The following is a 49,570-nucleotide window of genomic DNA, read 5'->3' as shown; positions in this document are numbered from 1 at the left end:
CTCCTGAAGGAACGTTAAAGACGATGACGTTGATAGGCCGGGTGTGTAAGCGCAGCGATGCGTTGAGCTAACCGGTACTAATGAACCGTGAGGCTTAACCTTACAACGCCGAAGCTGTTTTGGCGGACTGAGAGAATTTTCAGCTTAGATACCAGATTTTCGGGAACGAAAGATGTTACGCTGAGGCAAGGCGGCAAATGAAGGAAAGGAAGGAGCATACTGAAGTATGTGACTGACTTTGCGAATGCAGCCAACGCAGCATCGGTGTAAAAGATTCGTTTCCGGCAACAGAATTTGCCTGGCGGCCGTAGCGCGGTGGTCCCACCTGACCCCATGCCGAACTCAGAAGTGAAACGCCGTAGCGCCGATGGTAGTGTGGGGTCTCCCCATGCGAGAGTAGGGAACTGCCAGGCATCAAATTTAGTGTGCTGATATGGCTCAGTTGGTAGAGCGCACCCTTGGTAAGGGTGAGGTCCCCAGTTCGACTCTGGGTATCAGCACCACTTAATACGGTTAAGGTTCGGTATTTAAAAAAGAATTTGTCTGGCGGCAGTAGCGCGGTGGTCCCACCTGACCCCATGCCGAACTCAGAAGTGAAACGCCGTAGCGCCGATGGTAGTGTGGGGTCTCCCCATGCGAGAGTAGGGAACTGCCAGACATCAAATAAAGCAAGAGGCCCAATCGAAAGATTGGGCCTTTTTGCATTTATTTTTCTGTGGAAAAGGCTGGCGGATAATGACGCCGACGCGTTTTATATTTGGTTTATGACATCCTCGTCGAGTTGATAAAAACCGTTTTAATAAACGTGATTTCCCGTCACATATCCGCCTGAACCATCGAATGTGACCCGTGCTGATATTGATATACAAACGGTTTTTACTTAGTCCTCTAATAAGCGATGGAAATATTTGTTGAGGGCTGAGAGCCTGGACCATTAGGCTATTTCATTTGCCAGTCTGACCCTGGACAGTGCTCAAAATCCTCACCGTACTACGTGTACGATCTGGTTTTGTCCAAATTGCCAGCAACAATTATGCCTAATGGGCCAGATTCTAAGACTTATTGTACGACGTGTGTTTTTAATATGGCTTACGATTCTATCAACCTACGATGTTGTCTGTATTGAACAGGAATTTGAACAATAGAGTCGGGATTAGCGAATAAGAAAAGGATGCGTTTTACCGTCTTAACTTTCGGGGGATATGCTGAACAGATTACGTAGCTGAGCTGAGTATCCTTATGATTTTTATATTATTACTGAAAGCGCGGCATTGCCGCGCCTGCATGTATCATTTAGAAAGCGCAATGATACCCATCGTCAACCCTGCTACTGCTGCAGCGCCGCCAGCAATAGCGCCTGCTGTCTCCCAGTTATCCTGCGTTGTACCTTTCATACATGTATTGGTATGAACCAGCCGCCCTTGATCGTCATAAACCGGTACGCAGGGAGAGTCATGTGCACAACCTGCCAATAAGGTGGTAAGCAATGCAACTGGAATTAGTTTTTTCATGGTGTTACCTCATTAATAAGTGTTTCGCGAAGTACAGCAATATCAATGCTGGCTCTAACCGCTGCGAAAACGAGAGTTATTTTACCACTACATAAAAAATGACCGACATGAGGAATAATCTCAATTCATGTGAATTGTAAAAACTATGGAGAATACAGAGGTAAGCGGAGAGGGGAGAATAGCAGAGCTAAAGACGTACCGTTTAAAAAAGGCGTCCGAAGACGCCTCTGTTTACCGATTAATCATGATGGCGATTAAATCGGCGTTTTACAACAACAAAGAATACTGGCACGAAGAAGATAGCGAATAAGGTTGCGGTTAACATTCCCCCCATCACCCCTGTTCCTACTGCGTTCTGCGCCCCACTACCCGCGCCACGACTGATAACCAACGGCATTACTCCGAGAATAAAGGCCAGCGAGGTCATTAGAATAGGACGTAAACGCATACGGGATGCTTCCAGCGTTGCCTCGATCAATCCACGCCCTTCTTTCTCCATAAGATCTTTCGCGAACTCGACAATCAGGATGGCGTTTTTAGCAGAAAGGCCAATAGTGGTTAACAAACCAACCTGGAAGTAAACGTCATTGTTCAGACCGCGCAATGACGCTGCGAGCAGAGCGCCAACCACGCCGAGCGGTACGACCAGCATTACCGAGAACGGAATTGACCAGCTTTCATACAGTGCGGCAAGGCAGAGGAAAACGACGATGAGTGAGATTGCGTACAGCGCCGGCGCCTGGTTACCTGACAACCGTTCCTGATACGACATACCTGTCCAGTCATAGCCAATACCGTTTGGTAGCCGTGAAGCCAGGTTTTCCATTAACGCCATTGCTTCACCAGTGCTTCGTCCGGGCGCTGCTTCGCCGAGTAGTTCCATTGACGGCATCCCGTTATAGCGTTCCAGGCGTGGCGAACCATAAATCCACCGTGCTGAGCTAAAGGTAGAGAAGGGAACCATCTCGCCATTGGCGCTGCGTACATAAAGATTGTTGATATCTTCTGGCAGCATACGGAACTGAGCATCAGCCTGAACGTATACTTTTTTCACTCGCCCACGATCGATAAAGTCATTAACGTAATAGCCGCCCAACGCCGCGGAGATGGTTTCGTTGATATCAGACAACGAAACGCCGAGCGCCTGCGCTTTTTCCTGATCGACATCCAGCTTGAACTGTGGCGTGTCTTCCAGCCCGTTCGGGCGTACGCGCACTAACAGATCCGGATGCTTTGCGACCATACCTAAGAGTTGATTACGCGCTTTTGTTAGCGCATCGTGACCGAGTCCTCCCTGATCGATCAGTTCAAAGTCGAAACCTGTCGCGGTACCTAACTCGACAATCGCCGGCATGTTGAAGGGGAACACCAACCCGTCGCGAATCTGGCTAAAGGCGCGTGTTGCTCGGGCGATAACGGCTTCGACGCTATTTTCTTCACCGCTACGATCTTCCCAGGGTTTAAGGCTGACAAATGCCATCCCTGAGTTTTGTCCCTGACCGCTAAAGCTAAAGCCGTTTACGGTAAACACGCTTTCGACGTTCACTTTTTCATTATTCAGGTAGTAATGAGTGACTTGATCCAGCACTTTCTGCGTACGTTCTTGCGTAGCGCCAGAGGGGAGCTGAATCATGGTCAGGAATACCCCCTGATCTTCTTCCGGCAGGAAGGAGGTCGGGAGGCGTAAAAACAGAACCGCCATTCCGACAACAATCAGCAGATAGATAATGAGATAGCGACCCGTATTACGAACGATACCGCTAACGCTGTTAGTATAGTGGTTAACGCTGTGGTCAAACCTGGCATTGAACCAGCCAAAGAAGCCGCTTTTTTTCTTGTGATGTTCAGCAGATACGGGTTTAAGCAGCGTAGCGCACAGCGCTGGCGTCAGAATCAACGCAACCAGAACGGATAGCGCCATTGCTGAAACAATAGTAATAGAGAACTGACGATAAATTGCCCCGGTTGAGCCGCCAAAAAAGGCCATCGGGATAAATACCGCAGACAGTACCATCGCGATACCCACCAGCGCTCCCTGAATCTGCGACATGGATTTTTCCGTCGCCTCTCGGGGAGAAAGATTATCCTCCATCATCACACGTTCAACGTTTTCTACGACCACTATCGCATCGTCAACCAACAGCCCTATCGCCAGTACCATGCCGAACATCGTCAGGGTATTGATGGAATAGCCAAAGGCGGAGAGTATTGCGAAAGTGCCTAACAATACGACGGGAACAGCGATGGTAGGAATCAGAGTTGCCCGGATATTCTGTAAAAACAGATACATTACCAGGAACACCAGAATAATCGCTTCAAACAACGTTTTTACTACTTCGTGAATAGATATCTTTACGAAGGGCGTTGTGTCATAGGGATAAACCACCTTCATTCCCTGAGGGAAGAAAGGTTGCAGCTCCACCAGTTTTGCTTTGATTGCGGTTGCGGTATCCAGCGCGTTGGCGCCGGTCGCCAGTTTAATACCCAGACCGGAGGCTGGTTTACCGTTAATGCGCGCCACAACGTTATAGTTTTCACCGCCAAGCTCAATACGCGCGACATCTTTGAGATGGACGACAGAACCGTCGGCATTGACTCGCAACGTAACTTTGCCGAACTCTTGTGGATCTTTCAGACGCGTTTGGGCGATGATTGAGGCGTTAAGCTGCTGGCCTGGTAATGCTGGCGTGCCGCCCAGTTGGCCTGCTGCAATCTGGTCGTTCTGTACTTTTAACTGGTTGATGACGTCAACTGGCGTGAGCTGGTATTTATTTAGCAGATTCGCATCCAGCCAGATACGCATGGCATACTGCGCGCCAAATAGCTGAACGTCGCCCACGCCATTCAGACGGCTGATAGAATCCTTAATATTAGAGGCGACATAGTCAGAGATGTCGTCCTGGGTAGTGTTCGGATTATCCGAGACAAACCCGGCGACCATCAAAAAGCTGCTGCTGGATTTTTCAACGCTAATCCCCTGCTGCTGGACTTCTTGCGGCAGTAAAGGCGTGGCGAGCTGCAATTTATTTTGCACCTGAACCTGCGCGATATCCGGATCGGTTCCGGACTGGAAGGTCAGGGTGATGGTCACGCTACCGGCAGAGTCGCTGGTAGAGGACATATACATCAGGTTATCGATGCCGTTCATATTTTGTTCGATAACCTGAGTAACTGTATCCTGTACCGTCTGCGCATCCGCGCCAGGATAGGTCGCAGAAATAGAAACCGCTGGCGGCGCAATGGTTGGGTACTGCGCAACGGGAAGTTGCATTATTGCCAGTGCGCCCGCCATCATCAGGATAATGGCCAGAACCCAGGCGAAAATAGGACGTCTAATAAAAAAGTTTGCCATGTACGGTTACCTTATTGCGCCGTTTTCGCAGCCGAAGCATCGGTAGTGGCTTTCACCTGGACGCCCGGTCGCGCTTTTTGTAAGCCGCTGATGATGACTTTATCGCCCGGTTTTAACCCTTTGCTGATGAGCCATTTATCACCAATAGCCTGCGCCGCCACGACATTGCGGGCTTCGACCTGGCTTTTATCGTTAACTACCATCACCATTGCGTCGCCGCGCGGCGTGCGGGTCACGCCCTGCTGGGGGACAAGGATGGCATTGGGCTGGATGCCTTCATCAATGCGGGCACGAACAAACATACCGGGAAGTAAGCTGTGCTGTGGATTGGGGAAAACCGCCCTGAGCGTGATAGAGCCGGTGCTTTCATCTACGGTAACGTCGGAAAATTGCAGTGTGCCTTTAAGCGGATAGACCTGACCATTTTCCATGACCAGTTCAACCGTGCTACTTGCGCTGTCTTTATGCAGGCTACCTTGTTCGACGGATTGCCTGAGTCGCATAAAGTCGTTGCTTGATTGCGTAACGTCGACATAAATCGGGTCGAGTTGCTGTACGGTAGCCAGTTCAGTTGACTGACCGTTAGTCACCAGCGCGCCTTCAGTCACGTTAGATTTTCCTATACGCCCGCTGATGGGCGAGGTGACTTTGGTATACGCAAGGTTAATACGCGCGCTTTCAACAGCGGCTTTTGCCGCCACAACGGTGGCATCGGCCTGGCGGGCGTCGGCAATCGCCTGATCATATTCCTGTTGGCTGATATATTTTGTGCCGACCAGCGGAACATAGCGTTTGACCGTCAGGTGCGCGATAGCCGCAGCCGCTTCGCTTTTAGCAAGTTCGCCTTTAGCGCTGTCATAATCGGCCTGATAAGTGGCAGGATCGATCTGATAAAGCGACTGTCCGGCCTCCACATCGCTACCTTCGGTGAAATTTCTTTTAAGCACGATCCCGCTCACCTGGGGGCGAACCTCCGCAATGCGAAATGCAGACGTACGTCCGGGAAGTTCGGTCGTTACGGCTAACGGCGCTGTTTCGACCACATGGATGGTGACTTGCGGCTCGCCGGGATGAGCCTGGGTATCTCCCTGGTCGTTACAACCGGCCAGCAGCGCAGCAGAGAATATGATGAATGAGGGCAGGAGTGAAAACCTGGCATGTTTCGTCATTACTGTTCCTTAAAAAACCGAAAGCTCGTTATTTACCGGGTGATGGTAAGGCGTTAACGCGCGAAAAATAGAATAGCAGAGGGGTATCCTACAAATTATTAGCTTGTGATGTAAGTAATACTTATTTTGGGGTGGGGTTCACGGCACATAAAAGCAAAAGACATTCATTCTTTGTCGTTTCATAATGTCCGGATTAGTAAACTTATGAAGTTGAATTACATAATTCGGAATACATATCCTATGTGAATATATTTATCTAATGCATTTATTTTTATTATTGATTTGGCGATGTTGTGCAAAGTAAAAATAGCTGTCTCTCGTCTGGCTAAAAAGGACATGGTAAAGTTGTTTTTTGTGCTGAATATTTTACCAGCGTATGTATCGTTTTTATGTTTCCGGATATCTTAATTATGGCGAAGAAAACGAAGGCGGATGCGCTTAAGACACGGCAACATCTGATTGAAACCGCTATTGTGCAGTTCGCTTTGCGCGGCGTTGCCAACACGACACTGAACGATATCGCTGATGCCGCTGATGTCACGCGGGGAGCCATCTACTGGCACTTTGAGAATAAAACGCAGTTGTTTAACGAGGTCTGGTTACAGCAACCGCCTTTACGCGAACTCATTCAGGATAGGCTTACGGGATACAGGAATGATAATCCTTTACAGGATTTACGTGAGAAATTTATTGCAGCCTTACAATATATTGCGGCAGTGCCTCGCCAGCAGGCGTTAATGCAGATTTTATATCATAAATGTGAGTTCCATAATGGCATGATATCGGAACAGACCATTCGGGAGAAGATTGGTTTCCATCATCAGTCGTTGCTTGAAGTATTACAGCAATGTATGGATAAAAAGCTGATTTCAGGCAGTCTTGATTTAGACGTCATATTAATTATTCTGCACGGTAGTTTCAGCGGAATAGTAAAGAACTGGTTAATGAATCCCACAAGTTATGATCTTTATAAGCAGGCGCCAACATTAGTCGATAACGTATTAAAAATGCTAAGTCCGGATGGCTGTGTGACGCAATTAATGTCGAATGAACATCAGGCGGAAGAAGCCTGAGATTACTTTTGGCGGGTATTATATATTGACCTGATAAATGTATTGGTGGAATCGAGAATATCGCGATCGATTTCCTCTGCAGTGCGCGGTTTGCCAAGCAGGAATCCCTGAAGCGTATGGCATCCCAATTGTGTCAGAAATTGTTGCTGCGTTTCATTTTCTACGCCTTCTGCCACAATTTGCAGATTTAACGCTTTCGCCAGTGCGACAATAGCCGCAACAATGGTCGCGCCGTCGCCTGCCGCGCTGAGTTCATGCACGAAAGCGCGATCAATTTTTAGTTCGCACGCCGGAAGACGTTTCAGATAGAGAAGGCTGGAATAACCGGTGCCAAAGTCGTCAATAGAGGCCTTAACCCCCATTTCCGTTAATCTGGTTAGTATAGCGACGCTTTGCTCCGGCTTATTCATCGCTGTGGTTTCGGTGATTTCCAGAATCAATAAATCGGGCCGGATATTGTGTCGGGCCAGGCTCTGCCTAATGGTATCCACAAGGCCTGGCTGCTCAAATTGTAAGGCGGACAGGTTTACCGCAACTGACCATAAGGCGTATCCCTGTAAGTGCCACTCGTGGAGCTGGCGACACGCCTCGCTGATAACCCAGCTACCGATGGCGACAATAAGACCCGTTTTTTCCGCCAGCGGTAAAAACTGGTCAGGATTCAGTACGCCTTGTTTTGGATGATGCCAGCGCAGCAATGCCTCAAATCCTACAATGGGGCCGGCAGGGGCCTGAAATTTAGGCTGATATACCAGCCTGAGCTCTTGTCTCTCCAGCGCCAGCCACAGGTCATTCATTAGCTGAAGTTGGGTTTGCGCCAGCATATTCATTGATGGCTGAAAGAAATGGTATCCGTTACGCCCCGTATGTTTCGTGTGGTACATCGCGGCATCGGCGTTGAACATCAGTTCCCGTTCGTTTTTTCCGTCCAGCGGATAGAGCGCTATTCCAACGCTAAGGGTGACGACCAGTTCATACGGATCTATCGTAAAGGGCGCATCTATCGAATGTACCAGCGCGCTGGCAAGGGAAGCCGCTTCGTCAGGCGCGCTGACTTCTGCGAGCAGCACAAACTCATCGCCGCCAATCCGCGCCAGGGTAAACTGACCGTTCAGCGGTTGGTTCAGACGATGCGTTACCGCCACCAATAACTTATCGCCGATATCATGACCATAAGCGTCATTAACGGTTTTAAAGCCATCCAGATCCATAAACAGTAGCGCGAAAGGCGTACCTTCCCGATTCGCTTTGCTGATGGCCTGTTCCAGACGATCCTCAAGGAGTACCCGGTTTGGTAATCGGGTGAGCGTATCATGCAGCGCTAACTGTGCCAGTTCCTGGTTCGCCTGTGCCAGCGAAGAGGCAAGCCGTGCGGTACGGGCCTGAAGCCGGGCGTCAAATAAAGAAACCAGCAGAGTAATACCCAGGATAGTCAGCGCTACCACGCTGACAAGAATAGCCAGCCAGTTGCCATCGACGCCACGATGCTCCATCGGCCAGTTTTGGGGAAAGTGCGCGGCCTTCATGCCGGCGTAATGCATGCCGGCGATAGCTATCCCCATTAATACCGCGGCGCCTGCTCGCCTCAGAGCAACATCCGTTCCCTCATGACGCAGGCGGAACGTGAGCCACAGCGCGGCGTAGGACGCCAGTAGCGCGATAATGATAGAGAGAGCAACCCACGCGCTATTCCAGACGATGATGGAAGCGAATTGCAGCGCCGCCATCCCGGTATAATGCATTGCGCTGATGCCCAACCCCATCACCAGCGCGCCCGGCAGTAAGCGGCGCAGGCGCAATTTTTCAGCGCTGACCAGCCATAACGCAAAAAGGGAGGAACCGATCGCAATCAGCATGGAGAGGCCGGTGAGGAAAGGATCGAAGCGCATGTTCATCGCGTGATCCATCGCCAGCATCCCAACAAAATGCATAGCCCAAATACCGACGCCCAGTGCGAATCCGCCGCCCATTAGCCATATTCTGGCGCTTGTTCTGGCGTTTCCGACAACGCGTCCGGCCATATTTAATGCGGTATAGGACGCAAAAATAGCGACAGCAAATGAAACCGCCACAAGGATGTGGTTGTACTCACTAACCGGCATGTTTCGTTAGCTCATTGGTTATGCAGGAAAAGAAAAGGACGAGATAGTATCCCCCTTCTTTTATCCTTAAAGTGTTTTAATACCCTGATTTTATAAGGGATAAAAGAAATCCAGGCGATAAATAATCATAGGTTAAATCGCCCGGTTCGCTACTCCAGATCGGTACAATTGATCAATTTGAGAGGGTTAACAGAGTCCATGTTTCGACACTTATCCTGTTCAGTCGCCATCAATTCGATCCATTGCATCAAAAGCGCATCAAAAAGAAAAACGGAGACGGCAAAAACAACCAGCCACCAATACTTACGTATCATCGTCAAATCCTGTGTATTCATGCCCATGCGTGCTGGGAATATACATGAAATTTTGACGCTGAAAAGCGGACTTACAATGCTTTTACTTCTCTGAAAATAGCGCATTTATCCCAACATTTCGCCGCTTTTTTGATAGGTTTTTTGTCTTTCTCTTTTTAACTTTTGCAAGTTCATTTTCTGAATAATGCGAAGTGATGCTCAATCTTCTGAGACCGATTTTTACGTACTCATTATTGATTTCAATACCGATAAACTTACGTCCTGACATCGCTGCGACAGCGCCCGTAGTAAAACTACCCGCGAAAGGGTCCAGCACGGTATCTCCTGGGTTAGAAGAGGCCAGTATGATCCGTCTTAACAGCGCGCTGGGTTTTTGCGTAGGATGGTTTTCATATTCATCCATCAGATAACGTACGCGTGGAAATGACCAGACGTTGCCCGGTACTTTTTTCTGATTGTATGGTTGGGGCGGGTTTTTTCGATAATCAATTAGCGCGCGCTTAGCGCCCGTCGTGGTCTCGACCAGAATCGCGTCGCGGTTAAAGGTATAGCTTTTCGGGTTTTTTACCATCATCAGGATTGGTTCATACATAGAACCAAAGTATTTTTTCGCCTGTACCCCGGAACTATCATAGGACCAGACGATACGGCTTTTGATGGTAAAAAGCGTTCGGCATTTGAGATCGATATACGGCATATTTTCTGTGCTGTTCATGATGTACATGGTGCCGTGTTTCTTCAGCACGCGGTAGCATTCATCAACGCATTCATACAGCCAGGCCAGAAAAGATGCTTCATCCCAGGATTCCACCATACCGTCGAAATCTTTTCCGATATTGTACGGCGGATCGGCAAAAATTAAGTCAATGCTTTCAGAAGGCAGTTTTTTAAGTTCTGTTAGCGCGTCACCGTGAATAATCTTCTTCGATTCATCGCCAAAGTACTGAGGTTCACATTCCGCTTTCATGACCAAATTCCATATGGTGCGTATAAAAAAGGCGCTTCCCCATGCCGAGTAGCGCCTTTTTAAACAAGCAGTTAGCTAATCGAAATTAGTTCATGCCGTATTTTTTTAATTTTTTACGCAGCGTACCACGGTTGATGCCCATCATCAGAGCAGCACGGGTCTGGTTACCACGGGTGTATTGCATCACCATGTCCAACAGGGGCTGTTCTACTTCAGCCAGTACCAGCTCATACAGGTCATTAACATCCTGACCGTTCAGTTGAGCAAAATAGTTCTTCAGTGCCTGTTTAACCGAGTCACGCAGGGGTTTTTGGGTTACCTGATCCTGAGAGTTAACGGTAGAAACGGTCAGTACGTCAGAATTTACGCGTTGTTCGAACATAGTTCTGTCAGCTCTTTATTTCTGTTTACGCAAAATTTTCGAAGTATGCCTCCAACGCCTCCAGCTGTTCGCTGGCGTCCTCAATAGCGTTGAATGTGCGCCGAAACTGGTCATTTGGAGCGTGCTCCTGGAGATACCAGGAGACGTGTTTACGCGCGATTCGGTACCCTTTTGCCTGACCGTAAAAGTCATGCAGTTCCCGAACATGCGCGCAAAGCAAGCGCTTCACCTCTGCCAGCGGCAGCGGCGGGAGCAGCTCCCCAGTGTCCAGATAATGCTGGATTTCCCGAAAGATCCAGGGTCTTCCCTGAGCTGCGCGGCCTATCATCAGGGCATCCGCCCCTGTATAGTCGAGAACAGCTCTGGCTTTACGCGGGTTAGTAATGTCGCCATTCGCGATAATCGGAATGGAAACTTTCTGCTTAACTGCCCGAATACTGTCATATTCAGCTTCTCCGTTGAACAAACAGGCGCGGGTGCGGCCATGGATGGTCAGAGCCTGAATACCACAATCTTCAGCCAGTTGGGCAATCTCTACGCAGTTACGGTATTCCGGCGCCCAGCCGGTGCGAATCTTGAGAGTCACAGGAACGTCCACTGCGTTTACGACCCCGATGAGTATAGACTTCACTAAATCCGGGTACTGCAAGAGGGCTGAACCTGCAAGCTTACGATTCACTTTCTTCGCCGGGCACCCCATATTGATATCAATAATCTGGGCGCCGCTTTCCACGTTAATACGTGCGGCATCGGCCATCTCAACCGGGGAGCCGCCGGCAATTTGCACCGTGCGAATACCTGGCTCATCAACGTGCACCATCCGTAAACGAGATTTATCGCTTTCCCACACTTGCGGGTTAGAAGACATCATCTCGGATACTGTCAATCCTGCTCCCATCTCATAGCACAGCGTCCGAAAAGGTCTGTCAGTAATGCCAGCCATGGGCGCTGCGATCAGGCGATTTCTGAGCTGATATTGTCCGATGCGCATGAGTTAAGAAATGACCATACTGTGACTGCAAGGCGGCGTATATTACGCATTTTTTGCACGAGATGAAAGGCCAAACTTTGAACAATCCACTGTTGTAGATCAATGAATCGTGCTTAAAAACAGTAAAATAAATTGATAATTCATTAAAATCATAGAGTTATTCATTGTTGTCGGTTTTGTACGCGCTTACAAATTCCCGTAACTTCTCTATATTTCTTCGTCCAGGAACAAGATGAACGGGATAATCTGCTTTTTTTATAAGCTAATTACCCCAAATGAATGGGATCGCCGTCTCGTTTCAGGACAAGATCACTTTCCCGCTGCGCGTGATTTTTCACCATTGCCAGCCTGAAGGGGGAGATTGCCACAAGCGTTCCTTAGCGTGCCTCCTGCAAACATCATCACGACAACGGCAAGTTCGCCGTTCGAATTTCGAGGCGTTTAATTGGATGGATTATTATATAAATCAATAAATTATTTAATATTATATCGAAGTAGCAGAAAGGCGTTAAGGCGAGTTGTGTGGAGAAAAGCGTGGCCAGGCGACCACGCAGACAAGAACTATTTCTTACGGCCAGTAATGCGGCACCACTCTTCTTTTTCAACGACCGGGTCGAGAGTGAAAAGCTCGGCGTAAGCGTCGCAGACGCTTTCCGCCTGGCTGGCAAGAATACCGGAAAGGCCCAGCAAACCGCCCTCAACGGGTAGCACGCTGATTAACGGCGCCAGTTCGCGTAACGGGCCAGCAAGGATGTTAGCGACGACCACGTCGGCTTTCATGGCGTCTGGCTGGTCTTTCGGCAGATACAGCTCCAGCCTCTCAGACACGCCGTTGCGTTCGGCATTATTGCGACTGGCCTGGATAGCCTGTGGATCGATATCAATGCCAATCGCCTTTGCCGCCCCCAGCTTCAGCGCGGCAATCGCCAGAATGCCGGAACCGCAGCCGAAATCGATCACGGTTTTGCCGTTGAGATCGAGCCCGTCCAGCCATTGCAGACATAAGGATGTGGTGGGGTGCGTACCCGTACCGAACGCCAGTCCCGGGTCGAGCATCACGTTGACCGCATTCTCGTCCGGGATATCGCGCCAACTGGGGCAAATCCACAGACGTTCGCCAAAGCGCATCGGGTGGAAATTATCCATCCATTCGCGTTCCCAGTCTTTATCTTCCAGTTGTTCGATTTTATGGGCAAATCCGGCGCCCAGCAGGGGATGTTGCTCCAGAATCGCGACAACGTCTTTCATGTCGGTTTCGGCGTCGAACAGACCGATCACATCGGTATCGCCCCACAGACGGGTTTCGCCCGGCAACGGCTCAAAAACCGGCGTATCGTGCGTATCCTGAAAGGTGATGGAGACGGCGCCCGCTTCCATCAGCGCATCACTCAAATCTTCAGCATTCGCGCCGGTGGTATTCAGTTTCAATTGGATCCATGGCATGGCAAAACTCTTTATTTATCAGTAGACAATACGGTGGCTTGCGAAGCGGAGAAACCGAATCGGTTTCCGATCAGAAAAGCCAGTAAACTTAACAGTAACGCGGGCACAATCGGATGAAAGCCCAGATACTGAATATTAAATGTGGCAAGCAGGGCATATAGCACGCCGCCCACGATCATGGCGCTTAACGCGCCTGCCGCGTTTGCCCGCTCCCAATAAAGGCCCAATACCAGCGGCCATAAGAACACCGCTTCCAGGCCGCCAAACGCCAGCAGGTTGAGCCAAATGATCATCTCTGGCGGTTTCCACGCGGCCAGCAGCAACAGCGCGCCTAACAGTAATGTGATCGCTGCCGACATACGCTTCAGCCGGATCTCATTTTGCATCTGATCGGGGCGCAGGTTGAGATAGAGATCTTTAATGATCGTCGCGGAACTTTGCAGCAGTTGGGCGTTAATTGTCGACATGATCGCCGCCATTGGCGCAGCAAGGAAGATCCCGGCGGCAAACGGCGGCAAGACTTTCACCATCAGGGTGGGGATCACCAGATCCGGCACCGTCAGATCCGGAAGCACCGCACGACCCAGCGCGCCGGCAAGGTGCATTCCGAACATTAAAATCGCCACGACAATCGTACCGATAATAATGCCCCGGTGTACCGCTTTACTATCTTTATAGGAGATGCAGCGCACCGCCGTATGCGGCAGGCCAACCACGCCAAAACAGACCAGTACCCAAAAAGAGGTCATAAAGGCGGGAGAAAGTATGTTATCGGCACCCTGCGGCGTCACCAGTTTGGGGTCGAGAGCGTGTAGCGTGTCAACGGCCTGGCTTAAACCGCCCGCCGCATGAACCACGCCGACCAGCAATACTACTGTGCCGATCAGCATCACCAGGCCCTGTAACGTATCGTTAAGTACGCTGGCGCGAAAGCCGCCAAACGCCGTATAGAGTGCGATACTGACCCCAAATATGAGCAGGCCGGTTTCGTAGGGAATCCCCGCTGCGGTTTCCAGCAGCCGCGCGCCGCCGATAAATTGTACGGTCATTGCGCCAATAAACGCGACCAATAAACTCAGGCTTGCCAGCCATACCAACAGGCGGCTTTGGTAGCGGGCGAATAGCATATCGTTAAGCGTAACGGCATTATAGCGACGCGCCAGAATAGCGAATTTTTTACCCAGAATACCCAGTGAAAGCCAGACGGCGGGAAGCTGGATCATCGCCAGCAATACCCAGCCTAAACCGTATTTATAAGCCGCGCCGGGACCGCCGATAAATGAACTGGCGCTAATATAGGTGGCGGTAAGCGTCATCGCGAGCACGATCCCGCCCATCGAACGGCTGCCAAGAAAGTATTCGTTTAAAAAGGTGCCTGCGGTACGTTTGCGCATGGCGTAAACGGAGATCCCGAATACCACAACCAGATAGGCTACCAGCGGTAGAATGACCTCAAGCTGCATCGTCATCCTCCAGCGGAATATCGCGATAAATGAATTTCACCATCGCCCAGCACAGCAAAATAAAGACCAGCGGCGTCAATAAGCAGGCCATCTCGAACCAGTGCGGCAGACCGGTAATTCCCGGCGAGTTTCCAGGTAAGTAAGCAGCCACTAACCATACCGCCAGATAGCAAAGGGTCAGCCACAGCGCCCAGCGCGCCTCTTTATGGGCCTGAACAAAACGAGCGTCCATTTTTTGTCCCTTGTGGGTGAAGAAAGCGGGAATTGTACATGATGGGGCATCGCTATCCCCAGAAATAAAAAAGGCCGGATTAACCGGCCTTTTAAGATTAACGTGCGATTACTTTTCCTGAAGACCGAGTTTTTTCTCCAGATAGTGGATGTTGGTTCCACCGTGCTGGAAGTGCTCGTCATTCATGATGCGGGTCTGCAGATCGATATTGGTTTTTATACCATCGATAATCAGTTCCTGCAGGGCATTTTTCATACGGGCAATCGCCACGTCGCGGTTTTCACCGTAGCAGATAAGTTTGCCAATCATGGAATCATAGTACGGCGGCACCGTGTAGCCCGCGTAGATATGGGATTCCCAGCGAACGCCAAAGCCGCCTGGCGCATGGAAGCGCGTGATTTTGCCGGGGCTTGGCAGGAAGGTGTTCGGATCTTCGGCGTTGATACGGCATTCTACCGCATGGCCGCGAACCACAACTTCGTCCTGAGTGATCGACAGCGGCTGACCCGCCGCGATGCGCAACTGTTCTTTGATCAAATCGACGCCGGTAATCATTTCAGTCACCGGGTGTTCAACCTGAATACGGGTGTTCATTTCGATGAAATAGAACTCGCCGTTTTCGAACAGGAATTCGAACGTCCCTGCGCCGCGATAGCCGATGTCTACGCACGCTTTCGCGCAGCGTTCGCCGATATAGCGACGCAGTTCCGGCGTAATGCCTGGCGCCGGGGCTTCTTCAACCACTTTCTGGTGGCGACGCTGCATGGAACAGTCGCGTTCCGCCAGATAGATAGCGTTGCCCTGGCCGTCCGCCAGCACCTGAATTTCGATGTGGCGTGGATTTTCCAGGTATTTTTCCATGTACACCATGTCGTTACTGAAAGCCGCCTTCGCTTCCGCTTTGGTCATGGAGATGGACTGCGCCAGTTCAGCATCGCTACGAACCACGCGCATACCGCGGCCGCCGCCGCCGCCGGACGCTTTGATGATCACCGGATAGCCAATACGTTTGGCATGAGCGCGGTTCGCATTCATATCGTCGCCCAGCGGGCCGTCAGATCCTGGCACGGTCGGCACGCCCGCTTTTTTCATAGCGGTAATAGCGGACACTTTATCGCCCATCAGGCGGATGGTGTCCGCTTTCGGGCCGATAAAGATAAAGCCGGAACGTTCAACCTGCTCGGCAAAATTGGCGTTCTCAGAAAGGAAGCCGTAGCCCGGATGGATTGCCACCGCGCCGGTGATTTCAGCGGCGCTAATGATAGCCGGGATGTTCAGATAACTTTTTACGGACGGCGCCGGACCAATACAGACCGTCTCATCCGCCAGCAATACGTGTTTTAAATCGCGATCCGCGCTTGAGTGCACAGCGACGGTCTTGATGCCGAGTTCTTTACAGGCACGAAGAATACGTAGTGCGATCTCGCCGCGGTTGGCGATGACTATTTTATCCAACATGTTCGCCTCGTTACTCGATGACGACCAGTGGCTCGTCAAATTCTACCGGTTGACCACTTTCGACCAGAATCGCTTTCACAGTACCTGCTTTGTCTGCTTCGATCTGGTTCATCATTTTCATGGCTTCAACGATGCACAGGGTATCGCCCACGTTCACTTTCTGGCCCACTTCGATGAACGCTTTCGCGTCCGGGCTTGGGGTGCGGTAGAAAGTACCAACCATTGGGGAGCGTACGATGTGACCACTGATTTCCGCTGCGGCAGGCGCTTCCATTGCTGGAGTAGCCGCTGGCGCGACAGCGTTAGACAGAGCAGGTTGCTGCATCATCGGCGCCGCATAAGCCTGCTGCATCACCGGAAAACCGGCATTTGCCGTTGTGCGGCTGATGCGAACAGATTCTTCGCCTTCAGAAATTTCCAGTTCGGAGATACCTGATTCTTCAACCAGCTCGATCAGTTTTTTAATCTTACGAATATCCATGAGTGGGTTCCGTACTCTTTGTTTAGTGTGATTGTGACAGGCGTTTTAGCGCCGTCTGTAAAGCATGTGAATGACTGCCGCGGGTAAAATACCGCGCATCTTTGATTTGCCTGTTATGCCGTAGCACCCGAAGGTGAAATTCATGATTTGCCAGTCATTGTGCGGCTATCTTCTGCCATTTTCGGGCAAAAAACAAAATATACCTTCATTGCACGATTGTCACCCTTTCTGCGAACGAAAATCGCCGTGGGGGAATGCAAAGTCGCACATTATAACTATTTCGTCGCAATTGGCAGCTAAATACTGGTCTTATCAGGGAAGATTATCAACCCAAAACATGCAAAGGACATTGCCTGTTTTGCGTTTTGCAATCGACCGCACAATTCACCAAACTAGCGCCACCACTGGCGAAACTTCCGGTAACGCAACGCTAAAAGGGCTAATGCTAATGCCGCGTAGATGACCGGTTGCGGTGATAAAATCTTTACCGACCACAGATAATGTATGGGGGCCAGGATCACGACAAGATAGACGACGTTATGCAGTGTTTGCCAGCGTTTACCCAATTTACGCTGCGCAAATTGCGTTGAGGTCAACGTCAGAGCCAATAACACCAGCCAACTAATGATCCCAAGCGTCAAATAAGGACGTGAAAGCAGCTCGCTTCCTAACAACGCCAGGTTATGTATCCCCAGTTCCAGCAAGGCATAGCTGGTTAAATGCAGTGTGGCCCAAACGAAACACCATAGTCCCAACAGGCGGCGTGTGCGTATCAATAATGGCTGTTTAGCGTAGCGCGCCAGCGGTGAAACCAGCAAGGTGGCGAGCAAAAATTTGAGCGCGGTTCTGCCGGTAAAGTGTTGGATATCCTTTACCGGGTCTGCGCTTAGCCCACCCTGATTTATTGCCCAAAAGAGCCACAGAAGCGGCAAAAAACCGGCAAGATGCAGGCAAACTTTTAGCCAGGTTATCTGTTTTGCTGTCAGACGCACTTAAAAATTCTCCCGCAAATTGAGACCGCGATACAGCGAAGCGACTTCATTGGCGTAGCCGTTAAACAGTAGCGTCGGCTGTCTTTGCACATCAAGGATACCGCCTGAACCAATAAAGCGTTCAGTAGCCTGAGACCAGCGTGGATGATCCACATGCGGGTTCACATTGGCGTAAAAACCATATTCGTTGGGAGCCGACAAATTCCAGGTGGTTGGCGGGCGTTCGCGGGTTAGTTTAATGCTGACGATAGATTTAATACCTTTAAAACCATACTTCCATGGAACGATGAGTCGAATGGGCGCGCCGTTTTGCGGGGGTAACGCCTTGCCATAGACGCCGACGGTCATCAGAGTAAGCGGATGCATGGCTTCGTCCAGACGTAGCCCCTCAACATAAGGGTATTTCAGTCCGCCGCCAATAAAGCGATCTTTCTGTCCCGGCATATCATCCGGCGCGTATAGCGTTTCGAATGCCACATATTTAGCGTGGCTGGTGGGCTGTGCCTGCGCGAGTAGCTTATATAAAGGGAAACCAATCCACGGCACGACCATGGACCACGCTTCGACGCAGCGCATCCGATAGATACGCTCTTCTAATGGGAAACGATGCGTTAAATCGTCGTAATCCAGCGTAAATGGCTTCGCGACTTCCCCGCTGATTTTCAACGTCCACGGTTCGGTTTTCAGACTACCGGCATTGGCCGCCGGGTCGGCTTTATCGAGGCCAAACTCATAGAAATTATTGTAGCCCGTTACTTTATCTTCCGGCGTTAACGCTAAATCACTTCGCCAGGCGGCAGGCTGACTAAACTCAAGCGGTTTACCAGCAGGCGCTTTCGGACGATCGTTGCCTTTAAACCAACTGAATAGATCGGCCTGCGCCGTTGAGGGTAAGGATAAGGCAGCCGCGCTGATGCCTAACGCTTTTAGCACCTGTCGGCGCTGCATAAAAAAAGCCGATTCCGCAGTCACATCGGCTTCTGTTAATGGACGTATTTTTTTCATAACAGACTCCCGGTATACCCACCACAACACGGCGTGGCGTGTAGTGAATATGACAGGGAGTATGTCAATGTGTAAAAATAAATAGTTAATTAAGTGTAAATTTTTTTATACGTGACGTTATTTTATCTTCACCAGCGTACGGCCCTGAACCTGATTATTAATGATGGCATCGGCAAACTTCGGGGCATCGGCCAGGTCTATCTCGGTTGCCGCCTGGGTGTAGAAGGCGTCCGGCAGGCCATTTACCAAACGTTTCCACGCCTCGGCGCGGCGCGCTGGCGGCGTCATAACGGAATCCACGCCCTGCAGACGTACGTTGCGCAGAATAAAGGGCATGACAGTAGTTGGCAGAGCAAAGCCGCCAGCCAGGCCGCAGGCTGCGACGCAACCACCATAGTTCATTTGCGCCAGGATTTTCGCCAGCACGCTATCGCCGACCGTATCAACCGCGCCTGCCCAAAGCTGTTTCTCCAGTGGGCGGGCGTCGGTGAACGCATCGCGCGGCAGAATGCGGTTAGCGCCAAGCGCGCGTAAATAATCATGGGTACTTTCACGGCCGGATACCGCAACGACCTGATAACCTAATTGATGCAGCAGCGCGACCGCAGTGCTGCCTACACCGCCGCTGGCGCCGGTAACAACGATTTCGCCATCTTCAGGGCGGATGCCGGCCTCTTCCAGCGCCATTATGCACAGCATGGCGGTAAAACCGGCGGTGCCGATGATCATGGCGTTACGGCTGCTCAGTCCCGCAGGCAGCGCGATCAGCCAGTCGCCTTTAACGCGTGCGCGTTCGGCCAGGCCGCCCCAGTGGTTTTCGCCCACGCCCCAGCCAGTCAGTAGTACTTCCTGGCCTGCATGAAAGCGAGGATCTTCGCTTGCGCGAACGGTGCCGGCGAAATCAATACCAGGAATCATCGGAAAATGACGGATAATTTTCCCTTTCCCGGTGATAGCCAGAGCATCTTTATAATTCAGGCTGGACCAGTGGACATCCACCGTCACATCACCCTCTGGCAGTTGACTCTCTTCGAGATATTGCACGGATGCGAGGGTTTTATCGTCCTGCTGTTCTAAGATCAACGCCTGCATAACCTGTCCTCACTTTACATGGTAGATTGGAAAAATAACTACGAAGACTATACTCGCTAATTAAAACGTGATGCCGATACAACGCAATAAATTGCCAGACAGACCCATTTTGGTAGTATGCCTGCTTCATTGCGCGCCGTGGCGAATTCCGCCTTCAGATTCGCTTTTTCATACTGTTTATAACTGTCGGAGTTAACTCAAGGATGCGATTAACGACGAAATTCTCAGCTTTTGTTACGCTGCTCACGGGGTTAACGATCTTCGTGACTCTGATAGGCTGCTCTCTAAGCTTTTATAATGCCGTACAGTATAAGTATGTATGCCGTGTGCAGGCGGCGGCGACAGCGATGGATACACACCTGGTGACCCGCGATATTGTTTCGCTGACGCCGCGAATCGACGAACTCATGATCGCTTCCGATATTGTGCGCGTCGATCTGTTGCAGGGGGAGCACCGGGTCTACAGCCATTCTCGCGCCAGAGGTTATCGGCCAGCCGGCACCAGTGACACGTATCGCGAGCTGGTCGTGCCGCTGGTCAAACATCCGGGTATGTCGCTACGTCTGGTTTATCAGGACCCGATGGGCAACTATTTTCACTCACTGATCGCTACGGCGCCGCTGACACTGGCGATCGGCTTTATCGTTCTGATTCTGTTTTTATCGGTGCGCTGGCTGCAACGGCAGCTTTCCGGGCAAGAGCTTCTGGAAATTCGCTCAACGCGTATTCTGAATGGCGAACGCGGACCGAATGTCCGCGGTTCTGTTTATGAATGGCCGACGCGCACCAGCAGTGCACTTGATGTGTTGCTTTCCGAAATTCAGTTTGCTCATGAACAGCGTAGCCGCCTGGACACGCTAATTCGCTCCTACGCCGCGCAGGACACCAAAACCGGACTCGGTAACCGTCTGTTTTTTGATAACCAACTGGCGACGCTGCTGGAAGATCAAGAAAAAGTGGGGGTACATGGCGTGGTGATGATGATCCGCTTGCCAGACTTCAATCTTCTGCGCGACAGCCTGGGCGGCAATCAGGCGGAAGAACAGATGTTTATGCTTATCAATTTGCTATCGACATTTATTATGCGTTATCCAGGCTCGTTGCTGGCGCGCTATCACCGTAGCGACTTTGCCGTGCTGCTACCGCATCGAACGCTGAAAGAAGCGGAAAGTATTGCCGGACAACTTTTAAAAGCCGTCGATGCGCTACCGGCTAACAAAATGCTCGATCGTGACGATATGGTACATATCGGCATTTGCGCCTGGCGCAGCGGGCAGTCCACCGAGCAGGTGATGGAGCATGCTGAAGCGGCGGCGCGGAATGCTGCCCTGCAGGGAGGGAATAGCTGGGCTATCTACGACGACTCATTGCCGGAAAAAGGACGCGGCAATGTGCGTTGGCGCACGCTGATTGAGCAGATGCTAAACCGGGGCGGACCGCGACTTTATCAAAAACCAGCGGTTACGCGAGAAGGCCGCGTGCATCATCGGGAATTGATGTGTCGCATCTATGACGGTAAAGAAGAGGTTAGCTCGGCGGAGTATATGCCGATGGTGCTGCAATTTGGTTTATCGGAAGAGTATGACAGATTACAAATTAGCCGCCTGATTACGTTGCTGGGCTACTGGCCGGATGAAAATCTGGCAATGCAGTTAACGGTCGAGTCGCTGATTCGTCCGCGTTTTCAGCGCTGGTTGCGCGATACATTAATGCAGTGTGAAAAATCACAGCGAAATCGCATAATTATTGAACTTGCGGAGGCGGATGTTTGTCAACACATCAGTCGGTTACAACCCATCCTTCGCTTAGTCAATGCGCTTGGCGTTCGGGTGGCGGTGACGCAGGCGGGTTTGACGCTGGTCAGCACGAGCTGGATTAAAGCGCTTAATGTGGAATTACTCAAGCTACATCCGAGTCTGGTCAGAAACATTGAGAAGCGAACGGAAAACCAGCTTCTGGTTCAAAGTCTGGTAGAGGCCTGCGCGGGTACGCCTACGCAGGTCTACGCGACGGGCGTCCGTTCACGGGGCGAGTGGCAGACGCTGACAAAACGCGGCGTGGCTGGCGGGCAGGGTGATTTTTTTGCCTCCTCCCAACCACTTGACACAAACGTGAAAAAATATTCGCAAAGATACTCGGTTTAACCTGCCGTTTAATTTGTTTTCACGTAGAATAACGCGCGCTGTGCCTCATGGGGGTGTGCTTGTCTGCTCGCCAGATTGTTGCAGCAAATATGCAGGTGAATGACCTTTGACAGGTTGCAAACGAAAGCGAGGATTGCTGCTGATTTTTTCAGCCCTGAGGGACTCAGGCCGAGATTTGTAACAAAGGAAACGAACTGCACTAATTTTCACCGTAGCAGATGATTTTTGCGCCTTGTCGCTGCTGCGTGTGGTTGGTAAAGTAAGCGGATTTTGTTTTCCGCCCCAGCTTTCAGGATTATCCCTTAGTATGTTGAAAAAATTTCGTGGCATGTTTTCCAATGACCTGTCCATTGACCTGGGTACCGCGAATACCCTCATTTATGTAAAAGGACAAGGCATCGTATTGAATGAGCCTTCCGTTGTGGCCATTCGTCAGGATCGTGCCGGTTCGCCGAAAAGCGTGGCTGCGGTCGGTCATGATGCGAAGCAGATGTTGGGCCGTACGCCGGGCAATATCGCGGCGATCCGTCCGATGAAAGACGGCGTTATCGCTGACTTCTTTGTGACCGAAAAAATGCTTCAGCACTTTATTAAACAAGTGCACAGCAACAGCTTTATGCGCCCAAGCCCGCGCGTACTGGTATGCGTGCCGGTCGGCGCGACGCAGGTAGAGCGCCGCGCAATTCGTGAATCCGCTCAGGGCGCTGGCGCTCGAGAAGTGTTCCTGATTGAAGAGCCGATGGCGGCGGCAATCGGCGCCGGTCTGCCGGTCTCTGAAGCGACCGGTTCGATGGTCGTCGATATCGGCGGCGGTACGACGGAAGTCGCCGTGATCTCCCTGAACGGCGTAGTGTACTCCTCGTCCGTGCGTATCGGCGGCGACCGTTTCGACGAAGCGATCATCAACTATGTACGCCGTAACTATGGCTCTCTGATTGGTGAAGCGACCGCAGAACGCATTAAACATGAAATCGGTTCTGCTTATCCGGGCGATGAAGTGCGTGAAATCGAAGTGCGCGGTCGTAACCTGGCGGAAGGTGTTCCACGCGGCTTTACCCTGAACTCAAACGAGATTCTGGAAGCGTTGCAGGAACCGTTGACCGGTATCGTCAGCGCGGTAATGGTGGCGCTGGAACAGTGTCCGCCGGAGCTGGCGTCCGATATCTCCGAGCGCGGTATGGTGCTCACCGGCGGCGGCGCGCTGCTGCGTAACCTTGACCGTCTGTTAATGGAAGAGACGGGTATTCCTGTCGTGGTTGCTGAAGATCCGCTGACCTGTGTGGCGCGCGGCGGCGGCAAGGCGCTGGAAATGATCGATATGCACGGCGGCGACCTGTTCAGCGAAGAGTAGTTGGACACAGGCAGGATTATCCCTGGATGGTCCTGCCTCTCCGACGCGAGAATACGCATAGCCTATGAAGCCAATTTTTAGCCGTGGCCCGTCGCTACAGATTCGCCTTATTCTGGCGGTGCTGGTGGCGCTCGGCGTTATCATTGCCGACAGCCGCCTGGGGACGTTCAGTCAAATCCGAACGTACATGGATACTGCCGTCAGTCCTTTCTATTTTATTTCAAACGGTCCTCGTGAACTGCTCGACAGCGTGTCGCAAACGCTGGCTTCTCGCGACCAGCTTGAACTGGAAAACCGGGCGCTGCGCCAGGAATTACTGCTAAAAAACAGCGACTTGCTGATGCTGGGACAGTACAAACAGGAGAACGCGCGGTTGCGCGAGCTGCTGGGGTCGCCGCTGCGTCAGGACGAGCAGAAAATGGTGACGCAGGTTATTTCAACGGTTAACGATCCTTACAGCGATCAGGTCGTTATCGATAAAGGCAGCGTCAATGGCGTGTATGAAGGTCAACCGGTCATTAGCGACAAAGGCGTCGTAGGGCAGGTTGTCGCCGTGGCGAAACTGACCAGCCGTGTACTGCTGATTTGCGATGCGACTCATGCGCTGCCTATTCAGGTGCTGCGCAATGACATCCGTGTGATTGCTGCCGGTAACGGCTGTACTGACGATCTTCAGCTTGAACATCTGCCCGCCAATACCGATATTCGCGTCGGCGATGTGCTGGTAACGTCCGGACTTGGCGGTCGTTTCCCGGAAGGTTATCCGGTGGCGGTGGTCTCCTCCGTCAAGCTGGACACTCAGCGCGCCTATACGGTCATTCAGGCGCGGCCTACGGCAGGGTTACAGCGTTTGCGCTATCTGTTGTTGCTGTGGGGCGCAGATCGTAACGGCGCTAACCCGCTGACGCCGGAAGAGGTTCACCGCGTAGCTAATGAGCGCCTGATGCAGATGATGCCGCAGGTGTTGCCTTCTCCGGATGCGATGGGGCCGCCGGCGCCAGTGCCGGACCCGGCGACGGGGATTACTCAGCCATCTGCGGGCCAGACTGCGCCGGTATCAACGCAACCATCGCCTTCGGGCGCGACCACGCCGCCTGCGCGTGCGCCGGGAGGGCAATAGTGGCGAGCTATCGTAGCCAGGGGCGCTGGGTTATCTGGCTCTCGTTTCTTATTGCGCTGTTGCTGCAAATCATGCCCTGGCCGGACGACATCATTGTTTTCCGGCCAAACTGGGTTTTGCTCATCTTACTGTACTGGATTCTGGCCTTGCCGCACCGCGTAAATGTGGGGACGGGATTTGTGATGGGTGCCATACTTGATCTCATCAGCGGTTCCACACTCGGCGTTCGCGCTCTGTCGATGAGTATTATCGCCTACCTGGTCGCTCTGAAATTCCAGCTCTTCCGTAACCTGGCGCTCTGGCAGCAGGCGCTGGTGGTGATGTTGCTTTCACTGGCTGTGGACATTATTGTTTTCTGGGCCGAGTTTTTAGTGATCAACGTCTCTTTCAGACCGGAAGTGTTCTGGAGTAGTGTAGTTAATGGCGTGCTGTGGCCCTGGCTCTTCTTGCTGATGCGTAAAGTACGCCAGCAGTTTGCTGTACAATAAAGGTCGATATGACAACTCTGTATCTTGCTTCCGGTTCCCCGCGTCGCCAGGAATTATTGACTCAACTTGGATTTTCATTCGAGCAGGTCGTGCCTGGTATTGAAGAGCAGCGGCGCGCTCAGGAAAGCGCGCAGCAGTATGTTGTTCGGCTGGCGCGCGAAAAGGCGCAGGCTGGCGTGGCGCTGGTTCCCCGTGATCTGCCGGTTTTGGGCGCGGATACGATAGTCGTGTTAAATGGCGAGGTGCTGGAAAAGCCGCGCGACGCTGTTCATGCCGCAGCAATGCTGCGTTTACTTTCCGGAAATACGCATCAGGTGATGACTGCTGTCGCGCTTGCGGACTCGCAGCAGATACTGGATTGTCTGGTGGTGACGGAGGTGACTTTCCGCACGCTTTCTGCGCAGGACATTGCTGGCTATGTCGCCAGCGGCGAGCCTTTAGATAAAGCAGGTGCATACGGTATTCAGGGGCGGGGTGGCTCTTTTGTCAGGAAGATAAATGGCAGCTATCACGCCGTCGTCGGCTTACCGCTGGTTGAAACGTATGAGTTGTTGAGTCATTTTAACGCACTGCGTGATAAAAGGGATAAACATGACGGCTGAATTGTTGGTAAACGTAACGCCATCGGAAACGCGCGTGGCGTACATTGATGGCGGTATTCTTCAGGAAATCCATATTGAGCGCGAAGCGCGACGCGGAATCGTAGGCAATATCTACAAAGGTCGTGTAAGTCGTGTACTTCCAGGTATGCAGGCGGCTTTTGTAGATATTGGGCTGGATAAAGCCGCATTTCTTCACGCTTCCGATATTATGCCGCACACCGAATGCGTGGCGGGCGACGAGCAAAAACAGTTTACTGTGCGCGATATCTCCGAACTGGTGCGTCAGGGGCAGGATCTGATGGTGCAGGTGGTGAAAGATCCGCTCGGCACGAAAGGCGCGCGTCTGACCACGGACATCACGTTGCCCTCCCGTTACCTTGTTTTTATGCCCGGCGCGTCGCACGTTGGCGTCTCCCAGCGCATCGAAAGCGAAAGTGAACGCGAGCGCCTGAAAAAGGTGGTGGCGGAATACTGCGACGAACAGGGCGGGTTTATTATCCGTACCGCGGCGGAAGGCGTGTGTGAAGAGGATCTCGCGTCTGACGCTGCCTATCTCAAGCGTGTCTGGACGAAAGTCATGGAGCGCAAAAAGCGACCGCAAACGCGTTATCAGATGTATGGCGAACTGGCGCTGGCGCAGCGCGTGCTGCGCGATTTCGCCGATGCGCAGTTGGACCGAATTCGCGTCGACTCACGTCTGACCTATGAGTCGCTGCTGGAGTTTACCGCAGAATACATCCCGGAAATGACCAGTAAACTGGAGCATTACAGCGGTCGTCAGCCGATCTTCGATCTTTATGACGTGGAAAATGAGATCCAGCGCGCGCTGGAGCGTAAGGTTGAACTCAAGTCCGGCGGTTATCTTATTATCGACCAAACCGAAGCGATGACCACGGTAGATATCAATACCGGCGCGTTTGTCGGACACCGTAATCTCGACGACACCATTTTTAATACTAATATTGAAGCGACTCAGGCTATCGCCCGCCAGCTACGCCTGCGTAATCTGGGCGGCATTATCATTATTGATTTTATCGACATGAATAATGAGGATCACCGCCGCCGGGTGCTGCATTCGCTGGAACAGGCGTTAAGTAAGGATCGTGTGAAAACCAGCATTAACGGTTTTTCGCCGCTGGGGCTGGTGGAAATGACTCGCAAACGGACCCGTGAAAGCGTGGAACATGTGCTTTGTAACGAGTGTCCAACCTGTCATGGCCGCGGGACGGTAAAAACGGTGGAAACCGTCTGCTATGAGATTATGCGTGAGATTGTACGTGTCCATCACGCTTATGACTCCGATCGCTTCCTGGTTTATGCTTCTCCTGCGGTAGCGGAAGCGCTGAAAGGCGAAGAATCACACGCGCTGGCGGAAGTCGAAATCTTTGTCGGCAAACAGGTTAAAGTTCAGGTCGAACCGCTTTATAACCAGGAGCAGTTTGACGTCGTAATGATGTAAAAGACCGCACCCCGTACGAGCATTGCAGGCCGGATAAGGCGTTCACGCCGCCATCCGGCAAAACGAGGTTGTGAGTCGTATTTTTTGGCAGACAAGGAGAGACGCGTGAGGCGATTGCCGGGGATTTTATTGCTCACTGGAGCCGCGCTCATCGTCATTGCAGCGCTGCTGGTTAGCGGGCTGCGCCTGGCGTTGCCTCATCTGGACGCCTGGCGTCCAGCTATCCTGAATAAGATAGAGTCCGCGACCGGCGTGCCGGTGGCTGCCAGTCAACTCTCCGCAAGCTGGCAAAATTTTGGCCCTACGCTGGAAGCGCATAATATTCATGCCGCCCTGAAAGATGGCGGCGAACTGTCGATAAAACGCGTTACGCTGGCGCTGGATGTCTGGCAAAGCCTGTTGCATATGCGCTGGCAGTTTCGCGACCTGACCTTCTGGCAGCTCAATTTCCGCACCAATACACCTCTTCAAAGCAGCGACGGGGAAGGCATCGAAACCAGCCGTTTAAGCGATCTTTTCCTGCATCAGTTCGATCATTTCGATTTGCGCGATAGCCAAATTAGCTTTCTGACGCTTTCCGGACAACGCGCGGAACTGGCGATCCCACAGCTTACCTGGCTAAACGGCAAAGACCGGCACCGCGCCGAAGGCGAGGTCAGCCTCTCCAGCCTGACCGGGCAGCACGGCGTAATGCAGGTGCGGATGGATTTACGCGATGACGACGGTCTGCTGAATAATGGCAGAGTCTGGTTACAGGCCGACGATATTGACGTCAAGCCATGGCTGGGTAGGTGGATGCAGGATAACGTGGCGCTCCAGACGGCGCGTTTCAGTCTGGAAGGCTGGATGACGCTCAGTAAAGGTGAAATCGCCGGAGGAGACGTCTGGCTGAAACAGGGCGGCGCAAGCTGGCTGGGCGATAACGCGACGCATACGCTGTCTGTCGATAACCTGACGGCGCACATTAGCCGTGAGCAGCCGGGCTGGCAGTTTTATATTCCCGACACGCGGATTACGCTTGATGGTAAGCCCTGGCCGAGCGGAGCGTTAACCGTGGCCTGGCTCCCGCAGCAGGACGTCGGCGGGAAGAATCACACTCGTAGCGATGAACTGCGCATTCGCGCCAGTAATCTTGAACTGGCAGGGCTGGAAGCATTACGTCCGCTGGCGGCTAAACTGTCGCCTGCGCTGGGCGAAATATGGCAGGCTACGCAGCCGAGCGGAAAGATCGCCACACTGGCGCTGGATATTCCGCTACAGGCGACCGAAAAAACGCGTTTTCAGGCATCGTGGGAAAATCTTGCATGGAAACAGTGGAAGCTGTTGCCTGGCGCGGAACATTTTTCCGGTACGCTGGCGGGAAGCGTAGAAGACGGGCAGATGAAGGTTGTGATGCAGCAGGCCAAAATGCCCTATGAAACAGTTTTTCGCGCGCCGCTGGAAATTGAAAACGGCGTCGCGACGCTTAGCTGGTTGAAGAATGAGAACGGCTTTCAGCTTGATGGCCGTGACATTGATGTAAAAGCAAAGGCGGTACATGCGCGTGGCGGGTTCCGCTATCTGCAACCAACGGGCGATGAACCGTGGCTGGGCATTCTGGCCGGAATCAGTACCGACGACGGGTCACAGGCGTGGCGCTATTTTCCGGAAAATCTGATGGGCAAAGCGCTGGTAGATTACCTTAGCGGCGCGATTCAGGGCGGCGAGGCGGATAACGCCACGTTGGTTTACGGCGGTAATCCGCACCTCTTTCCCTATAAGCATAACGAAGGTCAGTTTGAAGTGCTGGTGCCGCTACGCAATGCGACGTTTGCCTTTCAACCCGACTGGCCTGCGCTAAAAAATCTCAATATTGAACTGGATTTCCTGAACGACGGCCTGTGGATGCGCTCGGATAGCGTCGATTTGGGCGGGGTGAAGGCCAGCAAACTCGCGGCGGCGATTCCGGATTATTCCAAAGAGAAACTGCTCATTGATGCCGATATTCACGGGCCGGGAAAAGCCGTTGGACCTTATTTCGACGAGACGCCGCTAAAAGACTCGCTTGGTTCGACGCTGGCGGAGCTACAATTAGATGGCGATGTGAATGCTCGCTTACATCTTGATATTCCTCTGGATGGCGAACAGGTTACCGCCGAGGGCGATGTCTCGTTGCGTAATAACAGCCTGTTTATTAAGCCGCTAAACAGCACGCTCAAAAATTTGAACGGTAAATTCAGCTTTGTGAATGGCGCGCTAAAAAGCGGGCCGCTGACGGCAAACTGGTTTAATCAGCCGCTTAACCTGGATTTCAGTACGACGGAAGGGGCAAAAGCGTATCAGGTAGCCGTCAACCTTAACGGTAACTGGCAGCCAACGCGTATGGGGGTCTTACCGCCGCAACTGAATGATGCCCTGAGCGGCAGCGTGGCGTGGAATGGTAAAGTCGGCATCGATCTTCCGTATCACGCTGGCGCTACCTATAACATCGAGCTGAACGGCGACCTGAGAAATGTGAGCAGTCACTTACCTTCTCCGCTAAATAAACCCGCAGGCGAAGCCATTCCGGTGAACATTAAAGCTGCCGGCAACCTGAAAAGCTTTGCGCTAACGGGGAGCGCAGGGAGTAAAAATCACTTTAATAGCCGCTGGTTATTAAATCAGAAACTGACGCTGGATCGGGCCATCTGGACGACGGACAGCCGGACGATTCCGCCATTGCCTGCTCAACAAGGTGTTGAACTCAATCTGCCGGCGCTGGATGGCGCGCAATGGCTGGCGCTATTCCAGAAAGGCGCGGCGGATAACGTGAGCAGTTCGGCCGAGCTTCCCCAACGCGTCACGTTACGAACTCCTGCGCTATCGCTGGGCGGCCAGCAGTGGAACAATTTGAGCGTCGTTTCAGTCCCTTCGCTGAATGGAGCAAAAATTGAAGCGCAGGGCCGTGAGGTGAACGCCACGCTGACTATGCGCAGTCATGCGCCGTGGCTGGCGAACATTAAGTATCTGTATTACAACCCTGGCGTCGCAAAAACGCACGCCTCGTCGTCAACGCCGACATCGACGTTTGCTTCGGCAAACACTATTAGCTTCCGCGGCTGGCCGGATTTACAGCTTCGCTGCGAAGAGTGCTGGCTGTGGGGGCAAAAATATGGGCGTATTGATGGCGATTTCGCCATCAAAGGCAATACGCTGGCCCTGACGAATGGCCTGATCGATACCGGATTCGCTCGTTTGAAAGCGAACGGCGAGTGGGTGAATGCGCCGGGCAATGAACGAACCTCGCTGAAAGGCAGTCTGCATGGCCGTAACCTGGACGCGGCTGCCGGGTTCTTCGGCATCTCGACGCCAATCCAGAACGCGTCGTTTAACGTAGATTACGATCTGCACTGGCGAAACCCGCCCTGGCAACCTGATGAAGCCACGCTCAACGGGATTTTACGTACGCGTCTGGGTAAAGGCGAGTTTACTGATCTAAGTAGCGGTCATGCCGGGCAGCTACTGCGGCTGCTCAGTTTTGATGCGTTACTGCGTAAACTGCGGTTTGACTTTAGCGATACCTTTAGCGAGGGCTTCTATTTCGACTCTATCCGTAGTACCGCGTGGATTAAAGATGGCGTCCTGCATACTGACGATACGCTGGTGGACGGGCTGGAAGCAGACATTGCAATGAAAGGTTCCGTCGATCTGGTGCGCCGTCGTCTTGATATGGAGGCTGTCGTTGCGCCGGAAATTTCCGCCACGGTGGGGGTCGCCGCGGCTTTTGCCGTTAACCCGATTGTCGGCGCGGCGGTATTTGCCGCCAGTAAAGTGTTGGGGCCGCTATGGAGCAAGGTCTCCATTCTGCGTTATCGCATTACCGGTCCGGTCGATGCGCCGCAGATCAACGAAGTTCTGCGCCAACCGAGAAAAGAAAGCCAGCAATGATTTGACGGGGGCGAGGAATTGCCCCACTCTCAGTACATAGTTATGCCGGATGACGCTGCGTTTATCCGGTTTGCACAACCTAACAACATAGGCCGGATAAGGCGTGTGCCGCCATCCGGCAGAAATCAACGAGTAGCAAAAACGATGAGTCTGAACCTGGTAAGTGAACAATTGCTAGCGGCGAACGGCCTGAAACATCAGGATCTGTTCGCTATCCTCGGCCAACTGGCCGAACGCCGTCTTGATTATGGCGATCTCTATTTTCAGTCGAGCTATCACGAATCCTGGGTTTTAGAAGACCGCATCATTAAAGATGGTTCATATAATATCGACCAGGGCGTTGGCGTTCGCGCCATTAGCGGCGAAAAAACCGGTTTTGCTTATGCTGACCAGATAAGCCTCCTGGCGCTGGAGCAGAGTGCGCAGGCCGCGCGAACCATTGTACGCGATAACGGCGAAGGCAAGGTAAAAACGCTCGCCGCCGTAGATCATCAGCCGCTCTACACCACCCTTGATCCGTTGCAAAGTATGAGCCGCGAAGAGAAGCTGGATATCCTCAGACGCGTTGATAAAGCGGCGCGAGAAGCCGATAAACGCGTGCAGGAAGTCAACGCCAGCCTGACTGGCGTATATGAATTAATCCTCGTGGCGGCGACCGACGGGACGCTGGCGGCGGATGTCCGTCCACTGGTGCGTTTGTCCGTTAGCGTGCAGGTGGAAGAAGATGGTAAACGTGAGCGCGGCGCCAGCGGCGGCGGCGGTCGCTTTGGTTATGAGTATTTTCTTGCCGATCTCGACGGCGAGGTTCGCGCCGACGCGTGGGCGAAAGAAGCGGTACGCATGGCGCTGGTTAATCTTTCTGCGGTCGCGGCGCCAGCGGGGACGTTACCGGTGGTTCTGGGCGCCGGGTGGCCGGGCGTATTGCTGCACGAAGCGGTCGGACACGGGCTGGAAGGCGATTTTAACCGTCGTGGAACGTCTGTATTTAGCGGTCAGATCGGCGAGCAGGTTGCCTCCGCGCTTTGTACCGTAGTGGATGACGGCACAATGATGAACCGTCGTGGCTCCGTCGCTATCGATGATGAAGGTACGCCAGGCCAGTACAACGTATTGATTGAAAATGGCGTACTGAAAGGGTACATGCAGGACAAGCTGAATGCGCGCCTGATGGGCGCTGCGCCGACCGGTAACGGGCGTCGCGAATCTTACGCGCATCTGCCGATGCCGCGTATGACCAATACCTATATGTTGGCGGGGCAGTCAACGCCGCAGGAAATTATCGAATCCGTTGAGTACGGCATTTATGCGCCTAACTTTGGCGGCGGTCAGGTGGATATCACCTCCGGCAAGTTTGTATTCTCTACTTCGGAAGCGTATCTGATTGAAAACGGCAAAGTCACAACGCCGGTGAAGGGGGCGACGTTGATTGGATCAGGCATTGAAACGATGCAACAGATCTCCATGGTCGGCAACGACCTTAAGCTGGATAACGGGGTGGGGGTCTGCGGTAAAGAGGGCCAAAGCCTGCCGGTAGGCGTAGGCCAGCCGACGCTGAAAGTCGATAACCTGACGGTTGGCGGCACCGCATAACTGTCCGCCTTATCAGGCCTGCGGTGTGTGCCGCCCAGGCCTGATAAGCGCAGCGCCATCAGGCAATGTCTGCGCTGGGTGGCGGCATAAATGCCTTATCTGGCCTACAACCGTCTCCAGCAATTACCCGGTGTTTTTATTTTTCTTTTCCTAGCCCGCGCATCCCCTGAAACAGGTGTGCGACATCGACAAAATAGTCAGTTAACGCGTTAATCACTACCTGCACTTTAAGCGGCAGCTTATCTTTTTCGGTGTACAGCGCATATACCGGTCGGGGATCGGACTGATAGCGAGGCAGCAGGATCTCCAGATCGCCACGATTGATCTCATCGATCACCCACATCAGCGGCACATAGGCGATCCCGGTACCGGCGGTCAGCCAGCGTACCAGCGTCATCGGATCGTTAGTAACGAACCGTCCCTGTGGAATCAACCGGGTAGAAATTCCTTCCGGCGCGATAAGTTCAAACTCATTATCCGGGCGTACGCTATATTCCAGCCAGGAATGGTTGCTGAGATCGGCGGGTTTTTCCGGGGCGCCGAACTGGGCGAGGTAGGGCCTGGCGGCGCACACAACCATCGGCATCGCGCCCAGTCGACGGGAAAACAGGCTGGAGTCTTGCAGCGCGCCCACGCGGATCACCACGTCCAGCCCGTCTGCAATTAAATCCGGGGCAGGAATTCCCGTCACCAGATTAACTGCCAGACCGGGATACTCTTTTAATAATTTCGCGGTAAGCCCGGCCAGCACATTTTGCGCCATGGTTGAAGAACAACCGATACGCAATGTACCGATTGGCGTGTTATTAAAAGCGTAAAGCTGCTCGTGAACATCCTGCACTTCATGCAACATGCGACGACAGCCCTGATAATAGATTTTTCCAGCTTCGGTGAGCCCAATGCTGCGCGTGCTGCGGTTGAGCAATTTAACCTGAAGCTCATCTTCCAGTTTTGCCACAGTCTGGCTGATGGACGACACGCTCATTTGCAACTGTCTGGCTGCGGCGGTAAAAGAGCCAAACTCGACAACTTTGGCGAATACCGACATTCGTTTTAAACGTTCCATTATTCACTCTGGCTTAAAAGTGATTTAGATCACATAATATAGATAACAGCATAACAATTACGCTAATATACTATTATTCGAATAAGAGCTATGTCGCTCTCGCCTGGCGTCTCTTGCCCTTCTCTGCGGCGATGTAGCTTAACAATCTATCGCCTGCTCTCTCTCAGAAATCAAGGTCAACATGAGTCTGTTTCCCGTTATCGTGGTGTTTGGTCTTTCCTTCCCACCGATATTTTTTGAATTGCTTTTGTCACTGGCTATTTTTTGGCTGGTGCGTCGGATGCTTGTGCCGACGGGCATCTATGATTTTGTCTGGCATCCGGCTTTGTTCAATACCGCGCTGTATTGTTGTCTGTTTTATTTAATATCGCGCCTGTTCGTTTGAGGTTGAAGTGAAAACACTAACAAGAAAACTCTCCCGTACGGCCATTACCCTCGTACTGGTTATTCTGGCCTTTATCGCTATTTTCCGCGCCTGGGTGTATTACACCGAATCCCCCTGGACGCGCGACGCGCGTTTTAGCGCCGATGTAGTCGCTATCGCCCCGGATGTCGCGGGCCTGATTACCCATGTAAACGTGCATGATAACCAACTGGTGAAAAAGGATCAGGTCCTGTTTACCATCGATCAGCCACGCTATCAAAAAGCGCTCGCTGAAGCGGAAGCCGATGTGGCCTATTATCAGGTACTGGCGCAGGAAAAACGCCAGGAAGCCGGTCGCCGTAATCGTCTCGGCGTACAGGCGATGTCCCGGGAAGAGATCGATCAGGCGAACAATGTCTTGCAGACTGTACTGCATCAACTGGCTAAAGCTCAGGCGACGCGCGACCTGGCTAAACTCGATCTTGAGCGCACCGTCATTCGCGCGCCTGCCGACGGCTGGGTGACTAACCTCAATGTTTATGCCGGTGAATTTATTACCCGCGGTTCCACGGCCGTCGCCCTGGTGAAAAAGAACTCTTTTTACGTGCAGGCCTATATGGAAGAGACCAAGCTGGAAGGCGTGCGTCCGGGATATCGTGCCGAAATCACGCCGCTCGGCAGCAACCGGGTATTAAAAGGTACCGTCGATAGCGTGGCGGCAGGGGTAACGAATGCCAGCAGTACCAGCGATGCGAAAGGGATGGCGACGATAGACTCTAACCTCGAATGGGTGCGTCTGGCCCAGCGTGTTCCGGTGCGCATCCGGCTTGACGAGCAGCAGGGGAATTTATGGCCAGCCGGTACGACGGCAACCGTCGTGATCACCGGTAAGCAAGATCGTGACGCAAGCCAGGACTCCTTCTTCCGTAAACTGGCGCACCGGCTGCGCGAATTCGGTTAATCGTCATGGGCATTTTCTCCATTGCCAACCAGCACATTCGCTTTGCGGTAAAGCTGGCGTGCGCCATTGTGCTGGCATTATTTATCGGCTTCCATTTTCAACTGGAGACGCCGCGTTGGGCGGTGCTGACCGCCGCGATCGTGGCGGCAGGCCCGGCATTTGCCGCCGGCGGAGAACCCTATTCCGGCGCTATCCGTTATCGCGGAATGTTGCGTATTATCGGGACGTTTATTGGCTGTATCGCTGCGCTTATGATCATTATCACTATGATCCGCGCGCCGCTATTGATGATTCTGGTGTGCTGTGTCTGGGCCGGTTTTTGTACCTGGATCTCGTCTTTGGTACGGATCGAAAACTCTTATGCGTGGGGACTGTCGGGTTATACCGCGCTGATCATTGTGATTACCATTCAGACGGAGCCGCTACTCACACCGCAATTTGCGCTTGAGCGTTGTAGCGAAATCGTCATCGGCATTGGCTGCGCTATTTTAGCGGATCTGCTTTTCTCGCCGCGATCGATAAAGCAGGAGGTTGATCGCGAACTGGATAGTCTGCTGGTGGCGCAGTACCAGCTAATGCAGCTTTGTATTAAGCATGGCGACAGCGAAGAGGTCGACAACGCCTGGGGCGATCTGGTGCGGCGCACGGCGGCGCTGGAGGGGATGCGAAGTAATCTGAATATGGAATCTTCGCGCTGGGTACGCGCTAACCGCCGCCTGAAAGCGTTGAATACGCTTTCGCTCACGCTGATTACGCAATCCTGTGAAACTTATCTTATTCAAAATACGCGGCCGGAACTGATTACCGATACATTCCGGGAACTGTTCGAGACGCCGGTTGAAACGGTACAGGACGTCCACAGGCAGTTAAAAAGGATGCGGCGTGTCATTGTCTGGACCGGCGAGCGCGAAACGCCCGTCACGCTTTATAGCTGGGTAGGCGCTGCAACGCGCTATCTGCTGCTTAAACGCGGCGTGATCAGTAACACCAAAATCAGCGCGACGGAAGAAGAGATCCTGCAAGGCGAGCCCGTGGTTAAAGTGGAATCCGCCGAACGTCACCATGCTATGGTGAACTTCTGGCGCACCACGCTCTCCTGCGTACTGGGGACATTATTCTGGCTATGGACCGGCTGGACATCGGGTAATGGCGCGATGGTGATGATTGCCGTGGTGACCTCGCTGGCGATGCGTTTACCCAATCCGCGCATGGTCTGCATTGATTTTATTTATGGCACGCTGGCGGCGCTGCCGCTGGGATTGCTCTATTTCCTGGTGATTATTCCCAATACGCAGCAAAGTATGCTGTTGCTATGTTTGAGCCTGGCGGTATTGGGGTTCTTTATCGGCATTGAGGTGCAGAAACGGCGTCTGGGGTCGATGGGGGCGCTGGCCAGTACAATTAACATTATTGTGTTGGATAATCCGATGACGTTCCATTTCAGCCAGTTCCTCGACAGCGCGTTGGGGCAAATTGTCGGCTGTATGCTGGCGTTTATCGTCATCTTGCTGGTGCGTGATAAATCCAAAGACCGAACCGGTCGCGTGCTGCTTAATCAGTTTGTTTCCGCTGCGGTTTCGGCAATGACGACCAACGTGGCGCGTCGTAAAGAGAACCGTCTGCCTGCGTTATATCAACAACTCTTTTTGCTGATGAATAAATTCCCTGGCGATTTGCCGAAGTTCCGTCTGGCGCTAACGATGATCATTGCCCATCAACGTCTACGCGATGCGCCGATACCGGTTAATGAAGACCTGTCAGTGTTCCATCGTCAGCTTCGTCGTACCGCAGACCATGTTATTTCCGCCGGAAGCGATGATAAACGACGACGCTACTTTGGTCAGTTGCTGGATGAGCTGGATATCTATCAGGAGAAATTACGTATCTGGGAGGCGCCGCCGCAGGTGACGGAACCGGTTAAACGCCTGACGGGCATGTTACATAAATACCAGAACGCGCTTACCGATAGCTAACCCACGAGAACCGATGCCAAAAGCGTCGGTTTTTTTATGACTATACTTATTCGAGATACAAAAACAGCGCAAGAGTGCTCCGGGGCTAAAAGCGTTTCTGGAAGTGAAACCTCTGCATAATGATGCTTTGTAGTAAAACAGACAATTGTCTGTCGGGGATGGTGGCTGGCTATGAATGTCTATACTTTTGATTTTAATGATATTAAAAACCAAAACGATTTTTATCGCGAGTTTACGCAGACGTTTGGTCTTGCCAGTGAGAAAGTAAGCGATCTTGATACATTATGGGATGCGGTAATGAGCGATATCTTACCCTTACCGCTAGAGATTGAGTTCGTTCACCTGCCTGATAAACTGCGCAGGCGCTACGGGGCGCTGATTTTACTCTTTGATGAAGCGGAAGAAGAGTTGGAGGGGCGGCTACGGTTTAATGTCCGGCATTGAAAAAGCATAAAAAAGCCCCCGACAGGCGGGGGCAAGTCGTCGGGTTAGACGACGAGGGTTTATTTATACAATTCGGCGGTGGCGTGCCAGTTATCACCTTCTTTTAATTCGATAATGCGATAGCTATTAGCGCCTGCTTTTTCGGCTTTAGCGACGAGTTCCTGGCGCATATCCATTGGTGTACTGCCAATCTGCGAGACGGAAATGGTGCCCATCGGTTGCAGATTCTGCGCCTGTTCCGCGTTGACCTGGTGTACTGCGGCATTTGCGCCGAAAGAGAGTAGAGTGGCCAGGCCGAGTGATGCGATAATGTATTTCGTTTTCATAATCTTTTATTCCTTTATAGGGTCAACCTCGCGGATTAATGGGCTTTTCTTATGCGATATCTCCGCGAAGTAACGACATGTTATATGCGATGGCAGGTGAATTTTATTTGTACAGTTCGGCAGTGGCGTGCCAGTTGCTGCCGCTATGCGCTTCGGTAATGTGGTAGGCCGTAGCGCCTTGTTCATCCGCTTTTTTGCTCAGCATGGCGTTCATATCCATAGGCGATGAGCCAATAGCGCTGACTGAAACCGATCCAATCGCTTCACGGTTTTGCGCTTGCTCTGCGCTGATAGGTTCTGCGGCGAAAGCGCCAAAAGAGAGAATGGACAGAATACTTAATGTTGCAACAGTGGTTTTGATTTTCATGATTTTTACCTCGTCGATTCCTTTACTGGGGTCTTTGTTTCGTGACCCTCATCACAAAATCAAGTATACACTAATCACGCGATTAATTAATACCACGCTAATTGTTTCTTCTTTTTTAAGATACTAAAAATCTTATTTTTTATAATGTTATAGAATTAAAATTGCTGCTTTTCGCCGCGATATTTAAAAAAAGAAAATAAAATCAATGCATTAAAAAATTTGACATTTTGTGCGTTTTTTTGATTTGGTATTCATATGGTGAATGTTTAAGGGCATGATTTGCCAAATGATAACCGTACAGGAAAGCCGCGCGGAGAGAGGAGAAGAAGGTGCCTCCGCCGTACGACGACGGAGGAAGTAGGGCTAGAGCTCTTGTTCAAAGAGTTCCAGAATGGCTTCGTAAAGATCTCTTACGGAAAAGCCGCTGGCAGGCGTAGTGAAGATAGTATCGTCGCCGGCAATCGTGCCGAGAATACCTTCCGCTTTCCCCAATGAATCCAGCAGGCGCGCGATGAGCTGCGCCGCGCCAGGGCTGGTATGGATTACCACGACAGCGTCGTTATAATCGATATCCAGCACCAGATTTTTCAACGGACTGGATGTTGTCGGGACGCCCAGTTCAGCCGGAAGACAGTACACCATCTCCATTTTTGCGTTACGCGTACGCACCGCGCCGAACTTAGTCAACATGCGCGAGACCTTGGACTGATTGATATTTTCAAAGCCCTGATCCTGCAACGCGAGGACGATTTCGCCCTGTGAGCTGAATTTTTCTTCTTTGAGGAGCGCTTTAAACGCCCTTACTAGTTCTTCTTGTTTAGCCGAGCTTCGCATAAGTCACCCGTAATATGGCGGTAGAAACAACATTATTGTGCATACAGATGAATTTTTATGCAAACAGTCTGCCTTGTTTAAGGCTGAAATAATGTTATGAAAGAGCGGAATTTTATCAAATTTCGTTATCAAGAAACATGCCTGCGTCACGCCTCGCAAATAAGATTAAAAGTAAATTAATTGTTATCAAAATGATGTTGTTTTGAGGGGGCAGTAGGGTATATTGTCACCACCTGTAGGAACGTTGCTCTCTGGTTGCAGCCGATCCGGATTACGCAAATTAAATGCATAAAAGCCAAAATTGCGCGACTCCGCATTCTTGACGCGTGAGGATTGTAATCATTGAATTTGTGAATTAAGGTCGCCGCCGCGGAGCAATAGACACTAAGTTAATCATATAATAAGGAGTTTAGGATGAAAGTCGCAGTCCTCGGCGCTGCTGGTGGTATCGGTCAGGCGCTGGCATTACTTTTAAAAAACCAACTGCCTTCAGGTTCAGAACTCTCCCTGTACGACATCGCTCCAGTGACTCCCGGTGTGGCCGTTGATTTGAGCCATATTCCCACCGCAGTAAAAATCAAAGGTTTCTCCGGCGAAGACGCAACCCCGGCGCTTGAAGGCGCTGACGTAGTACTGATTTCTGCGGGGGTGGCGCGCAAGCCGGGTATGGACCGTTCCGACCTGTTTAACGTTAACGCCGGCATCGTGAAAAATCTGGTGCAGCAGATCGCTAAAACCTGCCCGAAAGCGTGCGTGGGTATTATCACCAACCCGGTGAACACCACCGTTGCGATTGCGGCGGAAGTGCTGAAAAAAGCAGGCGTATACGACAAAAACAAACTGTTTGGCGTAACCACGCTGGATATCATCCGCTCTAACACCTTTGTTGCAGAGCTGAAAGGTAAGCTGCCAACGGAAGTTGAAGTTCCGGTGATCGGTGGGCACTCCGGCGTGACTATTCTGCCGCTGCTGTCGCAGATTCCAGGCGTAAGCTTTACCGAACAAGAAGCGGCCGATCTGACTAAGCGCATCCAGAACGCCGGTACTGAAGTCGTTGAGGCGAAAGCCGGCGGCGGATCGGCAACCCTCTCTATGGGCCAGGCTGCTGCGCGTTTCGGTCTTTCTCTGGTTCGCGCTCTGCAGGGCGAAAAAGGCGTGGTGGAATGCGCCTATGTGGAAGGCGACGGTCAGTATGCCCGTTTCTTCTCTCAGCCGCTGTTGCTGGGTAAAAATGGCGTAGAAGAGCGTAAATCCATCGGCACGCTGAGCGCTTTCGAGCAACGCTCGCTGGAAGGTATGCTGGATACACTGAAAAAAGACATTACGCTTGGCGAAGAGTTCGTCACGAAGTAAGCCATATGTTATTATAAAAAAACCGGAGTTAACTCCGGTTTTTTTATGCCCGCTTGATTAACGGCGCAGAAAATATCAATTAGTCGCCGGATATTCCTGCACCGTCACCTGGAACGTGAACTGCTTATCATCCCGCATCACCACGACCGGAATGACGGAGCCCGGACGGATTTCCGCCACCTGATCCATCGTCTCCAGCGCGGACACGGCCGGTTTATTATTGACCGAAATGATCAGATCGTTAACCTGAATACCGGCAAGCGCGGCGGGGCCGTTTGGCGTTACTTCATTAACCACAATGCCCTGAATCGGGTCCATGCCGCTACCCTGCGCGTGCAGCGGCGCGATTTCTCGTCCGCCAATACCGATATAGCCGCGAATCACGCGACCGTCGCGGATAAGCTTATCCATAATTTTCGTGGCTAGCTGGAAGGGAATCGCAAAACCAATACCTTCCGGCGTTTCGCCATCGTTACTCTTATCAAAAGAGAGGGTGTTGATCCCCATCAGTTCGCCTAACGAGTTGACCAGCGCGCCGCCGGAATTACCGTGGTTAATCGAGGCGTCGGTCTGGAGAAAATTCTGCCGCCCCGTCGGGTTCAGGCCGATACGACCCGTTGCGCTGATGATCCCCTGGGTGATGGTCTGTCCCAGATTATATGGGTTGCCGATAGCCAGTACGACATCGCCAATATGCGGCGTACGCTTTGTATTAATCGGGATGGTAGGCAGCCCGCCGGTGGCGTTGATCTTCAGCACCGCCAGATCGGTAAGCGAATCGGAGCCAACCAGTAGCGCTTCAAACACGCGGCCGTCCTGTAGCGCGACGATAATCTGATCGGCATCGTTAATCACGTGCTTGTTGGTAATAATATAACCGCGTTGATCCATGATCACGCCGGAACCCAGCGTGCGGATCTCCAGTTGATTATGCGCGGTACTGTTCATACTGCGGTTATAGACATTGACGACGGCAGGCGCGGCGCGGCGAACCGCAAAATTATAGCTGGCTGGCGTCTCATCGGTACTGTCGAATTGCGGGACGGCGATAGGATTAATTTTGCGCAAAGAAGGCATGACGGCCAACAGAATAGCGCCGACAATTAAACCTATTGCGACCGAACGTAAGAGCTTCACAAACATGATGGAGGCGTCGTTAAAAAAGGGAACGGCAGCAGCATACCATGAGTTAACCGGACATCACATCGCAGGCTGATGCCCGGTTTAAGACAGGATTAGCGCAGCAATAGATAAATGTTCTCGTTGCCGCGTACTACCTGAAGGGCAATGATAGACGGTTTTGCCGCCATCACTTTGCGCATTTCGGCGATAGAACTGATGCGATCGCGGTTAACGCCGATAATAACATCATCTTTTTGCAAACCGGCCTGAGCGGCGGGACTGCTTTTTTCGACGCTATCAATCTTAACGCCTTTCGTCCCGTCTTTCAGTTGTCCGTCGCTCAGCGTCGCGCCTTGCAACGCCGGGGCGATCATTTCGGCGCTGGCGGAAGAGGAGGTATTGGAATCCAGCGTGACTTCCACCTCCAGCGGCTTACCATCGCGCAGCAGACCCAGCTTTACTTTCGTGCCCGGTTCGGTGGTGGCGATACGTGAACGCAGTTCGGCAAAGCTATTCAGCGGCTTACCGTTAAGACTGATAATCACGTCTCCGGATTTCACCCCGGCCTTCGCCGAACCTGAATTGGGTAAAACCTCGCTGACAAAAGCGCCACGCTGAACGTTCAGTTTGAATGCCTTAGCGATATCAGCGGTCATTTCAGTGCCTTTAATTCCCAGCAATCCGCGTTTGATTTCGCCGAACTGAATCAACTGCTGCGCCAGCGTCTGCGCCATATTGGAAGGAATAGCAAAGCCGATGCCGATGCTCCCGCCCCCTGGCGCGAGGATCGCGGTATTAATCCCAATCAGCTCGCCGTTCAGGTTAAGCAGCGCGCCGCCGGAGTTGCCGCGGTTAATGGAGGCATCGGTTTGAATAAAGTTCTCAAGCCCTTCCAGATTAAGCCCGCTACGTCCCAGTGCTGAAATAATCCCGGAGGTGGCGGTTTGCCCCAGACCAAACGGATTACCGACCGCCACGGCGAAATCGCCGACGCGGAGTTTGTCGGAATCGGCGATCGCAATTTGCGTTAACTGACTGGGATTCTGAATCTGTAACAGAGCGATATCGCTCTGGTCGTCGCCGCCGATCAGCTTCGCGTCAAATTCGCGTCCGTCATTCAGTTGAATGCTGATCTTCTGCGCCTGATTAATCACATGATTATTGGTTAATACATAGCCTTTCGCGGCATCGATAATCACCCCCGAACCGAGTCCTTCAAACTGCTGGGACGGCTGGTCTGGCAGATCTTCGCCAAAGAATTTTTTAAACTCCTCCGGCACTTTTGGGCTCTGGGTGGCGGTTCCCTCGACTTTTACGCTGACGACAGCAGGCAGCACTTTCTCCAGCATAGGGGCAAGGCTTGGCAGCGTCGCCTGGCCTGGCACCTGGCCTGGTATCGATGCAAGGGCTGGAAACGGCGCCGAAAGAGTTAACCCGACACTTAACGCTAATGCACTTAACAGCTGGGTGTGTTTTTTCATGGATGCTGCTCTCGTACCTTGAATGAACGGATAGACAATTCAAAACAGATTGATGTTATTGAATTTTCAGCCTGGTAACAATGATAATAGCTGGGACAGGAAAGATAGAGAGGGGGCGCAAGCGATGCGCCCGATAAATTTCTTAACGGCGTGCGATTAATCGCGCTTTGCACCGCTACGCAACAGGCCTGACGCGCCTTCAGAATAGTCACGCGGCATTTGTACCGGCGCCTGATCGTTGCTCGCTTCAGACTCCGCCAGACGGTTACGGAACGGATTCGACTCCGCCGACATTTCCGGCAGCAAGCTGCTGGAGCTTTTCGCCATATGCTGATACAGCTGGCGGTAATCATGCGCCATGGTATCCAGCAGCTCCGCGCTGCGGGCAAAGTGGCTAACCAGCTCTTCACGGTACTCTTCCAGCTCAGCTTTGTTTTTTTCCAGTTCGTACTGCAATGCCTGCTGTTGACGTAACTTACGATTACCAAAACGCATGGCCACGGCACCAATGATGATACCGACGACTAATCCAATTAGCGCATATTCCCAGGTCATGAACATCTCCCGTTGTCTTATGTTTCCGTAGGGTGTTGGCTCCAGGCTCCATGCCCGCGCCTGATTATGCCACTATAACCGCTAATTCCGTAGAAGTGGAATCCCGACAGCATATCGCGTAGTGTAGAACGGCCTTTTTTTCGTCAGCCGTGAACGGACGGCACATCGATTTTCAAGGAATAACAATAACATTATGCAAAGCCTTTCCCCTACATCGCGTTATCTCCAGGCTCTCAACGAAGGCACCCATCAGCCTGACGACGTACAGAAAGAGGCGGTCAACCGTCTGGAAACCCTTTATCAGGAGCTCACCGCGAAAAAATCGTCGACTACGCCGCCTGGTGGACTGATAGCGCGACTGGGGAAATTATTAGGCAAAAACGAACCGGACGCGCAAATACCGGTTCGCGGGCTGTACATGTGGGGGGGCGTGGGTCGCGGCAAAACCTGGCTCATGGATCTCTTCTACCACAGCCTGCCGGGCGAGCGAAAACTGCGCCTGCATTTTCATCGTTTTATGCTGCGCGTGCATGAAGAACTCACCGCACTACAGGGACAGAGCGATCCGTTAGACATTATTGCCGACCGGTTTAAAGCCGAGACGGACGTACTGTGTTTCGATGAGTTTTTCGTCGCCGATATTACCGACGCCATGCTGCTGGGCGGTTTAATGAAAGCGCTGTTTGCACGCGGCATTACGCTGGTCGCGACCTCCAATATTCCGCCGGATGAACTCTACCGCAACGGTTTGCAACGCGCCCGCTTCCTGCCAGCTATCGATGCCATCAAACAGCACTGCGACATTATGAATGTGGACGCCGGCGTCGATTACCGGCTGCGTACGCTGACGCAGGCCCATTTATGGCTAACGCCGCTTAATGATGAAACCCGGCGGCAAATGGATAAACTGTGGCTGGCGTTAGCGGGGGCCACGCGAGAACACGCCCCGACCCTGGAAATCAATCATCGCCCTTTATCCACCCTGGGCGTTGAAAACCAAACGTTAGCGGTCTCTTTCGCTACGTTGTGCGTCGAGGCCCGTAGCCAGCATGATTACATTGCGCTCTCAAGGCTATTTCACACGGTTCTGCTGTTTGACGTGCCGGTCATGACGCCGCTGATGGAGAGCGAAGCGCGCCGCTTTATTGCGCTGGTGGATGAGTTTTACGAGCGCCACGTTAAGCTGGTGGTCAGCGCCGCCGCGCCGTTATATGAGATTTATCAGGGGGAGCGGCTCAAGTTTGAATTTCAGCGCTGTCTGTCGCGCCTGCAGGAGATGCAGAGTGCGGAGTACCTCAAGCGGGAGCATATGCCGTAAGCCGGACAAGCGCAGCGCCCCGGGCATTGTGTGTCTCATGTCGACAACTTCCCCGACCGATGTTGGATAAGGTCTGAACAAAACCCGCGGCAAATCACAAAAAGGGGTCGATCTTTGACCTGGACTTCTCTATAATCCTGCGACCCCACGTTACAAGAGAGTTTTTTCCCAAACTTTCTCTGTGCCGGCCAAACATATCCGAGGGGGTAGGTTTACCGGACTTTGTCGTGTGAACCTCAACTATTTAAAACGTTTGGGTGTTCACCAACGTGTAACTTATTTATTTGGGTAAGCTTTTAATGAAAACTTTTACAGCTAAACCAGAAACCGTAAAACGCGACTGGTATGTTGTTGACGCGACCGGTAAAACTCTGGGCCGTCTGGCTACTGAACTGGCTCGTCGCCTGCGCGGTAAGCACAAAGCGGAATACACTCCGCACGTAGATACGGGTGATTACATCATCGTTCTGAACGCTGACAAAGTTGCTGTAACCGGCAACAAGCGCACTGACAAAGTGTACTATCACCACACCGGTCACATCGGTGGTATCAAACAAGCGACCTTTGAAGAGATGATTGCCCGCCGTCCTGAGCGTGTGATTGAAATCGCGGTTAAAGGCATGCTGCCAAAAGGCCCGCTGGGTCGTGCTATGTTCCGTAAACTGAAAGTTTACGCGGGCAACGAGCACAACCACGCGGCACAGCAACCGCAAGTTCTTGACATCTAATCGGGATTATAGGCAATGGCTGAAAATCAATACTACGGCACTGGTCGCCGCAAAAGTTCCGCAGCTCGCGTGTTCATCAAACCGGGCAACGGTAAAATCGTTATCAACCAACGTTCTCTGGAACAGTACTTCGGTCGTGAAACTGCCCGCATGGTAGTTCGTCAGCCGCTGGAACTGGTCGACATGGTTGAGAAACTGGATCTGTACATCACTGTTAAAGGTGGTGGTATCTCTGGTCAGGCTGGTGCGATCCGTCACGGTATCACCCGCGCTCTGATGGAGTACGATGAGTCTCTGCGTGGCGAACTGCGTAAAGCTGGCTTCGTTACTCGTGACGCTCGTCAGGTTGAACGTAAGAAAGTCGGTCTGCGTAAAGCACGTCGTCGTCCGCAGTTCTCCAAACGTTAATGGGTTTCTGCTTCGGCAGACAACTGTTAGCGAAAAACCCGCTTCGGCGGGTTTTTTTATGGGCAATGCATTTATCTGTCACGATGAAATGCGGATTGTTGTCTCTTTTTCCCCAATTCCAGAATCGACTCACCACAAAGGTCACAAAATCTGGTAAACTATCATCCAATTTTCTGCCCAAATAGCGGGGAATGTTCATTTTTTGTCTCGTTTTTGAGCAATGATGACTTTTTTCGCCCTGGGTGACATAACATCTGGCTGGTCACGTTGTGGCTGGTAGCAGTAAAAATTCTGAATATACCTGGAGGTTTTCATGGCTGTCGCTGCCAACAAACGTTCGGTAATGACGCTGTTTTCTGGTCCTACTGACATCTATAGCCATCAGGTCCGCATTGTGCTGGCTGAAAAGGGTGTTAGTTTTGAGATCGAACACGTGGAAAAGGACAATCCACCTCAGGATCTGATTGACCTCAACCCGAATCAAAGCGTTCCGACACTGGTGGATCGTGAGCTGACCCTGTGGGAATCTCGCATCATTATGGAATATCTGGATGAGCGTTTCCCTCATCCGCCGCTGATGCCGGTTTATCCGGTCGCTCGCGGTGAAAGCCGTCTGTACATGCACCGTATTGAAAAAGACTGGTATACGCTGATGAACGTCATCGTAAACGGGTCTGCTTCCGAGGCCGACTCTGCGCGTAAACAACTGCGCGAAGAGCTGCTGGCGATTGCGCCGGTATTTGGCCAGAAACCGTATTTCCTGAGCGACGAATTCAGTCTGGTTGATTGCTACCTGGCACCTCTGCTGTGGCGTTTACCGCAGTTAGGTATCGAATTCAGCGGCGCAGGGGCGAAAGAGCTGAAAGGCTATATGACCCGCGTCTTTGAACGTGATTCTTTCCTGGCTTCCTTAACCGAAGCTGAACGTGAAATGCGCCTCGGTCGGGGTTAACCTGTATGGATTTGTCACAGTTGACGCCGCGTCGTCCTTATCTGTTGCGCGCTTTCTATGAGTGGTTATTGGATAACCAACTGACCCCGCATCTGGTGGTGGATGTGACGCTGCCTGGCGTGCATGTCCCTATGGAATATGCGCGCGATGGGCAAATCGTCCTCAACATCGCGCCGCGTGCGGTAGGTAATCTGGAACTGTCTAATGATGAAGTGCGCTTTAATGCGCGCTTCGGCGGCGTCCCCCGTCAGGTTTCTGTGCCTTTGGCTGCGGTGCTGGCGATTTACGCCCGTGAAAATGGCGCGGGTACCATGTTTGAGCCTGAAGCCGCCTATGATGAAGACGTTGTCAGCTTAAATGATGATGACAAAACCACAGGCGCGGAAAGCGAGACCGTGATGTCCGTCATTGATGGCGATAAGCCTGACCACGATGACGACAGTAGCCCTGATGACGAGCCGCCACCGCCGCGTGGCGGACGTCCGGCGCTGCGCGTGGTAAAATAATCAACAGGCCCTGAAGGGCCTGTTTTGTTTGGTCTCCTCGTGGGTTCACCCCGCTTTTAAAGCTGTGATACGATAGGCTGGCTATTATCTGCCACCGACCACTCATGAATGGACGTTATGAACGCATTTGATTCGCAAGCAGAAGATTCTCCTACATCCCTCGGGCGTAGTTTGCGCCGCCGTCCGCTGGCGCGTAAAAAACTGTCTGAAATGGTTGAGGAGGAGCTGGAACAGATGATCCGTCGCCATGAATTTGGCGAGGGGGAACAGCTACCGTCTGAACGTGAATTAATGGCCTTCTTCAATGTGGGACGTCCCTCCGTGCGTGAAGCGTTAGCCGCGCTGAAGCGTAAAGGTCTGGTGCAAATCAATAACGGCGAACGCGCCCGCGTTTCGCGCCCCTCTGCCGATACCATCATCAGTGAACTGTCAGGTATGGCGAAAGATTTTCTTACTCACCCTGGCGGTATTGCTCACTTTGAACAGCTACGGCTTTTCTTTGAATCCAGCCTGGTACGCTATGCGGCGGAACATGCCACCGACGAGCAGATCGCGTTGTTAACGAAAGCGCTGGAAATTAATAGTCAGTCGCTGGATGACAACGCGCTGTTTATTCGTTCGGACGTCGAGTTTCACCGGGTACTGGCTGAAATTCCTGGTAACCCGATCTTTATGGCTATTCATGTTGCTCTGCTGGACTGGCTAATCGCCGCTCGTCCAAGCGTTCCCGATCGCGAGTTGCATGAACATAATAACGTGAGTTATCAACAGCATATTGTGATTGTTGATGCCATCCGTCAGCGAGATCCAGATAAAGCGGATCGCGCTCTGCAAACCCACCTCAATAGCGTTTCCGCTACCTGGCACGCGTTCGGTAAAAAAAGTCAAAAAATGCGGTAGAGATCGCGCTTCCGATCTTTGTTTAGTGAAGCAGATCGCACTATAAGCGTTCTGTATTATTTGCTGCTTATTTGTTCTGGTATAACAGGTATAAAGGTAGGTAGTTAATATATTCATCATCCGCAGAGGTAGGTATGGCAAAAGCATTGCAAGGCGTAATGGCGGCGTTGTTGACCCCATTTGATCATCAGCAGCAACTGGATAGCGAAAGTCTGCGCCGTCTGGTGCGTTTTAACATTGGGCAGGGTATCGACGGACTATACGTTGGCGGTTCCACCGGGGAAGCATTCGTACAGAGTCTTGCAGAAAGAGAGCAGGTGCTGGAAATTGTCGCCGAAGAGGCGAAGGGAAAAATCACGCTGATCGCCCATGTCGGGACGGTAAGCACCGCAGAAAGCCAGCAACTGGCGAGCGCTGCAAAGCGTTACGGTTTTGATGCTGTCTCTGCGGTGACGCCCTTTTATTACCCTTTCAGTTTTGAAGAGCACTGTGACCATTATCGGGCAATCATTGATTCCGCAGATGGGCTACCGATGGTGGTATACAACATTCCGGCGTTAAGCGGCGTAAAACTTACGCTGGATCAGATCAATACGCTGGTGACATTACCAGGCGTGAGCGCGCTGAAGCAAACTTCCGGCGATCTTTTCCAGATGGAACAGATCCGCCGCGCGCATCCGGATCTGGTGTTGTACAACGGTTATGACGAAATTTTCGCCTCCGGCTTGCTGGCGGGAGCGGACGGCGGTATCGGCAGCACATACAACATTATGGGCTGGCGTTATCAGGGGATTGTGCAGGCGTTACGTGAGGGCGATGTGGCGAAAGCACAGCGCCTGCAAACCGAGTGCAATAAGGTTATTGATTTACTGATTAAAACCGGCGTATTCCGCGGCCTGAAAACGGTCCTGCATTATATGGACGTGGTATCGGTGCCGCTGTGTCGTAAACCGTTTGCGCCTGTTGATGAAAAATATCTGCCGGAGCTGAAGGCGCTGGCTCAAGAATTGCTGGAAGAAAAGGCGTAACAGCGTAATGCCGGGGGCGCTGTGCTTGCCCGGCCTACGACAGTACGAACGGTAGGCCGGATAAGGCGAAGCCGCCATCCGGCACAACGACAACAAAAATCGTCGGGAGAGTAAAATGAGTACTTCTGCCCAGAACATCCCGTGGTATCGCCATCTCAACCGGGCGCAATGGCGGGCATTTTCCGCTGCCTGGCTGG

Annotated in this window: 45 protein-coding genes, 1 tRNA gene and 3 rRNA genes (1 of these 49 only partly in view); 26 read left to right on the top strand and 23 right to left on the bottom strand. The window is 52.2% G+C overall.

Going from position 1 to position 49,570, the window contains the following annotated elements; all coding sequences use genetic code 11:
* From F4V72_RS03870 to rrf (F4V72_RS03855), 4 genes are all read left to right on the top strand, one after another.
* A 23S ribosomal RNA gene (locus tag F4V72_RS03870) occupies nucleotides 1–102 on the top strand; the annotation flags it as partial.
* 195 nt (nucleotides 103–297) lie between these two features.
* A 5S ribosomal RNA gene (rrf, locus tag F4V72_RS03865) occupies nucleotides 298–413 on the top strand.
* A gap of 14 nt (nucleotides 414–427) precedes the next feature.
* Nucleotides 428–503, top strand: a tRNA-Thr gene (locus F4V72_RS03860).
* A 39-nt stretch (nucleotides 504–542) separates the two neighbouring features.
* Nucleotides 543–658: ribosomal RNA gene (gene rrf, locus F4V72_RS03855) — 5S ribosomal RNA — on the top strand.
* 631 nt (nucleotides 659–1,289) lie between these two features.
* Here the strand turns inward: rrf (F4V72_RS03855) and F4V72_RS03850 are convergent.
* The 3 genes from F4V72_RS03850 to F4V72_RS03840 form a co-directional block, all read right to left on the bottom strand.
* The gene (locus F4V72_RS03850; RefSeq protein WP_023246338.1) at nucleotides 1,290–1,511 is read right to left on the bottom strand and encodes a lipoprotein; all 222 of its coding nucleotides are present in this window, start codon (nucleotides 1,509–1,511) and stop codon (nucleotides 1,290–1,292) included.
* A 238-nt stretch (nucleotides 1,512–1,749) separates the two neighbouring features.
* The gene (locus F4V72_RS03845; RefSeq protein WP_053508318.1) at nucleotides 1,750–4,863 is read right to left on the bottom strand and encodes an efflux RND transporter permease subunit; all 3,114 of its coding nucleotides are present in this window, start codon (nucleotides 4,861–4,863) and stop codon (nucleotides 1,750–1,752) included.
* Nucleotides 4,864–4,874: 11 nt separating this feature from the next.
* Nucleotides 4,875–6,032, bottom strand: a complete 1,158-nt coding sequence (locus F4V72_RS03840) for an efflux RND transporter periplasmic adaptor subunit (RefSeq protein WP_063390857.1) — start codon at nucleotides 6,030–6,032, stop codon at nucleotides 4,875–4,877.
* Between the two features lie 410 nt (nucleotides 6,033–6,442).
* On the opposite strand from F4V72_RS03840, the gene envR reads away from it, so the two are divergent.
* Nucleotides 6,443–7,105 (top strand): acrEF/envCD operon transcriptional regulator, encoded by a 663-nt coding sequence (gene envR / locus F4V72_RS03835; RefSeq protein WP_063390988.1) that lies wholly within the window; start codon nucleotides 6,443–6,445, stop codon nucleotides 7,103–7,105.
* 2 nt (nucleotides 7,106–7,107) lie between these two features.
* Here envR and F4V72_RS03830 read toward each other — a convergent pair whose 3' ends face one another.
* The 13 genes from F4V72_RS03830 to F4V72_RS03765 all read right to left on the bottom strand — a co-directional run bounded on the left by F4V72_RS03830 (nucleotide 7,108) and on the right by F4V72_RS03765 (nucleotide 20,027).
* Nucleotides 7,108–9,207: a putative bifunctional diguanylate cyclase/phosphodiesterase gene (locus F4V72_RS03830; protein WP_121767654.1), complete on the bottom strand. Its 2,100-nt coding sequence runs from the start codon at nucleotides 9,205–9,207 to the stop codon at nucleotides 7,108–7,110.
* 149 nt (nucleotides 9,208–9,356) lie between these two features.
* Nucleotides 9,357–9,521, bottom strand: coding sequence for a DUF2556 family protein (locus F4V72_RS03825; RefSeq protein WP_000620015.1), 165 nt, complete (start codon nucleotides 9,519–9,521; stop codon nucleotides 9,357–9,359).
* An 82-nt stretch (nucleotides 9,522–9,603) separates the two neighbouring features.
* Nucleotides 9,604–10,488, bottom strand: coding sequence for an adenine-specific DNA-methyltransferase (gene yhdJ / locus F4V72_RS03820; RefSeq protein ID WP_053508312.1), 885 nt, complete (start codon nucleotides 10,486–10,488; stop codon nucleotides 9,604–9,606).
* 85 nt (nucleotides 10,489–10,573) lie between these two features.
* Nucleotides 10,574–10,870, bottom strand: coding sequence for a DNA-binding transcriptional regulator Fis (gene fis, locus F4V72_RS03815; RefSeq protein ID WP_000462905.1), 297 nt, complete (start codon nucleotides 10,868–10,870; stop codon nucleotides 10,574–10,576).
* 25 nt (nucleotides 10,871–10,895) lie between these two features.
* Nucleotides 10,896–11,861: a tRNA dihydrouridine synthase DusB gene (gene dusB, locus F4V72_RS03810; RefSeq protein WP_023246345.1), complete on the bottom strand. Its 966-nt coding sequence runs from the start codon at nucleotides 11,859–11,861 to the stop codon at nucleotides 10,896–10,898.
* Nucleotides 11,862–12,422: 561 nt separating this feature from the next.
* Nucleotides 12,423–13,304 carry a 50S ribosomal protein L11 methyltransferase gene (prmA, locus tag F4V72_RS03805; protein WP_136057974.1) on the bottom strand — a complete coding sequence of 294 codons (882 nt, stop codon included), beginning with the start codon at nucleotides 13,302–13,304 and terminating at the stop codon, nucleotides 12,423–12,425.
* A gap of 11 nt (nucleotides 13,305–13,315) precedes the next feature.
* Complete coding sequence (panF, locus tag F4V72_RS03800) at nucleotides 13,316–14,767, bottom strand: sodium/pantothenate symporter (protein WP_136057975.1); 1,452 nt, start codon at nucleotides 14,765–14,767, stop codon at nucleotides 13,316–13,318.
* The gene (locus F4V72_RS03795; RefSeq protein WP_000340021.1) at nucleotides 14,757–14,999 is read right to left on the bottom strand and encodes a YhdT family protein; all 243 of its coding nucleotides are present in this window, start codon (nucleotides 14,997–14,999) and stop codon (nucleotides 14,757–14,759) included. Before F4V72_RS03795 ends, panF begins: the two co-directional genes overlap by 11 nt.
* 108 nt (nucleotides 15,000–15,107) lie before the next feature.
* Entirely contained in the window at nucleotides 15,108–16,457 is a 1,350-nt protein-coding gene (accC, locus tag F4V72_RS03790; RefSeq protein ID WP_000884627.1) for an acetyl-CoA carboxylase biotin carboxylase subunit, read from the bottom strand.
* 10 nt (nucleotides 16,458–16,467) lie between these two features.
* Nucleotides 16,468–16,938, bottom strand: a complete 471-nt coding sequence (gene accB, locus F4V72_RS03785) for an acetyl-CoA carboxylase biotin carboxyl carrier protein (protein WP_000354626.1) — start codon at nucleotides 16,936–16,938, stop codon at nucleotides 16,468–16,470.
* A gap of 392 nt (nucleotides 16,939–17,330) precedes the next feature.
* A complete protein-coding gene (gene msrQ, locus F4V72_RS03775; protein WP_023246349.1) occupies nucleotides 17,331–17,930 on the bottom strand; it encodes a protein-methionine-sulfoxide reductase heme-binding subunit MsrQ in 600 nt (199 codons plus the stop codon).
* A complete protein-coding gene (msrP, locus tag F4V72_RS03770; RefSeq protein ID WP_000723876.1) occupies nucleotides 17,931–18,935 on the bottom strand; it encodes a protein-methionine-sulfoxide reductase catalytic subunit MsrP in 1,005 nt (334 codons plus the stop codon). It lies immediately after the preceding gene.
* 117 nt (nucleotides 18,936–19,052) lie between these two features.
* Entirely contained in the window at nucleotides 19,053–20,027 is a 975-nt protein-coding gene (locus tag F4V72_RS03765) for an MDR family oxidoreductase (RefSeq protein WP_053529436.1), read from the bottom strand.
* Between the two features lie 203 nt (nucleotides 20,028–20,230).
* Between F4V72_RS03765 and csrD the strand changes: the two genes are divergently transcribed.
* From csrD to tldD, 8 genes are all read left to right on the top strand, one after another.
* Complete coding sequence (csrD, locus tag F4V72_RS03760) at nucleotides 20,231–22,171, top strand: RNase E specificity factor CsrD (RefSeq protein WP_023246351.1); 1,941 nt, start codon at nucleotides 20,231–20,233, stop codon at nucleotides 22,169–22,171.
* Nucleotides 22,172–22,478: 307 nt separating this feature from the next.
* Entirely contained in the window at nucleotides 22,479–23,522 is a 1,044-nt protein-coding gene (gene mreB / locus F4V72_RS03755; RefSeq protein ID WP_000913396.1) for a rod shape-determining protein MreB, read from the top strand.
* A 64-nt stretch (nucleotides 23,523–23,586) separates the two neighbouring features.
* Entirely contained in the window at nucleotides 23,587–24,642 is a 1,056-nt protein-coding gene (mreC, locus tag F4V72_RS03750; protein WP_023246352.1) for a rod shape-determining protein MreC, read from the top strand.
* Nucleotides 24,642–25,130 carry a rod shape-determining protein MreD gene (mreD, locus tag F4V72_RS03745; RefSeq protein ID WP_023246353.1) on the top strand — a complete coding sequence of 163 codons (489 nt, stop codon included), beginning with the start codon at nucleotides 24,642–24,644 and terminating at the stop codon, nucleotides 25,128–25,130. The genes mreC and mreD overlap by 1 nt, the downstream gene beginning before the upstream one ends.
* 8 nt (nucleotides 25,131–25,138) lie before the next feature.
* Nucleotides 25,139–25,732: a Maf family protein gene (locus tag F4V72_RS03740; protein ID WP_023246354.1), complete on the top strand. Its 594-nt coding sequence runs from the start codon at nucleotides 25,139–25,141 to the stop codon at nucleotides 25,730–25,732.
* On the top strand, nucleotides 25,722–27,191 hold the full coding sequence (gene rng, locus F4V72_RS03735; protein WP_000123192.1) for a ribonuclease G: 1,470 nt from the start codon (nucleotides 25,722–25,724) through the stop codon (nucleotides 27,189–27,191). The genes F4V72_RS03740 and rng overlap by 11 nt, the downstream gene beginning before the upstream one ends.
* Nucleotides 27,192–27,296: 105 nt before the next feature.
* Nucleotides 27,297–31,097: an AsmA2 domain-containing protein YhdP gene (gene yhdP / locus F4V72_RS03730; RefSeq protein ID WP_136057976.1), complete on the top strand. Its 3,801-nt coding sequence runs from the start codon at nucleotides 27,297–27,299 to the stop codon at nucleotides 31,095–31,097.
* A gap of 144 nt (nucleotides 31,098–31,241) precedes the next feature.
* A complete protein-coding gene (tldD, locus tag F4V72_RS03725; RefSeq protein WP_023246356.1) occupies nucleotides 31,242–32,687 on the top strand; it encodes a metalloprotease TldD in 1,446 nt (481 codons plus the stop codon).
* A 136-nt stretch (nucleotides 32,688–32,823) separates the two neighbouring features.
* Here the strand turns inward: tldD and aaeR are convergent, their stop codons facing one another.
* The gene (gene aaeR / locus F4V72_RS03720) at nucleotides 32,824–33,753 is read right to left on the bottom strand and encodes an HTH-type transcriptional activator AaeR (RefSeq protein WP_053508299.1); all 930 of its coding nucleotides are present in this window, start codon (nucleotides 33,751–33,753) and stop codon (nucleotides 32,824–32,826) included.
* Between the two features lie 181 nt (nucleotides 33,754–33,934).
* On the opposite strand from aaeR, the gene aaeX reads away from it, so the two are divergent.
* The 4 genes from aaeX to F4V72_RS03700 all read left to right on the top strand — a co-directional run bounded on the left by aaeX (nucleotide 33,935) and on the right by F4V72_RS03700 (nucleotide 37,495).
* Nucleotides 33,935–34,138, top strand: coding sequence for a p-hydroxybenzoic acid efflux pump operon protein AaeX (gene aaeX, locus F4V72_RS03715; RefSeq protein WP_000051840.1), 204 nt, complete (start codon nucleotides 33,935–33,937; stop codon nucleotides 34,136–34,138).
* Between the two features lie 7 nt (nucleotides 34,139–34,145).
* The gene (aaeA, locus tag F4V72_RS03710; RefSeq protein WP_000855134.1) at nucleotides 34,146–35,078 is read left to right on the top strand and encodes a p-hydroxybenzoic acid efflux pump subunit AaeA; all 933 of its coding nucleotides are present in this window, start codon (nucleotides 34,146–34,148) and stop codon (nucleotides 35,076–35,078) included.
* Between the two features lie 5 nt (nucleotides 35,079–35,083).
* A complete protein-coding gene (gene aaeB / locus F4V72_RS03705; protein ID WP_023246358.1) occupies nucleotides 35,084–37,051 on the top strand; it encodes a p-hydroxybenzoic acid efflux pump subunit AaeB in 1,968 nt (655 codons plus the stop codon).
* 171 nt (nucleotides 37,052–37,222) lie between these two features.
* Nucleotides 37,223–37,495 (top strand): barstar family protein, encoded by a 273-nt coding sequence (locus F4V72_RS03700; protein WP_136057977.1) that lies wholly within the window; start codon nucleotides 37,223–37,225, stop codon nucleotides 37,493–37,495.
* Nucleotides 37,496–37,554: 59 nt separating this feature from the next.
* Here F4V72_RS03700 and yhcN-B read toward each other — a convergent pair whose 3' ends face one another.
* The 3 genes from yhcN-B to argR all read right to left on the bottom strand — a co-directional run bounded on the left by yhcN-B (nucleotide 37,555) and on the right by argR (nucleotide 39,022).
* On the bottom strand, nucleotides 37,555–37,821 hold the full coding sequence (gene yhcN-B / locus F4V72_RS03695; protein WP_000853279.1) for a DUF1471 family stress response protein YhcN-B: 267 nt from the start codon (nucleotides 37,819–37,821) through the stop codon (nucleotides 37,555–37,557).
* Between the two features lie 103 nt (nucleotides 37,822–37,924).
* Nucleotides 37,925–38,188 carry a peroxide/acid stress response protein YhcN gene (yhcN, locus tag F4V72_RS03690; protein ID WP_023246359.1) on the bottom strand — a complete coding sequence of 88 codons (264 nt, stop codon included), beginning with the start codon at nucleotides 38,186–38,188 and terminating at the stop codon, nucleotides 37,925–37,927.
* 363 nt (nucleotides 38,189–38,551) lie between these two features.
* Entirely contained in the window at nucleotides 38,552–39,022 is a 471-nt protein-coding gene (argR, locus tag F4V72_RS03685) for a transcriptional regulator ArgR (RefSeq protein ID WP_001257852.1), read from the bottom strand.
* Between the two features lie 414 nt (nucleotides 39,023–39,436).
* Between argR and mdh the strand changes: the two genes are divergently transcribed.
* Nucleotides 39,437–40,375: a malate dehydrogenase gene (gene mdh / locus F4V72_RS03680; RefSeq protein WP_000861583.1), complete on the top strand. Its 939-nt coding sequence runs from the start codon at nucleotides 39,437–39,439 to the stop codon at nucleotides 40,373–40,375.
* Nucleotides 40,376–40,450: 75 nt separating this feature from the next.
* Here the strand turns inward: mdh and degS are convergent, their stop codons facing one another.
* The 3 genes from degS to zapG form a co-directional block, all read right to left on the bottom strand.
* Entirely contained in the window at nucleotides 40,451–41,518 is a 1,068-nt protein-coding gene (gene degS / locus F4V72_RS03675; RefSeq protein WP_023246361.1) for an outer membrane-stress sensor serine endopeptidase DegS, read from the bottom strand.
* A 92-nt stretch (nucleotides 41,519–41,610) separates the two neighbouring features.
* A complete protein-coding gene (degQ, locus tag F4V72_RS03670; RefSeq protein WP_053529433.1) occupies nucleotides 41,611–42,978 on the bottom strand; it encodes a serine endoprotease DegQ in 1,368 nt (455 codons plus the stop codon).
* A 156-nt stretch (nucleotides 42,979–43,134) separates the two neighbouring features.
* Nucleotides 43,135–43,533 (bottom strand): Z-ring associated protein ZapG, encoded by a 399-nt coding sequence (zapG, locus tag F4V72_RS03665; RefSeq protein ID WP_001519074.1) that lies wholly within the window; start codon nucleotides 43,531–43,533, stop codon nucleotides 43,135–43,137.
* Nucleotides 43,534–43,726: 193 nt separating this feature from the next.
* Here zapG and zapE point away from each other — a divergent pair, with 193 nt between their 5' ends.
* The 8 genes from zapE to nanT all read left to right on the top strand — a co-directional run.
* Nucleotides 43,727–44,851, top strand: a complete 1,125-nt coding sequence (gene zapE / locus F4V72_RS03660) for a cell division protein ZapE (RefSeq protein ID WP_023246363.1) — start codon at nucleotides 43,727–43,729, stop codon at nucleotides 44,849–44,851.
* Between the two features lie 299 nt (nucleotides 44,852–45,150).
* Complete coding sequence (gene rplM, locus F4V72_RS03655) at nucleotides 45,151–45,579, top strand: 50S ribosomal protein L13 (RefSeq protein ID WP_000847559.1); 429 nt, start codon at nucleotides 45,151–45,153, stop codon at nucleotides 45,577–45,579.
* A 15-nt stretch (nucleotides 45,580–45,594) separates the two neighbouring features.
* Entirely contained in the window at nucleotides 45,595–45,987 is a 393-nt protein-coding gene (gene rpsI / locus F4V72_RS03650) for a 30S ribosomal protein S9 (protein ID WP_000829815.1), read from the top strand.
* 313 nt (nucleotides 45,988–46,300) lie between these two features.
* Nucleotides 46,301–46,939, top strand: coding sequence for a stringent starvation protein SspA (gene sspA / locus F4V72_RS03645; RefSeq protein WP_000257298.1), 639 nt, complete (start codon nucleotides 46,301–46,303; stop codon nucleotides 46,937–46,939).
* A 5-nt stretch (nucleotides 46,940–46,944) separates the two neighbouring features.
* Entirely contained in the window at nucleotides 46,945–47,445 is a 501-nt protein-coding gene (gene sspB / locus F4V72_RS03640; RefSeq protein ID WP_023246364.1) for a ClpXP protease specificity-enhancing factor, read from the top strand.
* A gap of 108 nt (nucleotides 47,446–47,553) precedes the next feature.
* On the top strand, nucleotides 47,554–48,345 hold the full coding sequence (nanR, locus tag F4V72_RS03635; protein ID WP_000382925.1) for a transcriptional regulator NanR: 792 nt from the start codon (nucleotides 47,554–47,556) through the stop codon (nucleotides 48,343–48,345).
* Between the two features lie 134 nt (nucleotides 48,346–48,479).
* Nucleotides 48,480–49,373 (top strand): N-acetylneuraminate lyase, encoded by an 894-nt coding sequence (gene nanA / locus F4V72_RS03630; protein WP_023246366.1) that lies wholly within the window; start codon nucleotides 48,480–48,482, stop codon nucleotides 49,371–49,373.
* Between the two features lie 115 nt (nucleotides 49,374–49,488).
* Nucleotides 49,489–49,570: the 5' end (the start) of a sialic acid transporter NanT gene (gene nanT, locus F4V72_RS03625; RefSeq protein WP_023246367.1), read on the top strand. It continues 1,409 nt past the right edge of the window; 82 of the gene's 1,491 nt are visible here — the first part of the coding sequence; its start codon is at nucleotides 49,489–49,491; its stop codon lies off the right edge, out of view.

It is taken from the genome of Salmonella enterica subsp. diarizonae (assembly GCF_008692785.1).
In the GTDB taxonomy this organism is placed as follows: domain Bacteria; phylum Pseudomonadota; class Gammaproteobacteria; order Enterobacterales; family Enterobacteriaceae; genus Salmonella; species Salmonella diarizonae.
The sequence above is the reverse complement of the archived record's forward strand: the minus strand, read 5'-3'. Positions and strand labels throughout refer to the sequence as shown.

Bases quoted from the DNA above. Each gene is read 5' to 3' on its own strand.
- msrP (WP_000723876.1), bottom strand. From the start codon at position 18,935: ATGAAAAAAATACGTCCATTAACAGAAGCCGATGTGACTGCGGAATCG.
- sspA (WP_000257298.1), top strand. From the start codon at position 46,301: ATGGCTGTCGCTGCCAACAAACGTTCGGTAATGACGCTGTTTTCTGGT.
- aaeB (WP_023246358.1), top strand. From the start codon at position 35,084: ATGGGCATTTTCTCCATTGCCAACCAGCACATTCGCTTTGCGGTAAAG.
- F4V72_RS03850 (WP_023246338.1), bottom strand. From the start codon at position 1,511: ATGAAAAAACTAATTCCAGTTGCATTGCTTACCACCTTATTGGCAGGT.
- zapG (WP_001519074.1), bottom strand. From the start codon at position 43,533: ATGACCTGGGAATATGCGCTAATTGGATTAGTCGTCGGTATCATCATT.
- prmA (WP_136057974.1), bottom strand. From the start codon at position 13,304: ATGCCATGGATCCAATTGAAACTGAATACCACCGGCGCGAATGCTGAA.
- F4V72_RS03740 (WP_023246354.1), top strand. From the start codon at position 25,139: ATGACAACTCTGTATCTTGCTTCCGGTTCCCCGCGTCGCCAGGAATTA.
- sspB (WP_023246364.1), top strand. From the start codon at position 46,945: ATGGATTTGTCACAGTTGACGCCGCGTCGTCCTTATCTGTTGCGCGCT.
- F4V72_RS03765 (WP_053529436.1), bottom strand. From the start codon at position 20,027: ATGCAGGCGTTGATCTTAGAACAGCAGGACGATAAAACCCTCGCATCC.
- F4V72_RS03700 (WP_136057977.1), top strand. From the start codon at position 37,223: ATGAATGTCTATACTTTTGATTTTAATGATATTAAAAACCAAAACGAT.
- panF (WP_136057975.1), bottom strand. From the start codon at position 14,767: ATGCAGCTTGAGGTCATTCTACCGCTGGTAGCCTATCTGGTTGTGGTA.
- accB (WP_000354626.1), bottom strand. From the start codon at position 16,938: ATGGATATTCGTAAGATTAAAAAACTGATCGAGCTGGTTGAAGAATCA.
- rpsI (WP_000829815.1), top strand. From the start codon at position 45,595: ATGGCTGAAAATCAATACTACGGCACTGGTCGCCGCAAAAGTTCCGCA.
- dusB (WP_023246345.1), bottom strand. From the start codon at position 11,861: ATGCGCATCGGACAATATCAGCTCAGAAATCGCCTGATCGCAGCGCCC.
- zapE (WP_023246363.1), top strand. From the start codon at position 43,727: ATGCAAAGCCTTTCCCCTACATCGCGTTATCTCCAGGCTCTCAACGAA.
- mreC (WP_023246352.1), top strand. From the start codon at position 23,587: ATGAAGCCAATTTTTAGCCGTGGCCCGTCGCTACAGATTCGCCTTATT.
- tldD (WP_023246356.1), top strand. From the start codon at position 31,242: ATGAGTCTGAACCTGGTAAGTGAACAATTGCTAGCGGCGAACGGCCTG.
- yhcN-B (WP_000853279.1), bottom strand. From the start codon at position 37,821: ATGAAAACGAAATACATTATCGCATCACTCGGCCTGGCCACTCTACTC.
- aaeR (WP_053508299.1), bottom strand. From the start codon at position 33,753: ATGGAACGTTTAAAACGAATGTCGGTATTCGCCAAAGTTGTCGAGTTT.
- envR (WP_063390988.1), top strand. From the start codon at position 6,443: ATGGCGAAGAAAACGAAGGCGGATGCGCTTAAGACACGGCAACATCTG.
- F4V72_RS03825 (WP_000620015.1), bottom strand. From the start codon at position 9,521: ATGATACGTAAGTATTGGTGGCTGGTTGTTTTTGCCGTCTCCGTTTTT.
- F4V72_RS03845 (WP_053508318.1), bottom strand. From the start codon at position 4,863: ATGGCAAACTTTTTTATTAGACGTCCTATTTTCGCCTGGGTTCTGGCC.
- nanA (WP_023246366.1), top strand. From the start codon at position 48,480: ATGGCAAAAGCATTGCAAGGCGTAATGGCGGCGTTGTTGACCCCATTT.
- mreB (WP_000913396.1), top strand. From the start codon at position 22,479: ATGTTGAAAAAATTTCGTGGCATGTTTTCCAATGACCTGTCCATTGAC.
- F4V72_RS03830 (WP_121767654.1), bottom strand. From the start codon at position 9,207: ATGCCGGTTAGTGAGTACAACCACATCCTTGTGGCGGTTTCATTTGCT.
- rng (WP_000123192.1), top strand. From the start codon at position 25,722: ATGACGGCTGAATTGTTGGTAAACGTAACGCCATCGGAAACGCGCGTG.
- degS (WP_023246361.1), bottom strand. From the start codon at position 41,518: ATGTTTGTGAAGCTCTTACGTTCGGTCGCAATAGGTTTAATTGTCGGC.
- nanR (WP_000382925.1), top strand. From the start codon at position 47,554: ATGGACGTTATGAACGCATTTGATTCGCAAGCAGAAGATTCTCCTACA.
- fis (WP_000462905.1), bottom strand. From the start codon at position 10,870: ATGTTCGAACAACGCGTAAATTCTGACGTACTGACCGTTTCTACCGTT.
- yhdJ (WP_053508312.1), bottom strand. From the start codon at position 10,488: ATGAAAGCGGAATGTGAACCTCAGTACTTTGGCGATGAATCGAAGAAG.
- aaeX (WP_000051840.1), top strand. From the start codon at position 33,935: ATGAGTCTGTTTCCCGTTATCGTGGTGTTTGGTCTTTCCTTCCCACCG.
- rplM (WP_000847559.1), top strand. From the start codon at position 45,151: ATGAAAACTTTTACAGCTAAACCAGAAACCGTAAAACGCGACTGGTAT.
- argR (WP_001257852.1), bottom strand. From the start codon at position 39,022: ATGCGAAGCTCGGCTAAACAAGAAGAACTAGTAAGGGCGTTTAAAGCG.
- accC (WP_000884627.1), bottom strand. From the start codon at position 16,457: ATGTTGGATAAAATAGTCATCGCCAACCGCGGCGAGATCGCACTACGT.
- mdh (WP_000861583.1), top strand. From the start codon at position 39,437: ATGAAAGTCGCAGTCCTCGGCGCTGCTGGTGGTATCGGTCAGGCGCTG.
- degQ (WP_053529433.1), bottom strand. From the start codon at position 42,978: ATGAAAAAACACACCCAGCTGTTAAGTGCATTAGCGTTAAGTGTCGGG.
- csrD (WP_023246351.1), top strand. From the start codon at position 20,231: ATGCGATTAACGACGAAATTCTCAGCTTTTGTTACGCTGCTCACGGGG.
- F4V72_RS03840 (WP_063390857.1), bottom strand. From the start codon at position 6,032: ATGACGAAACATGCCAGGTTTTCACTCCTGCCCTCATTCATCATATTC.
- F4V72_RS03795 (WP_000340021.1), bottom strand. From the start codon at position 14,999: ATGGACGCTCGTTTTGTTCAGGCCCATAAAGAGGCGCGCTGGGCGCTG.
- yhcN (WP_023246359.1), bottom strand. From the start codon at position 38,188: ATGAAAATCAAAACCACTGTTGCAACATTAAGTATTCTGTCCATTCTC.